Here is a 57671-nt window from a genome sequence, read left to right on the forward strand (position 1 = left end):
CAATTTAGTCATTAAAATCTGACAAATTAGTTGGGAGGAAGCAACTCCAATGACTAACAATTCGTGATTCGGCCTTCGAGGAGGGTTAGATAAATTTGGCCAAAATCACGACTATTCGTCCAAAATTATCCCCATCTCCCCATCTCCCCATCTCCCCATCTATTTTTGGCGAGAATGAAACAGCCCTGCCCTTAATAAGGGGGGAACTTAATAAGGGGGGAACGAAAGTGGGAAAAAATCCTGTTTACCTCATTACTACGAAAACTGCTATAACTATAATTTATAATTACAATTAATTATACTAATAAAACTGTAGGCGAAACCGCTAGGACAACTAACTATAGAGCGTCACATTGAGGCATATGGGGTGGCTGTTGGCTTGAGACTCCCAACTTGTGTCGTTCTAGCTATCCCAAGGGCGTTCCTTCTGGTGATCAAACTTCTGACAATCGCCTTTCGAGTCCTTTTTTCTATACCAGTAGGAAATTTAGATTAAATCACATAGAATTAAACCCTTGTTTATTTGATAGCGCTTATCCTAGTAATAAGGTAAACATATTTTTTTTCGGTTACCTTTTACCTATTACCTAAACTCAAAAAGTAACCTCAACCTTACCTAGTTGATAACTACTATATAAATACCCGTTGATGGAGCCGTAACTATGAGTAGTCTATCTGAACTTAAAAGCCGAAAACTTGGATTAATTGAATTAATCTCAATGGGATGTGGTGTTTATCTGAAAAATTTGAAGCCTATCCTACTGTTGTTTTGTACAATCTATTTCCCTTTGCTGATAATTTTGTCAGCTTTGAACCCGGAAAATACAAATAAGACTTAAGGATTGTTTCTGGCTTTTTTTGTAGTTGTTTCTATTGTTATAGGTTTAGCAAGTTTGACTATTACATAGCCCTATCGCTGATTACAGAAAATTCTCTTCATGGAAGACATACCACTTATCAGACTATAGTCCAAAAAATAGTTTCGAGTTTCATTCCTCTAGTTGGGCTATCTTTGATATTTAGTATTAACTATTTGATCAGATTTATACTACTTATAATCCCAGGGATAGTTTATGCGGTAAATAATCAATACTATGGGCTGGCTTTTATTCTCCGAGACCAAAGGGGAAAAGATGCTTTCGATTACAGTCGCTCTATCGTTGAAGGGAATTGGTGGAAAGTATTCTTCTTCATTTTTCTAAGTGTATTGAGTGTTTTATGCTTACAATTTATCTTGAATAGTGTCTTAACTAGTCTTCCTTTTATGAAAAATATTTGGGGTGATTTACTTTCAGTAGTTTTCCCTCAATTTATCGTCATCGGGATTACCATTGGTAATATACTTCTATTTCTTAACTTAGATTATCAGAAAAGTTTGGAGAGCTGATTAAATGGGAAGCATTCATAGGCTAGGTCAAACCAGTGACTTAAAACCAAGTTCTGTATTCATCTAAATAACCGTCGTAGTACAATTCTTCTTCTTCAAGGCAATCTGGAGTATCCACAGTCGTCTCTTCTGTTAAGTCTATTCCGTGATACTCTTGCTCTAGTTTTTTCATCTCTTCAAACAGACCTTGTTTCTTCAGCTTAGCTCTTTCTGCAACAAATTTGTTCCATTTTTTACACTTTTTCCTAGCTCGTTCTCCTGGGACGTTTTTACAGTTTACCGGCCTATAGTCGCTAGGTTCATAAAACTTATGTCCCCCAGGATGTTTTTTCTTTTTTTTCTTACTCATATTAATAGATTTTAGTTTTTATGGACTTCTAGAATTTTTGGCCGAAAGTCAATTGAGTAAGGTTTTATCCCAGATTGTTATAACTCACTAGTTAATCTCTGTATTATTATACCTCATAAGTAGGATAAACCCTATAGGTAATTGCAAGGCTTGGTTTGGCAATTCTTACCATGTCATTGGCTCTCTGCCTCAAGCACTTTACTTTTCTAAGGGTAAAGTCAAGGGCGATCGCATAAGCGCGGAAGCTGAGGCCGTAGGCCACGCGGGGCGCGTTCGAGTGACTCGCGATGGGGCTCAATCCACGCGCATCGCTTGTTCTCGATTGCTCTATGATGCTCGAATCCCTAGCTACATAAGCTTCAAACTTATGTAACGGTTAAGACTTACTCCAGACTCAGCAGCTTTTATTGCCAACGAACGATGTTGCTCCGGTGGAATTCGTATTTGAAATTTACCGCTATATTTTTTCTCGGCAAGAGGTTGTGGAATAGGTTCTCCAGAGGCTTCCATTTCTTCGAGGACTTCTGCGACTAAATTACTAATGCCTTCTAAAGCAGCGATCAGAGATGTGTCAAGGTGAGATAGACTGGGAAATTCTGCACACAATCCCACAAACTCCCCGTCTTCTTTTGACCATGTAATGCTATAAGTGTAGTGTTGGTGATTAACTTTCATTACTGTCCTCCAACTTATCAATAGCCTCTAAGACTTGACGAACTTGATAAACTTTAGCCTTTCCACTCTTTCCCTTTTGAATAGTGACACGAGGATTTCCTTACCACCGGGTCTTATAAATATAGGTCAAGATGATACAAACACCTGCCAGTCCAGAAACTGAAACCCTATTGATTGAGTTGCCTAGGACAATCGGGTTGTACGTCACCCAGGAACAGTTTACAGCCCTTGCAGCAGCCAACCGCGACTTGAGACTGGAAAGAACGGCACTTGGAGAGTTAATTGTGAACCCACCAACAGGCTGGAAAACTGGAAAACTAAATTGGAGTATTTCTGGAGAGTTGTATTTGTGGTGGCGTAATGCAGGGGAACCAGGTAAAGCCTTTGACTCTTCTACTGGCTTCATTTTACCTAATGGTGCGACTTGTTCTCCCGATGCCTGTTGGGTGAGCCGAGAACGTTGGCAGGCACTTACTCCAGAACAAAAAGGCACGTTTGCTAATATCTGCCCGGATTTTGTGCTTGAGTTACGGTCTAGCTCAGATCGGGTTCAGTCTCTGGAAGCTAAAATGACAGAGTATATCGACAATGGCGCGAGACTGGCCTGGTTAATCGATCCACAGCAGCGACTGGTGGAAATTTATCGACCGGGTTTGGCGGTGGAAGTGTTGCAGAATCCAACTGAGTTGTCGGGGGAAGAGGTGTTACCGGGTTTTGTGTTGGATTTGGGTCGGGTGTGGGGTTGAAAATAGAAATGCGATCGCTCTCTGTCTTGATGCAGTCGCTCATGGGGGAAACCCCCAAGACCGCGCTGCATCGCTCGAAAACCCTGCACTTAAGTTGATTCTGATCGCGCTGCCAAGAATTCCTCCGGTAGCATTACGGGAACTGAAGATGACACAAAATCAGATATATTGCGTGTAACGATCAGGTCGAGACCTAAGGCAAGTGCAGCTTCACTGCTCACTGCATCCTCAAAATCCGTCATGGAGCTTTGCAGAGCAGCTCGAATCACCTGATCGGTTATGCTGGCAACTTCAATACGTTCTAATAAAGTTGATAGTAGTCTCAGTGCAACCTCACTGCCCACCTGACGACGCAAAATATAGAAAATATTGGTTATGGCATGGCCTGAAACATATCCTTCAACGTCTTCCTGGGTTACTGTATTTAATGCTTGTGCCGAAGCAACCACAAATGGTTGGCGTTGAGCTAGAACATCAAGTAATACGTCGCTATCAAACAACACCCGTCTCACTTGTATTTTGCCTCAAGATAATCGATGTACGACTCTTTGGAATCCTCTGGACTTAGCTCAACCACACCAAGTAGGCTTTGAGTCCAAGGATCAAGACCAGTCATTGGTGTTGAACTTGAGCTATAAGACCTAGATAACAGGGTTTCTTGTTCAATTGAGGCCAAAAGGGACTGGACTAAACGCCAGCGTACGCTTATTGGTAATTGCAATGCTTGGTTTTGCAATTCTTGCCATGTCATTGGCTTTCTTCCTCAAGAACTTCCTATTCTAATTGTAGAGTATCGGCCAGTAGCAGTGATGTGATCCCTGCCTCAGTTATCCCCAGGTAAAGGCAGCTTTTAAGGCAGTCTGAATTGGCACCGGGACTAAATAGTCTCCGCCTGCCACCGGGTGAGGGATTGGGGATGTCGAGTTGGTCATCAATTCTCGAGTGCGATCGCGTAGCGGCTCAATGCGCGCGCATCGCTTCTTCCAAACAGTCAGCTGCTTCAGCTAAGGCTTCTTCCATGGAATCTCCCTGAGTAATAGCTTCTGGCAAATCCTGAAAGTTACCACAAACCCGCCATCAGACTGGTCAGGGGTAAATGTAGCCGGGAATGAAAATCGACTAGTTGTAGATTCTACCATGGGAGTATTAATCCTAGGATAAGCCATTCCATTACTGATAATTTAAACAGGTGCGTTACACTTTGTTAACGCACCCGACAAGATCGGCGATTAGCCCAAAGGGCTACGCTTCGCGATCGCACTTTTATTGAAATTAAAAGCTTCTGAGTACCTAAATATCGTTGCGTATGAGTTTTTTATTCAAACTCATTCAACAGAAGTCAAAGGTTGTCTTAGACTTGCTTTCAAATTTTCGGACACGTCTACTACATTCAACAAATACATATATCACCTAAACTGTTAGTTCATACGTACGTACTCAACAGTTAGATAACCTGTGTTGTCGGGATAGTTTGCATCATTCATCAAAAAGGCACAGGTTTGATCTTTATACAGTGGTATTTCGGGATTCCTGGTATATTGATATTCTTCTAAGGGTATGTCACAGTTTATAATCAGAGAAAATGGATCATACTGAGGATCCATCATTTGTCCTCGATTCCAGTAATCTGGATCCCCTTCAGGTCCACATTTATCTATATCCGGTCCTCCTTTCCATATACCGTCTGCGTGAAAAAAGTAATCTCCATAGTCAGAAAATTTAGTGGCGGGGTAGAAAACTTTAACACCTTGTTCGTTATTGGCATACACCTTAAATTGTCCAGCCAGGTCGAGTTTGATAGGCGCATCCGCCAACGCAGAACCAGCCATGAAGTTGAGTGTAATAAGGAACCCAGCAAAAACAATGAGGAAGCTCTTCAAAATCTTGTTAAGTTTCATGTAGATTTAACCTCTAAATTTGGATAAACCGATGGACAAATTTTACTTTTTGTCTTCAGTCTCTACACTTTAAAGACGATTCCAGAGAGCCTTTTCTGAATTTTTTTAGTTGGCTTTTTTTATAAATAAGTCTCAAGACAGGGTTTTTCGAGGTACACAGAATTTCTTCCCTGTTCCCAATTTTGAAGTTTCCTATTTCCTGCTCTGTTCGCGTTTGGCCGTGGGCCACGCTACGCGAACGCGCAGCGGAGGACGTAGGCCAAAACGTGGGCTACGGCCTTAGCTCTCTAAAACCCAGAAATTTGTACCTCGTCCAAAAAGCGATTCTCTGAAAGAGCCGCTACGGGATTATCGGTACAAGCCGCTACGGGAAGGCACTTTATCGAACTTTATAGCAGTAGCCGTAGGTTGGGTTGAACTTTCTGAAATCTAACTCTCTCAAGGTAACAAAAGGGAGAGATAATGTTGGATTTCATTGCCTTGAGTCCAACCTACACGATGGGTGCATCTTTTTGTTGTAAATCTATAACTGTTGGGGACTATGGGGATATGGGGAGGTGGGGAGTGTGGGAAGAATGGGAAGATGGAGGAGATTTTTATTAATTGGTGCAGGCTGCCTTTCACACACCGCTGCTTCAACACACAGACAACCATGTTTAGGGTTGCATAAATGGGGGATGATTTTAAGAGTTTTGTAGAATGGCCATCTTGCTGGAACAGGCATCTGGCTGTGGAATGGCCATCTTGCTGGAACAGGCATCTGGCTGTGGAATGGCCATCTTGCTGGAACAGGCATCTGGCTGTGGAATGGCCATCTTGGTGGAACAGGCATCTTGCCTGTTTCAATTTCCGGGCAGGCAAGATGCCCACCCCACTGATGTTCATCCCGCCCCTCAGCAATGCCTCATTGTTGACTTCTAACTTCTGATCAGAAGTAGCTGCAACAGGAACCGACTCAGACTCCTGCACCAATCGCACTACCTCCTGCACTTCCTCACCAACAACACTCTCCACTTCCTCCACCGCAACAGATGATGTCACCGTCTCGCCCACAATCGGTTCAACTTCCCTATTCAGCTGGGACATTTCCCTAATTGCTGACTCAGTTGCCTGATTAGTTGGTGTAACCGATAATTCCGGATCAGTCTCATCCTCGCCGATAAAATATCCCCTCAACTCCTCTCTCAGAATCGCCCGCGCCTGGGAGATGCGCTTGCAGACATTCTGGTAGGAAATATTTTGCTGTTGGGCTATCTCTCGATAAGACAGTTCTTGATAAAAATGCAGGATAAAGGTGTGGTGGAGCCGAGCAGGTAAGTTATCAATGGCACGGCGGATCGCAATCTTTTTCTCGTCTGTTTCCAAAGCCCTTTCTGGGGTATCCTCACAGGAAACCAGTCCTTTTTCCTCTCGAATCCCTTCTATATCCTCAACGTGGTTAGCGCTGCGACCATGTTCTCGATGTATATCCACGCAGAGGTTATGAGTCAGCTTTGTCAGCCAAGCCTTAAAATTAGCGATTTTCCCGGCAAATTTTTGCACCTTTTCCCATGCCTTGATCATCGCTCGACTCAGGGCATCTTCAGCATCGGTAGGGTTTCCACCCATCCACCTGAGACAGCGATGATAGAGATAATCTTGATCTTGCTGCCATTGCTGCCAAAACTCTTTCTCAGCAAAAGTGATGGGATTGGCCGAATGCAGTAGAACTGGCTTCTAATTGAATATTTGACATCATAATTGATTGATCAACACAATGGTGTATGGTCTCCACTGGAGTCCAGGGCTGATTTGTTGTAGTAAGCATTCAGCTATCAGCTATCAGCTATCAGCCGTGAGCCTTAGGCTGACGGCTGACGGCTGACGGCACCTCAAGTAGCACCTCAAGTAGCGCATATGCTTACGATTTGTACTCCACATTTTTGACCTCGATACCCGATCACCATTTGAGAGTATAGCGGTTTTTAGTCTGTTAATCTCATAAAACTCATGTAAAAACTCATGTAAAAACTCATGTAAAAACTCATGTAAAAACTCATATATATGGTTTTTATATAGGTTGTAAACAAAATTATTGCTCAAAAAAGCAAGAGGCAAGATGCAAAACGCAAGAGGGGAAAGAGATTCAAAGTTTTATTGTCCAATCAAAAAAGACCATACACGTTTACATGTCAAATAAAAACCCTATATACAGTCGAAAGTGGGGAGTCAACAGAAGCGGTAAATGGGGATAATTATCCCTATATACCCATTTACCGCTTATAAAAATCTGACGAAATCGCGTTTATACAAACAAAATCAATGGCTGTGAGGGTAGCAAAACCCCTATATTGCCGCTTATCTGCTATTATCTGCTATTATCTGCTATTATTACACTCCCCTGTCAGGGAGTCCCAGCAATAAAAATAGTTAACAATATTTAATATTCAGCTGGAAATTATATAAGGTATGATAATTTAAGGTCAGGATAATAAATCAAAGGAGGAAAGTAAGCCTTGAATGCCTGCCATATCGGTAAGCTCCCTACTCGCAAGAAACGGGCAAGATGCCCGTTCCACCGAGAGGAGTGCTATTATCCCTTTAATCGACTGGTAGCTGAAAAAAATTGGGTTTCAAGCCCCGTCCTTGGTTAGACGGCTTTTATCTGATTAGTTATAATCAAAGAGTGGCCTAACACAGACAGGATTCGTCGGTACTGTCATAAACCCCACGAGCGTTTTGCGATGTTAGCACGTGAGGCGCGAAAAACCTCATTAAAAACGTATGGATCCGTGCCAGATACCGAAAACCAGTAAAGCTTTCCTTAAAAACTAAAAGTACCGTGGGGTTAGAAGTTACCGTAAGAAGAGTGGAGCCAAAATCGGCAAAGTTTTAACCCTTTTACCCATAGCCGACTAACCATAAAGGCGACCCTCTGATAAGGTTTCGTCTCCGGCACACGGAAACTGAGGAAGCTCAACGCTAACGGAGATAAGCCCACTGGGGTTAGTTAAGTTAGGCTAGGTATTTTGTTTTTAAACGGATACTCGGCTTAAGTATTGCCTTTGGCGGATAACTAGCTTTAAGGCATGTCGAAGAACTAAGAATCCCCGCTCATAAGCGGGCGGGGAGTGTCAATCAAGACTAGCTATCTATTCGTAAATTCTGATTTATGGGTATGATTGATACCCACCAAGACTCCCCACCAAGACTAGGTATCATAGGAAATAACTAGTAATAACTAGTTATTAATACTAGTTATTAAACCTCCTATGGTTAACTGCTGGTTAACTGGGGTGCCATTGCCCAGTCATCAGCTCTAAAATTGGTGGCTCATTCAGGGGAAACCCATCTAATTTGCTGATTCCTATATACATAATAGTGTTTTTTAAATTCAACAAACACTATAGCTTTTAGTTCTCAAAAGGGGAGGGCAAAACTTCGATCGCTCGTTTCGGTGTGTCACGTTTGCTCGAGCACTTAAAAGGTGCTTGTTTATAAATTGGGGTGACATTTTAGATGAATATTGATTGTATTCTGGAAATTGTTGACCGTCAACTAAAAGAGAGTCAACATCGACCCCTTACATCCACAGAAGTTATGATGCTGGGTGGGATTTGGCAGTATAGAACTTATAACCAAATTGCCCTCGAAGCAGGTTATAGTGCAGGCTACCTTACTAATGTCGTTGCTCCAGATTTGTATCAGCGACTCTCCCAGGTGATTGGCCAGCGGGTAAACAAGAAAAACTGTCGGGTGCTGCTGGAGTCTTATGCCACCACCCAAGCATCCCCAGAGACAAACCCTTTGAACCCAGATCTGGTGAAGCCAGAGCTGACGGGAAATGCTGCCAATGAAACCCATGAGATACTACCTTGCTATCCCAGTGGCTCAATCCCTATCAACTCTCCCTTTTACCTAGAACGCTCTTCCCTTGAGGAGCAAGTTTATCAAGAAATCAAGAAACCGGGAGCGTTAATCAGGATTAAAGCTCCCAGAGAAATGGGCAAAACCTCTCTGCTGCTGAGGATTCTTGACCATGGCAACCGCCTGGGCTACCATACTGTCAGCTTGAACCTAGAGCAAGTCGAGCAGGGAATTTTGAGCAATTTGAATCAATTTTTGCGCTGGCTGTGTGCCAACATCGCTCAACAGCTTCAGCGTAAACCGATGCTAGATGAGTATTGGGATGAAGACCTGGGCAGTAAAATTAGCTGCACCCTCTACTTCCAAGACTATCTACTAGATTTAATTGATACTCCCCTAATCTTGGCATTGGATGAGGTGAGCCAGATTTTCGAGCATCCCCAAGTCGCCAAGGATTTTTTACCTCTGTTGCGTTCTTGGTACGAAGAAGGGAAAAGACTGCCCATCTGGCAAAAGCTTCGCCTGGTAGTGGTTCACTCCACGGAAATTTACGTTCCCCTCGAGCTTAACCAGTCTCCTTTCAATGTGGGGCTGCCGGTTCAGTTAAACAACTTCAGCCAGGACGAGGTGCAGCAGTTAGCTCAACGCTACGGACTCGACTGGATAGGTCCCGAAGATGCTAAACAATTAATGGTAATGCTGGGGGGACATCCGGCACTGGTAAACTTAACGCTCTATCATCTTAGTCGCAAGGATATAACTCTTTCCCAACTGCTAGCAAGTGCTCCCACTGCTACCGGAATTTATGCTAATCACTTGCAGCGTCATTGGGCAACATTGGCAAAACAGCCGGAATTAGCACAAGCTCTTGATACGGTTCTCAAGGCCACTGAACCTGTGCCCTTAGACCCCATCCTAACTCACAAGTTAAGCAGTATGGGGTTGATTAAACTTTCAGGTGCTCAAGCGATCGCAGCTTGTGAATTGTATCGGCAGTTTTTTACGAACAAGGGAGAGCAACAGTTTATGTATACAGCATCTGTCTCGTAGCCTAATCATGATTGATCAGCGGTCAGCGGTCAGCGGTCAGCGGTCAGCGGTCAGCCATTCGCGACTTGAGGTGCTTTGTGGCACAGGCTTCTAGCCTGTGATCTAGCGCATTAGCTGATAGCTGAATGCTTACGATCAGTTTTTAATGCTCCGTTCACGATTCAATGTTTTGTTTATTAGTTTTTTCATGAGATTTTATATGAGTTATGAGATGAGTTTTATGAGTTTAGTAGGTCAAAAGTCAAACTAATATAGTAAGTATTCAGCGGTCAGCGGTCAGCGGTCAGCTTAATGCTTAAAATAAACCTCTTTTGGTAGTGCGTAGGGTGCGTTAGGGGCGGGCTGTCCCAACCCTGGCGCTCGAGACGGAAAATGAGGGCGAGCCCTTGGGTGGTGCGTTACGGTGCGGACTATCCCAACGCTGGCGCTCGAGGCGAAAAATAAGGGCAAGTCCGCCCCTAACGCACCCTACGAACTAAAACAATGCTCCATAAATCCCAGTTCAATGTCTGTGTCTTGTGTCTGTTAGTCTGATGAAAAACTCCGATTATAAGCTGAAGAGTAAATTGAATTTGGAAACTGGCTCCTTAACAATTGTTGGTACGGGGATTCAATTGGTAAGTCATCTGACCTTGGGGGCGAAAGCCTGGATAGAACAAGCGGACAAGGTTTTATATGCTTTGGCTGACCCAGTAACGGCTAAATGGCTCAAAGAATTGAATGCCACAGCAGAAGCTTTGCCATATAACCGGAACAATCAATGGCGCAGAGACACTTATCAAGAAATGACCGAAAGGATATTGACAGACGTTCGTAAGGGGCTGAATGTCTGTGCTGTGTTTTACGGTCATCCTGGGGTTTTTGCCAATCCAGCCCAGGCAGCTATTAAACAGGCACATCGTGAAGGCTTCAGAGCACAGATGCTACCTGGGATTTCTGCGGAAGATTGCTTATTTGCTGACCTTGGTGTCGATCCTGGTCGAAACGGGTGTCAAAGTTTTGAAGCAACGGACTTTTTGATTCGACGGCGTAAATTTGACCCCACTAGCCCCTTGATTTTGTGGCAGATTGCCATGGTTGGCAATCTCGGTTTTTACAAACCGGAGGAACAGTTTCGTCCTCTAACTATATTGACCGAGGTCTTAAAAACACATTATGGAGGTGACCATGAAGTGATTGTTTACGAAGCAGCTGTTTATTATCCAGTTTGCAAACCAGTTATCCAGCGTATTCCTCTGTCCAAGCTACCACAGAGCAGTGTTACTGAGGTTTCAACCCTTTATATTCCGCCTCACGCTCTAGCACCTGTGGACAAAGACATGATGGCGCGCTTAGGTATGTCTTTTGTTAAAGAAGCTACAGGGGAGAAACAGATCTGATGACAGCTTATCAACAAACTGTGTCCAACCTCAAGTTAGCGATCGCACAGAACCCTGAGAAAGCTAAGGCTCTAGCTCAGCAAGGTGAGGCTGATCGGCTGATGGGAGATTTTGAAGCTGCCCTCGCTAAGTTCACCGATGCCCTTGAGCTAAATTCTAACTACCCTTGGGCTCTCGCTCACCGTGGAGAAACCTACTATCAGATCAAACGTTATCAGGAAGCCCGAACAGATTTTAGCCGCGCTATTGATCTCAACCCTAACTACCTTTGGGCCCTTGCTCACCGGGGCGTAACCTACCGCTTTATGGGGGAAGCATATTACACAATGGCAGTGGCTGACTTGGATCGAGCCATTGAGCTGAAGCCGGATTACCTTTGGGCAATTGCCTATCGTGCCCGAGTTTATGAGCTGATGAAGTGCTACCAGAAAGCCCTGATTGATTTTGACCGAGCGATCGCCCTTGACAAAACGATATTTGTGAAAAATTGGCGGATTGAGAGAGGGTTAATCCTTTGCTATGACGGCCAATATGCTGAGGCGATCGCTTGTTGCCAGCAGAGGTTAGAGGAAGTTCCTGATGACACTACAGCTTTATACTGTATTGCAGTAGCGAAGGCTCGCTGGCAGGGATTGACCCAGGCCAAAAGCGAGATTGAGCTTACGCGGACAGTATTGCTGTCTCAATGGGACACAGGGGATCGAGGAGATATTCTGTACCGACTGAGCGCCTTAGCCATCTTGGTAGGTAACTGCGAACAAGCATGGGAATATCTAGAAGAAGCTATTCCTATTAATGATGAAGCCATTGAGTTAGTCAGTCACGACCCAGCTTGGATGGAGTGGCGAGATCACCCGAAAACTCAGGCATTACTCGCTATAGGAAAGGGAGTAGGGAGTAGGGAGTAGGGAGTAGGGAATATGGCATCAACAATGCTCACAATTCCTACAGGGATTGCTATATAGCGTTTTATAGCCTAATGAGGTACACAGGATTTTTTCCCTGTTCCCTGTTCCCCTCCTGGGAGGGGTTAGGGGTGGGTTACTCTTCCCTGCTCCCTGCTCCCTGCTCCCTAAAAACATGCACCTCACCCAATTGAAAACCCCTATAGTTAAGGGTTTGAAACAACAAAGCTCAATCAATTAAGTTTCAAATAACAGTCAAGGAGGAATTTGATCCAGATGGATAATAACACTTGGGCTCTTGCTCAAAAAGCAGAAACTCTTCGCTTGTCAGGAGCTTATGAACAGGCGATAGAGAAATTTGAAGAACTTCAAAAAAGTGACTCGGACAATGCTTGGATCAATGCCCACCTAGGAACAACTTACTACCAGTTGATGGATTATGGTAAGGCCGAAAAATACTTGACAAAAGCCGTCGAAAAGAATCATAAGTATCTCTGGGCTCATGCACATCTAGGTGAAACCTACCGTCTACGAGCAATTACAGAAAATGATAAAGAGCAGAAAAATGAATCTATTAAATCAGCTCTAAGACATTTCAAAACAGCGCTTGATCATAAAGCACCAGAAAACAGCAACTATGGGTGGGCATTAGCTCACTTGGGAGCAACCTACCGCCTGAAAATAACTCTGGATAAGAATAAATTAGCCAAGAATGAGATAGATGAAAAAAGTAAAAAACAAGCTTTGAATTATCTTGACAGAGCGATTGAACTTATGCCCACATATGCCTGGGCTTGGGGTATGCGATCGACAGTTCACAGATTAGCTCAAGAATACGAGGAGTCATTGTGGGATTTGGGAGTAGAAACACAAATATCTCCAGACATGGAGACTTTACAACACTCTCCTTCTCCTGTTCCATTCTTAGTAAGCAGGAGGGTAAGTCTTTATGAACATGCATTTCTGTTTTTTTATTTAACGAAGATACAAGATAACTCAGAAAAGAAAGAGAGATACTATAGTGGAGCGATCGCTTGTGCCCAACAAATCTTGATCCTGAAGCCAGGTGATTTGATAGGTCAACTCATTTTAAAGGTAATTGAAGGTACACAAAAGAATGAAGAAGATAAACTTAATAATAAATTTCTAAAAGAATGCAAAATACTTATTGAAAAGATAGATGCCAAGCTTGCTGAGATATGTAAAGCAGTATTGATATACATGATAAAGGCTGAGCCTAAAACCAAGCATAAGTTGGAGATGCTGGCTCAGGCAGAAGGTATGTCAGGACATAAATTAAAGAAGCTTGTTGATGATGTCCTCAAGAAGTTTCCCAACAATATTGAACCCAAAAATATTGAACCCAAAAATATTGAACCCAACAATCCTGAGATTAAAGCAGAGGCACAATTATGGCTGTGGCAAAACTTTGGATGGGTCGAAGGATCTGCCAGTGCTCTTTCCTTCCTTGCTGATTTAAGTGAAGTTCTGCGATATTTTGATCAACACTATGATGATATAACTGGTGAACCATTGCCTTATCGAGAGCTTGCCTTGATAATCTATGATCAATACGCACTGGAAAGGCTTTATCAAACTGCAACATTGTCAGAAGCAGAACGGGAAAAAGAATTTAAGAAATTGTTGCCGTCGATAAAACCACTACCATTAGCTTAGATTCTTGATTCGTGACTAGATTAAAAATTAGCAGGATATTTCATGAGTAAACTATTTCATTTATTAACCGATTTGGCCCTTGATCCCAAGAAACAAAGTGTTTTTATCAATAACCCCAGTTCGGTAATGGACAAGGTGGGTTTATCTGAAGCAGAGCAGACGGCGATGATCAGCAAAGAAGCTGCTAAAATTACAGCGTTATTTGCTGATGAACAAGTTCCTCTTGCCTTAAGTATTGGCGATCCCGGTCCCGATCCCTTGCCAGATCCAGACCCTTTTCCGATGCCAGATCCAGACCCTTCTCCATCAGAAGAAGAAGAAGAAGCTGCATCGCTGAATTAAGGAATGAATGCGCGGACATCTGGTTTTATTAAAGCCCCCTAAATCCCCCAATTCTGGGGGACTTGTCTTGATGCAGTCGCTCATGGGGGAAACCACGGCAATAGCGAGTGGGGGGAACCCCCAAGACCGCGCTGCCTCCCCAAGACCGCGCTGCATCGCTTGAGAGTTTTGTTCCCCCCAGAATTGGGGGGCTAGGGGGGCGAAACCATACCCATAATCAGCAACACCGAAGAAGCTGCATCGCTTTTGTAAAGGTGCCCATTCCACCCACCGGGTCAAACAGCTTTTAGGAAATGCACCTCACTTAACCGTTAGGTTAGGTGGGGTTGTTAATTTTAAATCACTGATAACTTTGTACACTTGGAAAAGTGGATTATTATTTGATCAGCTCAAACCACAACCAGTGCGGTTTTTTATCATAAAAACTCCTTTAAAGGAGGTAAGTATGCGCGATTTATCAGGTTACCAAGTTACGGAAAAACTCCATGAGAGCACCAACTCCTTAGTCTATCGCGGACATCGGCGAGCAGATCACCAACCTGTTATCCTTAAAATGCTCAAACAGGCTTATCCTTCCCCTGAAAGCATTGCTTGGTTCAAGCGAGAGTATGAAACAACCCAAACTATTAACTTACCCGGTGTCATAGATGTTTACAGCTGGGAAAACCTAGAAACTAACTGGGTAATGGTGTTAGAAGATTTTGGGGGCGAATCTCTCAATCGGATCATTCCGAAGCAGGAATTCACAATTGGTGAGTTTCTCCACCTGGCCATTGAGATTGTTGACATTCTCGGTCAGGTTCACCAGCAGCATATTATTCACAAAGATATTAACCCATCAAATATTATCTTAAATCAGAATACTGGTAAGCTTAAGCTAATTGATTTTGGTATTTCAACCACACTGTCGCGAGAAATCTCAACCTTTCGCAACCCGAATGTATTAGAAGGAACCCTAGCTTATATCTCCCCAGAACAAACGGGTCGAATGAATCGAGCCATCGATTACCGCACTGATTTTTACTCCCTGGGGGTGACCTTTTATGAATTGCTGACGGGAGAGTTACCCTTCCCCAGCAATGATGTTTTGGAATTAGTCCATTGTCATATTGCTAAACAACCGACACCACCACAGGAACTAAAACCAGAGATTCCAGCAATTCTTTCAGCGCTCCTGTTGAAATTGATGGCGAAAAATGCTGAAGAACGCTATCTATCAGCCTATCGGATCAAGGCAGATTTAGAAGAATGTTTCAGACAGTGGCAAACCAAAGGGCAAATTGATGCTTTCGTGATCGATCAGCACAATGTTTCCGATCAATTTCAAATACCACAAAAACTGTATGGGCGAGAACAGGAGATTTCTACCCTATTAGCTGCCTTTGAACGAGTCAGCCAAGGAGCTAGTGAAATCATGCTGGTTTCGGGGTATTCTGGTATTGGCAAGTCCGTATTAATACAGGAGGTATATAAGCCACTGACTCGCCAACATGGCTATTTTATTTCTGGTAAGTTTGACCAGTTTCAACGAAATATTCCTTACGCTTCCTTAATTCAGGCATTTCGGTCATTAGTACAACAGTTACTCACAGAAAGTCAAGCAGAGATTCACAATTGGCGAGAGAAGCTGCAAGGGGAATTAGGGAAAAATGGACAGGTAATCATTGAATTTATTCCTGAAGTAGAACTGATTATTGGTCCACAACCACCTGTCCCAGAGCTTCCGCCATCAGAATTGCGGAATCGCTTTAATTTTGTTTTTCAAAAATTTATTAAGATATTCACTCAACCCGAACATCCGTTAGTCATTTTCCTTGACGACTTACAGTGGGCAGATAGAGCTTCGTTGAAATTAATTCAACTACTGATGACAGCAGCAGATAATAAATATCTGTTTATAATTGGGGCATATCGGGATAATGAAGTAAACGACGTACATCCTTTGACTCAAAGCTTGGAACAGCTTGAAAAAGCAAGAGTAACAATTAAGAGAATACTACTTCTCCCCTTAGCCTTAACCGATGTTACTCAACTTATCGTTGATACCTTTTTAGTAGATTCAATAACTGCCAAGCAGCTTGCCGAATTGATACAGGAAAAAACTGGTGGAAATCCGTTTTTTATCAATGAGTTTATAAAATCTATGTATTCTGAAGGTTGGTTTTATTTTAACTATCATTCTCATAAATGGGAGTGGGATATAGAGCAAATAAAAGCGCAACCACTTACAGATAATGTGGTGGAGTTGATGATCAAAAAGGTAAAAAAAATACCGACAGCAACTCAGGCATTATTAAAATTAGCAGCTTGCATAGGGAACCAGTTTTATCTGAAAACACTGGCAGTGATATATGAAAAATCTATACAGGAAACTGCAACGGATTTACAGTCAGCACTCCAATCTGGTCTAATTGTACCCCTTAGCTATGCCTACCAGTTGGTGGAACTTGATATCGAAGGGTTGTCAAATCAGTTAGTTGTAGAATACAAATTTGCCCACGACCGTATCCAACAAGCAGTTTACTCGCTCATTCCCAAAGTAGATACCCAAGCAGTACATCTGGGTATTGGCAAGTTGTTACTGCAAAATAAATCCTCTGAAGAATCTGAACAGAAGCTGTTTGAGATTGTTAACCAGTTGAACAAAGGTCGGGAGCTAATTGAGGAACAAACAGAGCGAGATGAGTTAGCTCGATTAAATCTGCGGGCAGGCAAAAAAGCAAAATCTTCAGCTGCTCGTCAACTTGGTTTCAATTATCTCCAGACCGGCTTAAGTTTATTAGGTAACCAGAGTTGGTCGCAGCAGTATAACCTCAGCTTAGATTTGTATGTGGAGGCAGCAGAAGCAGCTTATACAATTGCCAACTACGACCAAATGGAGCCCTTGACTGAGATAGTCTTGCAAAAAGCCCAAACACTGCTAGACAAAGTCAAAGTCTATGAAGTCAAAATGCAAGCCTATTGTGCTCAAAGAAAATTTATAGAAGCAGTCAAAACTGGGCTAGACGTTCTGAAATTACTTGGGATCGAATTACCCGAACAACCCAACCAGTGTGATCTGACGGGAGAGATAGAGCAGATCAAGTCTGCCTTGGGGGGCAGGCAAGCCCAGCAGCTAATGGACTTACCCCAAATGACCGATCCCCATAAACTAGCAGCTATGGGGGTTATGAACTACTTGTTGAGCCCTGCCTACATAGCAATGAATCAACTCAGCTTGGTAAATTGGTGCCGACAGGTGAATTTATCGATTCAGTTTGGTAATTCCCCTGATTTCGCTTTTCCCTATGCCGGTTACGGGCTTATCCTCTGCTTAAGAGGAGAGCTGGAGGCTGGCTATCAGTTTGGTCAACTGGCTTTGAAGTTACTAGAACGATTCAAAGATAAAACATTCAAAGCCAGAACTTATGCAATATATAATTTCTCTCTAAAGCATTGGAAGGAACCGCTCAGGGATATATCATCTGTTTCCACGGAAGCTTATCAAAGTGGAATAGAAACTGGAGATCTTGAATATGCTGCTAGTGCTATGGTTACCTATGCCTACGCTTTATACCTAAGTGGCATTGAGCTGACGGATGCTAAGAAAGAGACGGCGAAAGCAATTGTAGCTACTATTCAAACTCAGCAGGAAGCTTACCTTCATTGGACTCAAACCTATATGCAGGCTATCCTTAACTTGATGGGAGAAACAGAAAATCCCTGCCGTTTGATTGGTGAAGCATACGATGAAGAAAAGATGATGCCAGTCCATCTAGGCAGTGGAGATCGCACGGCACTGATGCATGCTTATTCCCATAAACTCGCTCTGTGTTATCTTTTCCAGGAATTTCAGCAAGCGGTTGAAAATGCAGACCAGTTTGAAGACTATGCTGCTAATGCTGGCTCATCATTCATCCTTACCACTGCTTACTTCTATGATGCCCTGGCTCGGCTAGCATTTTATCCTGATGCTTCAGAGACTGAAAGAGCAGAAATTTTGACCAAGGTTGCTGCTAAACAAGAAAAAATGGAACTCTGGGCAAAGCAAGCTCCGATGAATTTTCTACACAAATTTTATCTAGTCGAAGCTGAACGAGCCCGAGTTTTAGGCAAAGATAGCGAAGCTAGAGACTATTACGACCGCGCTATTACCTTAGCCCATAAAAACGACTATCTCAACGAAGAAGCCCTAGCTTATGAACTAGCAGGCAAATTCTATTTAGCTAGAAACCAAAACCACGTTGCTCGCCACTACCTACAAGATGCCCACTATACTTATCAAGGCTGGGGAGCTGTGGCTAAGGTAAAGGATTTGGAAGCTCGATACCCACAATTTTTGGCTACAGTTTCAACAGATAGTATTAAAACTAGCTTAAATCCGTCAATTACCGACTCAGGTAAAACTACATCCGGTGTTTTGGATATCAATAGCATTCTCAAAGCATCGCAAACTATTTCTGGGGAAATTATCCCAGACAAGTTGCTGGAAAAGTTAATGAAAATCCTGATTGAGAATGCTGGGGCTCAAAAAGGTTTTATGATACTGGATAAGGACGGTGATTGGGTAATTGAAGCTGAAGGAAAAGTGGATTCTGATCAGGTGACTACACTGCAATCCCTGCCAGTAGACTCTGTGGATGCTGCCAGTAAAACCCCGGTCTTGTCAGTCTCTATCGTCAATTATGTGGCTCGCACCCAGGAAAATTTAGTTTTAAGTGATGCGGCTAATCAAGGACAATTTACTCGTGACCCCTACATTGTTGCCACTCAACCCAAATCGATTATCTGTAGTCCTTTGTTAAATCAAGGTAAACTAAGCGGTATTTTATATTTAGAAAATAATTTAACTACAGACGCATTTACGAGCGATCGCATTGAAGTGTTAAGAATGCTTTCTGCTCAAGCTGCTATCTCTATTGAAAATGCTCGTCTCTATGGACAGTTAGAAGACTATAACCGCAATCTAGAGCTTAAAGTAGAAGAGCGCACTCAAGAACTATCTCAAACTTTGGACGTTCTCAAAGCTACTCAAGCGGAACTAATATTTGAAAACGAGTTACTCAAGAGTGACGAACAAGCCGCGAATTTTGATTATCAAGTGGGGGGAAGTTTACCGATGGATGCTCTCACTTATGTGGTGCGTTCTGCTGACAGAACTCTCTATAAAGCTTTAAAGCAAGGGGAGTTTTGTTATATTCTCAATCCCCGCCAGATGGGCAAGTCAAGCCTGATGGTACGTATGATTAACCACCTGAACAATGAGGGGATTAGCTGCGCGGCGATTGACCTGACTCGGATTGGCAGCGAAAATGTTACCCCTGACCAATGGTATAAGGGATTGGCAGTAGAGCTATGGCGAAGTTTTGGTTTACTAAGAAAGGTGAATTTAAAAAAGTGGTGGAATGAACGAGGAGATATTTCTACGGTTCAGCGGTTGAGTCAATTTATTGAAGAAGTCTTACTGGGTGAGGTTGATCAACCAGATAACAGTTTACCGAATAAACGGGTAGTTTTTATCGATGAAGTTGATAGCGTCTTGGGCTTGAATTTTCCAGTTAATGACTTTTTTGCTCTGATTCGCTCTTGCTATAATCAGCGTACTATCAATCCAGACTATGGCAATTTAACCTTTGCTCTGTTTGGGGTTGCTACCCCCTCTGGCTTAATTACAGACCACCAAAGAACTCCTTTTAATATTGGTCAGGCGATTCAACTGGAGGGCTTTAAAGAGCATGAAGCCCAACCTTTGCTTCAAGGATTAGCAGAGAAAGTGAGCAATCCTCAAACACTGCTCAAAGAACTGTTAGCATGGACGAGTGGTCAGCCTTTTTTGACCCAAAAGATCTGTCAATTCATCCGCAGTACTTCATCTGCTATCCCTACCAACGACGAAGCTGAATGGATTGAAAATTTGGTGCGAACCAAGGTGATAGAAAATTGGGAATCCCAGGATGAACCAGAGCATTTGAGAACTATACGCGATCGCATCCTGGAGAGTAAACAATCTGTAGGGCTACTGGAAATCTATCGACAAATTGTCGAGCAGGGAGAAGTGGTGGCTGTTGACAGTCCAGAGGAAAAGGAATTGCTGTTGTCTGGGTTAGTGGTGAAGCAACAGGGATGTCTGAGAGTCAATAACCGGATTTATGAATCCATCTTTGACCGCAGTTGGGTTGAGCAGCATGTTTAAGTGGGATATTGGACTTTCAATTAAAATAGTAAAGGGAATAGGGAATAGGGAGTAGGGAGTAGGGAGTAGGGAGTAGGGAGTAGGAAACAGAGAGTAGGGAGTAGGGAGTAGGGAGTAGGAAACAGGGGACAAAAATTATCACTCACAATTCATTTAGGTACACTATATAGAGATTATTAATTATTAGTGCTAAGATATTAATTACCAATAAGTTTATCTATTAATTAAGCTGATGAAAGCTGCCATTGTACGTATTGGAGATTCCCAAGGAATTAGAATTCCTAAAGCAATTATTGAAGAATGTGGTTTAGCCAATGTAGTTGAAATAACAGTAGAAGATGGGAAGGTAATCATTTCGCCAGTATCCCAGTCTCGTCAAGGATGGGAAGAAGCGTTTAAAGAAATGGCAGAAAATGGTGATGATGAATTATTAATTGATGATCGGATTAAAAATTATTGGGATGAAGAGGATTGGAAATGGTAGCGATTTCTAAGCCAAAAGATAGTGTTGGGTTTCCTTGCTTCAAACCAAGCTACAAGAGAATGCGATCGCGTAGCGGCTCCAACTTCGATCTTCGATTCGGCGCAAGCGTGTAAGTATTCAACCCGATAGAATTGAATCTAGCGACCAAACCTCTCTGTTAAGCCAATGACAACTTCCCTTGAAGAAGCCCTCAACACGGTTAGTCAACTGCCTCCTGAACAGCAGGCTATGCTGGTTGAAATCATCCAAAACCGTCTGATCGAATCCCGTCGTAAAGAAATTGCTGAGGATGCCAAAGAATCGATTGCTAGATTTAAACAGGGCAAGTTACGACCTCAGTCAGCAGAGACTGTAATTTCTCAATTGCAAAAGGCTCTTGACGAAAACCCATGAGGCAACTGGTACTTACCCCAAAATTTAAGCGGGCTTATCGTAAGTTTGTCTCTCGCAACGCCAAACTCCAGAAACGCATTGAAAACACCCTGAGGCAAATGGAAGAAGATGTTTTTGACCCAAAACTAGGTACCCATTCTCTGAAAGGAGAGTTATTGGGCCTCAAAGCCTGCTCCTGTGGATACGATTGCCGGATTGTGTTTTCCATTGAGACAGACCAACAGATTCAAGATGAAGTAATTATTTTACTCGATATTGGCACCCACGATGAGGTGTATTGAGGGTGCATTGTGGGTATTCCCGTCTTGATGATATTGACCACATTCCCCTAAAAAAGGCGAAGTTCAATCCGCTTACCTAAAGCAGCTAGTGCCCGTTCCAGTGTAGGAAGTTTCGTCCCGTGATCGGGGTTGAGAATGCGCCTGACTTCCTGTTCATCGGTATTGAGAGTATGGGCTAATTGGAGTGATGTGATCCCTGCCTCGGACATGGCCAGGTAAAGGGCAGCTTTTAAGGCAGTCTGAATTGGCACTGGGACTAAATAGTCTCCGCCTGCCGGGGGTGAGGGGTTGGGGATGTCGAGTTGGTCATCAATCCTCGCAGCGATCGCTTCTTCCAAACAGTCCGCTGCTTCAGCCAAGCCTTGTTCCATGGAATCTCCCTGAGTAATAGCTTCTGGCAGATCCTGAAAAGTTACCACAAACCCGCCATCCGACTCGTCAGGGGTAAATGTAGCTGGGAATGAAAATCGACTCATAGTAATGGCATGGTTAAATCTCATCTTCCTGTAGACCAAGCTGACGTAGCATTGCCTTCAATGTCCCAGTCTTGAGTTCATCTTTGGGATTGCGGACAATAGTAAATCGGTCACCAAAATAAAGTGTGACGTGGCTTCCTTTCCCGCGCTTTTTGTCAACACGAGATTCGAGACCACGCTCTCTGGCTAACTTTTTTACCCTCCTAATGAACTCACTTCCTTTCATGATAAAACTATGGGACATTATTGTCCGCTAGTCAAGGGTGAAATGACTCGTGTTGGGTTTATCAAAGATTTGCGATCGCTCTTAGCGGAAGCTTCGCTTCATCCCATAGCGACTCCATTCGCGTAGCGTGGCCCAAAGGCCAAGGAGCATCGCACTTCCTCTCCCTATTCCCTATTCCCTGTTCCCTATTCCCTATTCCCTGCTCCCTGCTCCCTGCTCCCTAAAACCCAAGACTTTGTACCTCACCCAATTGAAAACTTCTATAGTTCAATCAACTCTCCATCAAAATCAACCGCAAAGCATCTAACTGCACATACCATGGCTGAGGCCAAGCTTTAATCTGATGCCATTTTTCCTTGAAAACTTCAGCTTGGAGGTGGTATTGCTGAGGATTGTAGGACTTACCAAGTTTAGTTGGTTTTGCCCCCCTAACCCCCCAACTTTGGGGGGGAATCATGTCAAAGTCCCCCAGAATTGGGGGATTTAGGGGGCAATCTATAACTCCTGTATTCCTAGAAGCAGTATATAAATTCAGATACAGTGTAACTCTGTGCTGGGTTTCACTCATCGTCACCAGCCAACAGGGAAACGTATTGTCGTGATTTGGCTCTTTGAGAAATATCAGATGATGGGCACGGATGCCAACATAAGCCAACGATTTCCTGATCGGTTCTACAACTGAAAGACTACAGTTCCAGTCCAGGGCTTGAATTTTTTGGTGGTCAATAATTTCAACCCGAGAAAAGTTTTTACACTCCGTTAATTGTGCTACCCTAAAGCTAGGAGGATGCTCAAAAATAGCTTCTTTAGAACCAGAAGCAATAACCTTTCCTTCGGAAAGGACTAACAGATTACCACAAACTCGGTAAGCTTCCTCTAATTTATGGGTCACGAAAAGAGTGGCTCCTTGATAAGTAGAGAAAACTTCCGTTAGTAGCATTTCGATCTGATTCCGGAGATAGGTATCAAGGGCAGAAAGGGGCTCATCTAATAGTAACGCTTCTGGTGCGATCGCCATTGCTCTTGCCAAGGCTACCCGCTGCTGCTGTCCCCCAGAAAGTTCGTGAGGATAGCGCTTTTCTAGTCCCTGTAAATGCATCAGTTCAATGTATTTCCATACCCGTTCATTCCTTTGGGCTTTCGGCAATTCCTGCAAGCCAAAGCCGATATTTTGAGCAACATTCATGTGGGGAAAGAGGGCGTAGTTTTGAAACACAAAACCAATGCGACGTTGGTGAGGAGGAAGATTAATACCCTGTTTAGAATCAAACAAAACTCTTCCGTTCAAGACAATGCGGCCTTGAGTGGGTGTAGCCAAACCAGCAATACACCGTAGCGTCATACTTTTACCAGAACCAGAAGCCCCTAAGATACCTAAGGGCTTACCATTAGCAGTAAATTTAGCATCTAGGGTAAAGCTAGAGCTTACCTCTTTTCGTAACTCTACTAAAAGTCCTTGACTTGGTTCTATGTTAGATTTTTTCCCTGTTCCCTGTTCTTTTCCCCCCTGATTAAGGAAAGCTCTAGTCCCCCCCTTATTAAGGGGGGTTAGGGGGGATCCCTTCCTTACTTCTATGTTAGATTTTTTCCCTATTCCCTGTTCTTTTCCCCCCTTAATAAGGGAAGCTCTAGTCCCCCCCTTAATAAGGGGGGTTAGGGGGGATCCCTTACTTACTTCTATGTTAGATTTTGTCCCTGCTCCCTGCTCCCTGCTCCCTGCTCCCTGCTCCCTGTTCCCTGCTCCCTGCTCATAGTTAATGATGGTGATTGCCACGAGAGCGATCGCAACCATAATCAACACCCATAGTAGTGCTTCCCCCATCCTCCCGGCTTGGGCTGCAAAAAAGATAGCGATCGCAATGGTTTGGGTTCTGCCAGGAATACTCCCGGCTAGCATTAACGTAGCGCCAAACTCTCCCAAAGCTCTAGCAAAAGCCAGAACTGTCCCCGCCATCACCCCTGGCCAAGCCAACGGTAGCAACACTTGCCAAAATACCCTACATTCAGAAGCCCCCAACGTACGGGCACAGTTAATCAAATCCTGATTAACTTGTTTGAAAGCTCCCAATACAGTTTTATACATCAAAGGAAAGGCAACGACAGTAGCAGCAATCACAGTAGCAGGCCAAGACAAGATTACAGATAATCCCAATTGCCTTAATAGCTGTCCCACTGGGCTATTTCTACCTAGTAACAACAGTAATAAGAAGCCAACTACTGTAGGCGGTAGCACTATCGGAAGGGTTAAGATACTATCAATAATTCCTTTAGCTTTCCCTTGATAGCTAAACATCCAACCCGCTACTGTAATTCCCAGAAAGAAAGCAAAGATAGTAGCCAAGCCAGCAGTCTTTAGGGAAATCCATAAAGGAGATAAATCTTCCATAGTGTTGAACAAAGAGTATGGGTAGTGTGGAAAGTGTGGGTAGTGTGGGCAGAAAAAACGGCATATATAGGGTCTCTAATAGTTATAAGGCAAATTCAATTTTATTACCCCGACTCCCGACTCCCGACTCCCGACTCCCGACTCCCTATTCCCTATTCCCTGTTCCCTATTCCCTATTCCCTACTCCCTACTCCCTACTCCCTTATCCGCCATAATAAACCCATACCTCAAAAATATAGTTTTAGCTGAATCACTGATTATAAACTGTACAAACTGGTTAGCATGATCATGGTTTTTAGACTCCTTTAATACTGCTACTGGGTAGATAATCCGGGAGTAAGACTCTGGCGGAGCAGTAGCAACTCGTTTAACTTGGTTTGATACCTTAGCATCTGTTGCATACACCAATCCAGCATCCACATTACCTGTTTCCACATAGGATAGAACTTGACGAACATCTTTGCCAAAAACCAACTTCGGTTTCAGCTGCTCAAACAAATTAAGAGTAGTGAAAACTTCCTTAGCATACTGTCCAGCTGGTACACTTTCCGGGTCTCCCATTGCTATTTTACTAATTTTATCAGAGGTTAAGTCCTGAAAATTAGAGATACCCGTCTGGTCTTTAGGAGTAACTAAAACTACCTGATTATTAAGAAGACTTTGCCTTGTCCCTTCTAGTAAAAGCCCCTTAGATTCCAGAGCATTCATCTGTTTCGGAGCTGCTGAAATAAAAACATCCACTGGCGCTCCCTGTTCGATTTGTTGCTGCAACGAACCAGAGGATGCAAAATTATAAATAATGGTAACATCTGGTGTTTCCTTAGTGTAGAGTACTTTGATAGCTTTCATCGCATCTTGTAAGCTAGCAGCCACTGATACCGTTAGGCTCACCACTTCTGGCTGTTGATTGTTAAAGGTAAGAGCATTGCAAGCTATTAACACTAAGGATAGACTTAAGCACAGAAACCATGATCTAGTTAGGGATTTAATCATAAAAGTTATTAGTAGAGTTATAGCATTTTATAGTAACCGTGATATACATTTAAATTTTCTTCCCTACTCCCTACTCCCTACTCCCTACTCCCTACTCCCTACCCAATTAGATACTTAACAACAAAAAAAAATAGCCGTAGAAATAATGTCCACGGCTATTTCAAGTCCACAGTAAGTGGATTCAAATCGCTATGTCACTCAGTTCCCGAACCTATCGAGAAATGCTCCTATTTAATCATACCGGAACTTTTGTTTTTGCCAAGGGGGGGCAACCCCCCCAGAAACTAACGTTTTAACGGAGCATCCAATACTTAGTGATGATCGTAATCACCTCCCCTGGCATGCCCGTAGGTTGCAGAGGACTCCACTCGGAAGCCTGTGCGTAGTTCATGGCAGACAGGGTATGAATAGTATTAGTTACTCCTTGACGAGGCCCCTTTAAAATGTGCTGAACAGGTTGTTGCTTTGGGAAAAAATCTTCAAGATTAATTCCGGGAATTTGATCTTCAGGATTATTGTCGGGGTTAGGGATAAATTCTTGCGACATAGCTCAATAGTTTAATTTAGTTTATTTGATTATTGTAATGATTATATATTTTATTGTCAAGGGTTTTTAGAATTTTTTTGGGGGGGGTATTTTAATGGTAAAAAAAAGCGATCGCGTAGCGGCTCTTTCAGAGCATCGCAAAGATTATGCGATCGCTTTTTTTGTATAGCGGTCTGTAGGCTAATTAGGTAAACAATTTTTTTTCCCTGTTCCCTATTCCCTGTTCCCTGTTCCCTATTCCCTATTCCCTACCTTTACAGATCAAGTTTAAGCTTGGTGCAATAATATATTATTTATGCTTGCCCCTTTCGCGTCATACCGATACCAGAAAGATAAAGATCAGGAACTTTATAACGTTTAACATCATCTTTAGTCCCTTCATAAATAGATAACAAACCCACTTCTCTAGCAAAACTCAATTCATCATATAATTCACTTACATCAGTTGCATAGAAGGGCGAACGTCCTATTCCTTTAAGACAATCAATCAACTCTTGAAGTTCACTAAACTCTTCATTTATCAAAGCATCTAATGCTTTTTCTGATACCTTTTCAAGAGATGAACTCAAAGCCCGTGGTCGGATGATAGTTTTCTGATAAGGATTTCGCTCTTGTTCGTTTATTTCCCAATCTTTCGCCTCAGCAAAAAGTTGTAACAGAGCACGGGGACTATGGTTGTTACTGCCATCAGCAATTCGCTTCCAGACCCAGTTCCGAGTAAAGGCAGATTTACCCCCTTTCATCCGCTCACCAACCAAAAGATTCCAAATTTCAAAGACCTGTGATTCACTCAAATAGTCACTAAAGGCGTCACTACTTGATGACAAATTTGATAACAAACTACCTTGCTGAATTGAGTCTACTACAAGTCCTTTAAATCTATCCGATTTCAGAGCTTGCTTAATTATAACTTTAAAAAAATCTGATCGCTCACGCCATTCAAGGACTACAGATCGCCCGAAAAAGTGACTTTTATTATCGAAACGAAGGCTACGCCAGATATCTTCTCGCAATAGAACTTTGAATTTTAAGTTTTTCATATTGTCCCCTAAGTCAGTAATCAACGAAAGCAGTCCTTCAATGGCTTTAGTGCGTCTTTCTCGATCTGCCTGTGTATTTCCAAATCCTGTATCCAGTCCATCGAAAAGAAGAAGAATAGTAGATTGTGCAGCACCATCGAAACGAGTCAGCCAATCTCTTGCCAATAAACCAATTTGAGATTGTGGTAGTAAATTCTGAAACCATCGGACAAGTTCTAATTCGTTAGTAGGATCAGTTCCTAGAACTTGTGAGACAGCGTCATCTGGTTGAGGCTTCTCTCCACGCCAGGATAGGTGACAGGCAAGACAAGTCTGGAGTAACCAAAAGTCACGCCAGCTTTTTCCCGTAGTTTCTAAAGCCTCATCAATGGCCTTGAAACCTTCAGAGTTAATAACCCACGGGCGATCGCCTTTAAGAGGACTGGGAGATAACACTACAATGGAATCTTGCTTAGAATCTTCCAGGAGGCGGCGGAAAATAGCCGTTTTACCAGTACCTTTACGACCACGGATTAGAACTATGTTAGGCTTAAGGGCGCGATTGACTAACTGTGTTTCTACAAAGGTTTCCAGAAAATTATCTTGGTATTCTGCTGTTCCTGCAGAAAATTCTAATTCCTGTAAAATTTGCCCCTTACTATCGGGTAAACTATCCGGTAGCTCTTCTTCACTAGCTGTAGGGATAAAACGTTCTAACCATTCAGCAACCGGCTCAAAGTCACGCCACGTTTCTTGATTAGATAAGATTTTATCTGATGTAGCAATCTCTTCTCGATAGGGAATAAAATGTGTAATATCTGATTCTTTAATCGGCTCTGATCTCGATTGTTTATCCCTCAGAATAGAGAGCCACTCTCCAATCCATTCAATAGCTCTATGTTGATATCGTTCCACAACTTCTGGTGCTTTACTAGCAGGAATTGGAGACACAATAAATCGTGGCTCTGGAGTAAGCCGCTGTTCAGTTTCAGTTCGTCTAGTCTCAGCAGCAAGCAATGCACGAACCAGTTCACCCGTACCCCTTTGAGCTTGAGGATGAGGAAAGAACACAATAATTGCCAGATCAGCCAAGTCAAACAGGAGCGGTCCATTGAGAGGAGTCATTCCTGTGCGAGCATCTAGTAAAATGACATCAGGTTTGAAAGGAAGACGATCACTACTTAAAATCTGAATCAGTTCACGTAATGGATTTCTATCTTCCCGATACCAAGCTCCAGGTTCCATAAAGCTCAGTAAACGCGCATAATTGGCATTGGGCAAACCTGCCGGAATACAGTAAATCTCATCAGTTTCAGAAACCCTCAGAATATGATTACGGATGTCAGGCTCTTCCCCTTGCTCCAAACTTAGTAACACAAATACCAACCCCTGTTGATCCTTAACCTCGTCTTCCTTTCCAAACAAAGCCGCTAATCCTGGAGCTTCTAAATCCATGTCAACACAGAGCACAGTGCGTCCACGACTAGCAAGAATTCGGGCAGTATAAGCCAGGGCAGTTGAGCGACCAACTCCTCCTCTGAGGGAATAAAATGTTGCAACGATCGGTCGGTCAAGGTCTTCGTCTAGATCCGATGGAAATAGGATTGCTTCAGGATTACTAGAGCCAGAGCGAGAGCGAGCCAGAGCTTCAGGCCAAAAAGGTACGTTTTCCAGGGTAGAATCAATGGGAAGAGGGCCAGCCCATTGCTGCTCTTCAGGAGTTAGTAAATCTAACCACTGAATGGTCAATTCTTTTAGTCCCTCTAGAGCAATGTTCTTACGTTCTTGTTTGGATTTGTCATCAAATCCTCGGGAAATGACAGCAATACGCCAGCCTAGAAACGGATCCGGTTGAACCCGCAGCTCCGTAATCTCTAAAGCTGCACGTGACATATTTTGATGAATACGCTCTTTGATTTCTGAATGGTTCATCTGCGCCTCCCGGATTTAGGACTAATTTTAAACTTTATAAAGTTTGTTAACTGCTTTGCTCCATCTACCAACTCCGCCATTGTCAGGCTACTATTACAGGTTATTTGATAACGTAGGGATGTATCCCAGTTTTCTATAAAAAATGTCTTTGCACCTGTAGAGTCACGGATATCGGAGAGACGAAATCCCGCTGCTTCCCATAAACCCCGTAGATTATGCCCCTGATTGCCATGTTTCGGAAATGATTTATTTCTAGATCGTAATAAAGCCTTGAGACTAGATTCAATGGCATAGCCTGCCATATAAACTGATCCAATTGATTGACTTCTATTTTTGAGTATAGCGTCTGCATCTGCCGCCCGTTCATTTGCAATATCTAGCCAGTCTTTGTAATTATTAGGATACATTACAAGTATAATTACAATGAATTTGATAGATTATAACACAAAAAAAAGTCCATAATAATGGACTTAACTCGCTCTATACTTAGAGTCTATAACTCTGAAATACGACTGAACAATAATCCCTGATTATTTATCCTTTTTTCTAAACAAAGAACCAGCCCCTAAAGCACTAAGTCCCAGTAGCGCCAATCCAGACACAGGTTCAGGTACACTAGTTGCATCTGGCTTTGAAGGATCCTCGGTGATAGTTTCCTTAAAATTAGGATTGGGATCAACATAGACAGTTGGAGGTAATAGGGAACCTCCAAGAGTAAAGGTAATTCCTGACTCTCTGTTCCAGGTAAGGATATAAGCCCCGGCATCAAAAGCCCTACCAAAATCGATATCTATAATCCAACTATCAGGGGTAGCGTTAAAGGTAGTAACAAAGGTTCTAGGAGGAAGAGGAAACGGAGAAGGAAACGGTTCAAGAGTAATATCAGAACCGACTTGCTCTAACCCTTCTACATCAAGAAACCAAGAAAGTAATTCTCCTTCAGGATTGTACTCAACAAACCCCTCGTAATCTCTAGTTTTGGGAGGAGGCTCTGGCAGAAAACTAGGAAAATCCGACAATTCAAGTTCGCCACTGAATTCTTGGTTAATTATTTGCTCAGCAGCAGCCGGTAAAACGGCAACAGTAGCAGAGGTTAAAGCGACAGCAGTAGTCACAAGAGCTAATTGGTGATAAATATTAGTCACAGAAAGTATCCTCCTTCAGTATGTATAAAATAATAGGGAACAGGGAGCAGGTAACAGCAAGAAATAGTTAACAGGATTTTTGGGTTATGATAAATTATTATGATTTATCATAATCGCTTTTAAACTAATAAATTTAGCTTGAATTATAGTCACATAAAAAATAAATGTCAATACTTGATAAAAAGCCCTAAAATTGACGATGCCAAATTGCCTGATTAGTATAGGATTGATAATAGTAATGAATTAATTAATTTTGAAATTAGGCAAAAATTATAATAAAATCCCCATCTCCCCATCTCCCCATCTCTTCATCTCCCCATCTCCCCATCTCCCCATCTCCCCATCTCCCCATCTCCCCATCTCCCCATCTCCCCATCTCCCCATCTCCCCATTTCCCTACTCCCTAAGACGAAAGTCCCTCACCCAATTTAGAACAGTCTATAATATGTAAAGCGCAATAAAAACTAGGAGGTGATCGTGATGCTGCTCAACTACCAATACCAGGCTTATCCAAGTACTCAACAAAAACTAGAACTAAATGATTGGCTACGGATTTGTCGGTACTGGTACAACTGGCAGTTGGGCGATCGCTTTCGGTGGTGGAATGAAAACCGCACTGCTGTTAATTCTTGTCCGTTGATTACTTATCTACCAGAACTCAGAGATAACCCCGGTTATTTCAGTCAAAAAAAGCTGTTACCAATCTGGAAAAAAGACTTGGTGACAGTTGTCCACTCAGGTGAATTGCTGGACTTTACCCGAGTTCCGGCGAATACTTTACAGGACGTATGTAAAAGAGCAGACCTAGCTTTCAGTCGATTCATCAAAGGCGATTGTAATGGTAGTCGTAGCGGAAAACCTAGATTTAAAAATCAAGCTAGATATAGGACTTTAAAGATAGATGGGAAAGACTGTTTTTCTGTAGCCAGAATCGAGAAGAAATGGATATGGCTAAAGATAAGTAAACTCAAGGGCTGGCTCAAAGTACGCCTACATCGTCCGCTGCCCGACGGGTTTAAGATCAAGAATATTCTAATCACCAAGAAAACCGATGGTTGGTACACAACCTTATGCTTAGAAGATTCTACAGTACCAGCGTTTACACCAGAAAGTGTTATTCCCACTTGGGATAATGGCATAGGGTTGGATGCCGTACTTTACGGAGACGATTATCTAGCAACATCTGAAAATACCAAACTACCTTCACTTAAGTCTTACCGTAAGAATCATTCTTATTTAGTAGGACTTACGCAAATCCCTCAATTTAACGCTACCTGTAGGGTGGGCAAAACCTTGCCCACCCTACCCATGGATTCTGTGCGTAAGTCCTATTTAGAAAAGGTACAGACAAAAAAGAATGCCAAGACAAAAGGTAGTAAAGCTAGAAGGAAATTGCAATCCCGTGAAGCGAGAATACATCAACGGATTGCTAGGAGCCGAAAGGATCATGCCTATAAAACAGCTCATGTTCTGGTTAGAAGCGGAAAAAAAGTTTTCTATTATGAAAATTTGAACCTTACTGGTTTAAATAAACGAAATAAACCCAAGCCAGATGGGAAGGGTGGATATTTGCCTAATGGACAGTCCGCTAAATCTGGATTAAATAAGTCTTGGTTGGACGCAGGGTTTGGGCAGTTCTTTGAGGTACTGGGCTACATAGCTGGAAAAGCTGGAGCAGTAACGAAAAAGTGTAACCCTGCCTATACCTCTCAGCTGTTAAGCTATCGAGACGAGTTTGTATTCACGGATTGCGACCTCCGCGAGTATTGGGATGAGCAAGAAATGTTATTGGTTGACCGCGATATTAATGCCGCAATTAACCTAAAACGAGTGGGGCTGGGCGTGTTCCCCACTATAAAACGCGCTCATAGGGAATCCGGTTATAAATAGCTCTATAACTAATAGTACCTCAAAGGAAGTTTTAGTAGCTCTAAGGAGTGCTAGAAGCTTACACTTAACGGATAGTGAAGTGTAGGAACGTCACCTAGGCAGACCTCAGCTGTGGCAAACATAGGATTGATTCTAAAACGAAGCAATGCCAAAATAACTACATCTTTCCGAAAAACTATCAATATCTAACTTTTGTAAAAACGATAGAACAGATATGGATGCGGAGTACATTATACAAGCATTGCAACTCGTACCACATCCTGAGGGGGGGTTTTATCGAGAGATGTATCGATCAGATCAGGTCGTAAAGACACCTTTTGGAGTACGGTCTGTTGCTACCTCAATCTATTATCTCCTCCGTAGTGGTGAATATTCATCGTGGCATCGTATCAGGTCTGATGAACTGTGGTTTTATCATGCTGGTGTACCATTGTGTCTCAACTACCTTGACGAGACCGGTTCACAACGGGGCATACTACTGGGAGCCAGTTTGACAGACGGTGCTCATCCTTACTATTGTTTGCCAGGCGGTACATGGTTTGGGGCGATTCCTTCACAAGATGATAGTTTTTCTCTGGTGAGCTGCGTTGTTGCACCAGGCTTTGACTTTGCCGACTTTGAGTTGGCAGAAAGCGGAGTTTTCCCTCAGATCAGCCGGGAGTTATTGTGATTGAGGAGCTGTTATGGGATGGTTCTAGCGAGCCGCTATGGGATTGACCTTGGCCAAAAGGCCACGCTACGCGAATGGTCACGCGGGGCGCGTTCGCAAATTACTCGATTGACCTTTGGTCACGCTGCGCGAACACAAATTAAGCGATCGCATAAAAGAGATGGGTCTACGGAGCTGCGTTTGCGATCGCATCAAACGGATGAGTCTACGCAGCTGCTATGTATCTTTGCTAGAACTATTAAAAGATTGATTGTAAGGAAACAGAGTATCCAGTAATCGGTTCAAGCTCCCCTGCCCATGAACAGTAGGCTGAGTCTTCGGGGCTGGTGATTCTGTCTGTGACTCAGGGGTCGTCTCAGCTTCAATAGTTTCTGTAGTATTAGTCTCTGTAGTATTGGTATCTGTAGTATTGGTATCTATAGTATTAGTCTCTATAGAATTGGTATCTGTAGAATTAGTCTCTATAAAATTGGTCTGCGTTGTATCTGTTGTATCTGTAGCCACCGTATTACTAGTGGATGGAAATTTACCATTTACAGATTCCGTGGTAAAGCTGTTTTCAGGTACAGTTGATGATAACTCCTGAGGGTTCTGCTCCAACGTATCAGGAGTTGGTTGAGACTCTTCCGGTAATGGACGCCCCTTATCCCCCAACACCGACGCTGATGGCACCACTTGTAAGGATTCTACAGAATGATTCCAAATTGTCGTCAGGGAGCCAATACTAGCATTAGCGCCAATTTTTCCCTTCCCCACGACCAGAACCCCAGCGCCTAAACTCGCTCCTGATTCCACCTCCACAGTACCTTTGTGAGCATGAATAATTGCTCCCATACCGATACAAACACCGGCTGCAATCGTTATTTTACTATCTCGATCCGCTCGCAAAATTACCCCTGCTGAAATAACAGCACTAGGATCAATGCTCACATTTCCTTCCACGTATATATGAGAATTATTACTCAATTGAAGTTTAGGCAAGTGCATAATTTTTGGCACAGTAGACTTCGCCGCAGTTTTGGGGGTAAAGGGTTTTGGGTAAAGGGTTTTGGGATTAAATTTGACTCTAGCACTATCATTTTTGAGGGCTTCTTTACCGTTGCAAGAAGTCTAATACCTATAAATAAGCTGGTCTTGATTTAAATTAAATGGTTCTCGCAGCAAGGGAGTAGGGGGATAGGGTTTGACGGTTTGTTTTCTAAGGGATGCAGTGCGGTATTGGGGCTTCCCCCCATCTACCCACACTTCCCACACTTCCCACACTTCCCACACTTCCCTATCTGTTCCCTGTTCCCTGTGCTATGCTTATAAATTAAGGCTTTTGAATCAGCGTCTCTAGAACACGCCGTTTAGCTTTCGGATCAATACCAATCAACCGTACATACTCACCCGAATGTTGAACCAAGCAGGTTTCTAGACCTTCAACCACCTCTGAAACCCGAGTAGAGTCAATGGGGGAGCAACTCTGCCAAGAACTGGTGCGGAATCGACGTTTATCCGCATGTTCAGTACCAATCCGATAACCTTGGGACAACAGGTTACGGATCTTCTCAACGATATCTTGACTCAAGGATGAACCAGAAACCTTGCTGCCATTGAATCCTGAGGATTGGGTTGAACGGGGAGTATAGCTATAACTACTACTAGGTTTAGCAGCAGGCTTTGCAGTGTCCCCTGGTTTTTGAATAATCTTTTCCATCACCCGGCGCTTGGCTTTCGGGTCAATCCCAATCAGTCGGACATACTCACCAGCGTGGTCTGCCAAACAAGCCCCTAGGTCTGCCAAAGCCTGTGATAGGTTATCGGAGCTTATGCCAGGAGCACTCTTCCAGGAACTAGTCCGGAAGCGACGCTCATCAGCATACTCAATACCAATCCGATACCCTTGGGACAACAGTTGACGAACTAGATCATCGACTGATGAGTCTAAGCCATTGCTAGAGAAACCCGCAGTAGGTTGAGGAGCAGAGCTGTAGGGGCTGTAGCTTCTTGAACCAGATCCAGTGGAACTTCCAGAAACAGGGCCACCCGGTTTTTGGATAATCTCTTCACACACCCGGCGTTTAGCTTTCGGGTCAATCCCAATTAGTCGGACATACTCACCAGCGTGGTCTGCCAGACAATCATCCAAGGCTTGCAGCACTTCTGATTCACGATCGGAGTGTATTCCGGAAGCACTCTTCCAGGAACTAGTACGGAAGCGACGCTCATCAGCATATTCAGCACCAATTCGGTATCCTTGGCCTAACAGTTGACGAACTCGTTGTTGAAGCTCTGAACTTAATCCTGTATTTGAAGACATTGATCTGAAAGATTTATGGGAACTATCAGGGCTACTATGACCATTAGAGTCAGCATTTTCAGCAATTTCTTTGCGGATGGGCATCATGCAGGAATCATCCTCTGCACACTGATAACCCGCCCGCAATGCCTCATTGATTGCCACCACATGGTTAGCAAACGTTCTATCTTGCTCTTCTACATCCGGTAGTCGGTCAGCTTGCTGCTGATTAGTAATCACCGCTCCGGAAGGAACATATTTACCGGGAGGAATTTCGACATCCTGAACAAGGGCATGCATCATCACAATACAGCCCTCGCCAACTCTAGCATTAAACACCGTAGAGCGAAAGCCAATAAAGCAATCATCCCCAACATAAGCAGGACCATGAATCAGGCTCATGTGGGTAATCGATGCATTCTTGCCAATCCACACCGAGTAATCTTTCTGGTCATCCCCAACAACCCGACCTTCTTCAAGACCATGAATCACAACACCATCTTGAATATTGGTACCTTCACCGATGTAAAATGGTCCCCCTTCATCAGCTCGAATCGAGGTTCCCGAGGCAATCAATACATTTGGACCAATCTCTACATCTCCAATAATGTTGGAAAAAGAATGGACATAAGCTGTGTCATCAATTTTTGGTTCAGCCAGATCCCGTGACCACGGTGTTGGGGGAGCTGCCTGGGTGCTAAATGCCATAGATGTTTTCCTCCTAATTTTTATTTGAGATACACTGTCATGAAATAGATTTTTGTCAAGCCCCACACTTGAGGATTGGGGTTAGTTATTTCTGCTGCTCCCACTCGGGAAATGTAATCATGCAGAAATTGCTGGATTGTTAATAGTTAACCTCTACCGTTATGGCTTATCGTTACAAATAACTGCTTTGGAAAGCTATAGGGGTCGGGTCAGAATCGAGCAATGGATTACCAGGCATAAGCTACTACCCAAAGCTACTACCCAAAGCTACTACCCAAAGCTACTACCCAAAGCTACTATTGTCCGAACCTACTCACTAATACTGGTCTTTTTTGCTGTAGAGCATGCTATTGTCCACACTGACCGTGTCAATAATCCCCACCACCATAGCGTCGATGGGACGCTTGTCACTCTCACCGACTTGCCGAGCCGCGCTGCCACGGCTGACTAGCACCCACTCATTTATACCAGCACCGACTATGTCAGCAGCTACCTCATACTTGGGGAGTGGTTCTCCTGCATCATCTAGGTATTGCAGGAAAAGGAATTTAGTTCCTCTAAGACTAGGATCTTTATAAGTACTAACGACCGTGCCTCGGACCTTGGCAATTTGCATTGACCTAAATTATTAACAGGACTTGGGGTGACAGGACTTGGGGGGAGATGGATTAGGGAGCAGTTATATGGCCAAGCCAAAACTAGTGGATCAAGCAATCTCTCCCCTCATGGTAAGCACATCCCCTACTTGACACCGGCATGTCTTGAATCTCAAATTGGCGGACGATTATGGACGGTTCATCGGACGGATGGCGTTAGTACTCTCCCGGAACTGTTCCACATCTTCGGTATAACGAATTGGTAGAACATACTCCAGGTTTTCGTGAGGTCGAGCAATAATATGGGTAGATAATACCTGACCTCCATTGACACGCTTAACGTTATCAATTCCAGCAGCTACCGAGGCTTGCACTTCGGAAACATCTCCCCGCACAATCACGGTTACACGAGCGCTACCAATTTTTTCATAACCCACAAGGGTGACACGAGCCGCTTTCACCATAGCATCTGCGGCTTCTACAACCGCTGGAAAACCAAGGGTTTCCACCATTCCCACAGCAATTGACATGAATTTTACTCCTAGACGTTTATCAAGATTTTGATCAACCCACGCGCTGACCACACGTGGGATGGTTGTGACGGCATATAAGCGCTCTTTGCTAAACCTATAGTCACTGCATACCAACGAGTTCAGCACCCAAGCTTGTGCCAATTGCCTCTAGACTCTCTATGGTTTTTAGGAGCATCTTGGCTAGTAGCTACGGAACTGTTCCACAGCTTCGCTGTAACGAATTGGTAGGACATACTCTAAGTTTTCATGGGGACGAGCGATGATGTGGGTTGATACCACCTTACCTCCATTCACCCGGTTTGCTGATTCTATCCCAGCGGATACGGAAGCTTGCACCTCGGAGACATCTCCCCGCACAATCACGGTTACACGAGCGCTACCGATTTTTTCATAACCCACAAGGGTGACGCGAGCGGCTTTAACCATCGCATCAGCTGCTTCTACAACAGCTGGAAAGCCCTCAGTTTCAATCATTCCAACAGCAATTGGCATTTCGCTTTTCTCCTAGTGGATTAGTCAAATAAGAGTGATGAACGCTCCCTAACTAACCTTGCAGTGTAGTTAGGGCAGTGTAGTTAGGGTTTCTGTGGTATTGCAGATAACTGCAATGTTGCCGGGTAAATCGGCCTTTTCGATACACCGTCAGAACGTGAGCCGACCAAGCCCATAGCAGGTAGCTAACTGACCTAGCTAACTGACCTAGCTAATTCACCTAGCTAACTCAGGTAGCTAAGTGTATTGGTCGTGCTTCTGTACTTCCCTTGCTCCTCGCTTAATCCGCCTCATGGTTAGTTTGGGGGGGATTAAAGGGTGGAGGGGGGTGTGGGTTTGCCTAACCAAAAGTGATTGTTTCCCTGGCCTTTCGGCCACGCTACGCTAACACCCCGGCTGAAACAAAGATAGTAGACGGGGAATGCCCTCAACATCTTTGTTTAAAGGACAACCAAAACTAAGCATAGAGAACCTTGGCGTATTTGACAATATAAAATATGATAATACTTCTTAATGAGAGACCTTAACAAAACTTAACATTCCGAGGGGGTCAGCTAGATTAGTTAACGAAAATTCACCGTTTTGGAGAATGGTTGCTTTTGTTTTATAATTTTTTTATAACTTTTAGATAAGTAATCCTCACTAAGCGCCAGAATTTGAGTGCGGTCACCGAGTTCCTGGGTTACGGCACTGGGAACTGGGTCGCTCTAACCTGACTAAGGATAGATGGGTGGATAGATGGGTTGTCAAGCCTGATTTGAGCTTTAATCCCTTAGCTTGATCGGTTGTCAAGCCAGACTTGACCTTGAATAAGTTAGCTTGATGGGTTCTATAAAGGTTACTTGTCATGATTCCAAAAGCAGTGTTTTATGGTAATAATCAAAAAAATATTCGGAAAAAATAAGCCTGGATTATGTCCAAGATAACCCTTAACTGATAAAGTTGTAAAAATAGTAATGATTTAAGACAAATCACCACATTATTAGCTGTAAACCGAGGAAAATCGTCACTTTAAAAAGACGTTTGGGCTAATTAGTACCGATTTTTATTTAATTGATTGCAGAAATGATGAGGTCAAGGCGTGATGACTGAGTTGCTTACTCAGACGATTTGGGTAGTTCCCATTTACAGTTGGATTGGGGCATTTTTAACTATCCCCTGGGCAACAGGAATAGTGCGTCGTACGGGACCGAGACCAGCGGCTTACTTTAACCTGTTGATGACACTTTTCGCCTGCATTCATGGCTGGCTGATCTTCCAAGCTTCATTACAGGAAGCGGTGCAAGAGATAGAGTTTCACTGGCTAATGGTTGCTGATATTGACATATCCTTTGTTCTGGAAGTCTCACCAGTGAGTACTGCAGCAATGGAGTTTATCACCAGCCTAAGTCTATTGGCGCAACTCTATGCTCTCGGATATATGGAGAAAGATTGGGGATTAGCTCGCTTCTTTGCCCTGATGGGATTTTTTGAAGGGGCATTGATCGGAATTGTCTTGAGTAATTCCTTATTCCTGACCTATGCTCTGTTGGAGATGCTCACGGTGTGTACTTTGCTCATTGTGGGTTTTTGGTACGCTCAGCCTTTAGCACTCAAAGCTGCCCGAGATGCTTTTCTAACCAAGCGTGTAGGAGATATATTGCTGCTAGTTGGGGTGGTGAGCTTAGCAACCTTTGCGGGAAGCTTAACCTTTTCAGACTTGTATACCTGGGCTTATTCAGCTAATCTACCGCCACTAGTGGGTAACTTACTGGGATTGGCTTTGATTGCTGGTCCAATTGGTAAATGTGCCCAATTCCCCTTGAATTTATGGTTGGATGAGGCGATGGAGGGACCCAATCCCGCTTCAGTACTGCGGAATTCCTTGGTGGTGACTTGTGGTACTTATGTGCTGATTAAACTGGTGCCGATCGTGACCATGGTCTCACCGTTGACCTTATCGGTGTTAGTAGTTATTGGTACTATCACAGCACTAGGCACCTCAATGGTAGCGATCGCACAAATCGATATTAAGCGATCGCTTTCCCATTCCACCAGCGCTTACATTGGTTTAGTATTTATCGCGGTTGGAATGCAGCGCGCTGATATTGGTGTGATTTTACTGGTTGCCCATGCCTTTGCTAAAGCCTTGATGTTTATGAGCATCGGGGGGGTAATCTTCAACACTAATAACCAAAATTTAGCTGAATTGGGGGGCTTAGGGTCAAAAATGCCCGCTACTAGCACTGCCTTTGCCGTGGGTATCGTTGGTCTGATTGGACTTTTCCCCCTGGGTGGCTTTTGGGCAATGAGTGAAGGGATTAACGCCTTTTGGTTTGATGCCCCTCTTCTGGTCATACCCTTTCTCTTCGTTAACGCAGTTACTGCCTTAGGTTTAGTCCGGGTGTTTCGGCTAGTTTTCCTAGGGAAACCCCAAGCGAAGACCCGTCGAGCACCAGAAGTACCGTGGGCTATGGCCTTACCAATGGTAGCGTTAACCATACTGACATTGCTGGTACCAGTGCTAATACGTCCGATGGAATTGCTATCGGAATGGGAGGATCTCAATCTCCTAGCCGAGGTAAGCTTGATAATCTCTAGTGTCGTAGGTTGCACTACAGGGGCTTTAATTTACCTACCCAGAACCTGGTCGCGGTCAATTCGGATGCCGTTGAAATTGTTCCAAGACCTATTCGCCTATGACTTTTACCTGGACGAACTGTATCGTTACACCATCGTGTTTGCTGTTCTCCTATTTTCCAAGATTACAGCTTGGGTTGATAGATATATCGTTGATGGGTTAGTCAATCTGGTTGGTTTAGGAACAGTATTTAGTGGTCAAAGCCTAAAATACAGCGTTTCCGGTAAATCACAGTTTTATGTACTGACTATCCTATTAGGAATCAGCTTATTAGCAATCTTCATCACCTGGCCCTTGAATCAGTGGTCTTTGAGTCAGTGGTCTTTGGAGCAGTGGTCTTTGTTGATAGGTGATTAGTTGTTCGCGTAGCGTGGCCAATAGGCCAAGGTTAGCAGGTTGAATGTTAGCAGGTTGTTCGCGTAGCGTGGCCAATAGGCCAAGGTTAGCCCGTTGAAGGTTAGCAGGTTGTTCGCGTAGCGTGGCCAATAGGCCAAGGTTAGCCCGTTGAAAGTTAGCAGGTTGAAAGTTAGCAGGTTGAAGGTGAGCAGGTTGAAGGTGAGCAGGTTGAAGGTGAGCAGGTTGAAGGTGAGCAGGTTGAAAGTTAGCAGGTTGAAGGTGAGCAGGTTGAAGGTGAGCAGGTTGTTCGCGTAGCGTGGCCAATAGGCCAAGGTTAGCCCGTTGAAAGTTAGCCCTTTGACTGTTGAACCTTGGCCTATTGGCCACGCGATCGCTGAAAGCGGGCCTATCGGCAGAGCCGACGCTACGCGAACGTCCATCGCGTTCAACCAATCAACCTTGGCCTATTGGCCACGCGATCGCTGAAAGCGGGCCTATCGGCAGAGCCGACGCTACGCGAACGTCCATCGCGTTCAACTAAACAACCTGCAACCAAACAACCTTCAACCTTCAACTAAACAACCTGCAACCAAACAACCTTCAACCTTCAACCAAACAACCTTCAACCAAACAACCTTCAACCAAACAACCTTCAACCAAACAACCTTCAACAAACCAACCTTCAACCTTCAACAAACCAACCTTCAACCTTCAACAAACCAACCTTCAACCTTCAACAAACCAACCCCATGACAAGAGTTAGTAAACCAATGATTAGGAGACTGGTCGATTTATGTTGAGTGCCTTGATTTTGGTACCAATACTGAGTGCCGCTATAGTGGGGTTTTGGCCCGGGAATGTCACCGCTAAAGCAGCTCGTCAAGTTGCCTTGGTGGTTACTGGTGGTATTTTCCTCTGGTCAGTAATATTGATGACCATGTTTAACCCCGGTGACGTGAATCTACAATTTCAGGAAAATCTTCCTTGGATTCAGGTGATTGGTTTGACCTATAGTTTAGGGGTAGATGGTCTATCGTTGCCCTTACTAATCCTAAATGGTCTGCTAACCGCAATTGCCCTGTACTGCACAGATTCCAACGTCATTCGCCCTAGGTTGTATTACGCTCTGATGCTGTTGCTAAATGGCGCTGTTGCCGGTGCCTTCCTAGCTCAGGATTTACTGCTGTTTTTTATCTTCTATGAGCTGGAACTGATTCCCCTATATTTGTTGATTGCAATTTGGGGGGGTAAGCGCAGAGGCTATGCTGCAACCAAGTTTCTCCTCTACACAGCCCTTTCCGGAGCCTTGGTTCTAGCGTCATTCCTGGGCTTAGTGTTTTTGAGTGGTTCCTCTAGCTTTAGCTACGCCGAGACCAGGGAGCTGGCATCATTACTACCCGTTGCTCAGCAATTAATTCTCTTAGGAGCGGTTCTAATTGGCTTCGGGATTAAAATTCCCTTTGTGCCATTCCATACCTGGTTGCCAGATGCCCACGTGGAAGCATCAACCCCAGTTTCAATTCTATTAGCTGGTGTGCTCCTGAAATTAGGTACCTATGGTTTGTTGCGGTTTGGCTTAGGTTTGTTTCCGGAACCTTGGACAATTCTGGCACCTTGGTTGGGAATTTGGGCAGCAGTGAGTTCCCTTTACGGAGCATTCAATGCCATTGTCCAGAAAGATATGAAAAAAATGGTGGCATATAGTTCTGTCGCTCACATGGCATACATTCTGTTAGCTGCTGCTGCTGCCACTAAGCTAGCGTTGGTAGCCTCAGTTTTGCATATGATCAGTCACGGTTTAATATCAGCGCTACTGTTTTTATTAGTCGGTATCATTTATAAGAAAACTGGCTCACGGGATATCACTATCCTCAATGGTCTATTAAATCCGGAACGGGGTATGCCAGTAGTTGGTAGTTTGATAGTGCTTGGTGTAATGGCTAGTGCTGGTATCCCTGGCATGGTGGGATTTATCTCTGAGTTTCTGGTCTACTGGGGTAGTCTCCAGGTATTACCAATCCCAACTATCCTATGCATGCTCAGCACCGGTTTAACGGTTGTTTACTTTTTACAACTAGTTGGTGGAGCCTTCTTTGGTCGTCTGGCTAACCATTTAACTGATTTACCAACCGTTAAGTTCACAGAACAATTACCAGGGCTGGTTTTAGCCCTATTGATTGTGGTTCTGGGACTACAGCCAGGATGGTTACTTAATTTAAGTGAACCGATCACAGCAACTTTGGTAACGACACCACCGAATGTAGCTGTGAATGTATCAAGCAATAGTTGAAGGTTAACAGGTTGTTTGCCCTTGGCGTTCGGTGTAGGGTAGGTTAACAGGTTGAAAGTTAACAGGTTGAAAGTTAGCTGGTTGAAAGTTAGCTGGTTGAATGCGATGGACGTTCGCGTAGCGGAGGCCGTAGGCCACGCCAAAGGCGAACGGCTCTGCCGATAGGCCCGCTTTCAGCGAACGCATTCAACCTTAGCCAAAAGGCCACGCGTGCGCGTTCAACACCTAAAAAACCTTAAACTTTAAACCTTAAACTTTAAACCTTAAACTTTAAACCTTAAACAACCTTCAACCTTAAACTTTCAACCTTAAACAACCTTCAACCTTCAACAACTTTCAACCTTCACCCTTCACCCTAATTATTATGTTAGTTAGCCAGAAAACGAAACGAACTCATCCCCTAGAGGAGTATATAAAGCGACTACAAACTGGTAGTGCCCTGCTATCGGATTCCCCAGAAAACCTGATGGAAGTAGTCGGTATACTTCACAGCTACGGCATTGTTTTAGATGCTTACTCCCGCAATCTTATCTACACTGCAGATCATCAATTTTTAGTATTTTTTCCCTTCTTTAAATACTTCAATGGCGACATTTCATTCTCAAAGCTTTTACGTCATTGGTGGCACGACCGAATTAACTTTGAGTACGCTGAATACTGTATGCGCTCGATGTTATGGCACGGTGGTGGGGGCTTAGATAGTCATCTCGATACCGATGAATTTGAGCAGCGATGTGCCGAAGCAATTCAGGCAAAGTTTAAGAGCAATCCCTTGATGCTGGGAATGAACAAGCTATTTCCTGAATTCCTGCCCGAACAAGTGCGAATGCTTGCCTATACCAGTGGATTAGGGCAATTCTGGCGGGTGATGAGTGATATATTCATGTCCCTATCTCAGGGCTATGACGAAGGGGAAATTAAGTCGATTCCCCAAGTAGTAGACCATATTAAAGCAGGGTTAGTCGCAGCAGCAAACAAACCCATTACCTATGCCCCTCAGATTGGCGCTCAAAGGTATGAGATTATTCCCGAATCGGTTGGTTTGACTTTCTTGTCTGATACAGGAGTACCCTATGTAGAGGCAATTTTCTTCCGGGGAACACCCTTTCTGGGGACAGTATCTCTGAATGCCCAAGCCTACCAGATTTCCCCAGATCAAACCCGATTTACCTATGGCGCATTGTATGCTGACCCATTGCCTATTGGTGGTGCTGGAATTCCACCGACATTGCTGATGCAGGATATGAGGCATTATCTACCCAAGTATCTCAGCGATTTTTTTATGCGATCGCATCGGGGTGAAATTGACTTGCGGGTCAAAATTTGCCAAACTTTCCAGAAATCTATGTTTTGTGTCACTACAGCTGCGATTTTGGGGCTAGCACCTCATCCGATGGATACCACGGATCCTGCTGAACTTGAGGAAAATCGAGCCTATTTGGAATACTGGATGGATCGATTGATCCCCTCCCGCTTAAGAGCAGCCAATGGTCAAATGACCAACGCCTAAAACTGCCCATTACCCTGAACTACGTGTTTAAGGGTAGTGAGAGTCTCCAGGCTAATCATGCCGCGAGAATGTCCTTTTTGATTAGACATACCTAGAAACACGGAGTCTCCTGGTTGCGGATTCCGTGAAAATCTTGGTGAAGAATTAATGTAAACCGATGCACTATCTACACCTAAGGCAAACTGACGGCTTTCCTGATAAGAATCTGTCACCAGGCAGTCAGCATGACCACTACTATATTGATTAATCCAAGCAATGCCTGATTCTATAGAATCTACCACTTTCAACGCAATAGTTTTGGTCAAGTAGGCTTGACCCCACTCGGATTCTGCTGCCAAGGTCAATTGTTCAGGAAACTTAGCCACTAGATTGGCATCACCTCTGAGTTCAAAACCGTTTTCCTTGAGGTTGTTCAACAGGGTAACTAAGGCAGAGGTTTTTTGATTCTGATTAATCAGAATTTTTTCAATAGCATTGACGGGATCCGGCTGACTGGCGTGGCTATCTAAAACCATATGCCTAAGCAGATCGACGTTACCATTAGCAGACCAGTAAAGGTAGCAGTTACCAATGGCCGATTGCAAAACTGGTGCAGTTGATTGCTGGATCACCTGCTTGAGCAGGGTTGGTCGTCCGTGGGGAATTACCAAATTCAGATATGGATTTTGAGTGACCAAATCCCGAATCGAAGCTCCCTGTCCAGAGGGGAATAGTTCCAGACATCCCGTTGGCAAACCGACCTCATCCAAAGCATTTTGCAACGCTTGAGCAATCACCTGGTTAGATTGACTGGCTTCGCTACTGCCTTTGAGAATCAGGGAGTTACCAGTTTTGAGACAAAAGCCTGCGGCAATTGCACCTAGTTCAGGGAATGCCTCATAAATTAGAGCAATCACTCCCAACGGCATTAGCTGACAGTAGGTCTGAGATTGGTCAGTTTGATAGGAAGCGTTCATTACCCGCCGGATTGGATCAGATAACTTTCCAATCCTTTCCAGGATCCCGATAGCCATCTGTAGCCTTTCTGGTGTTAGCTTCAGCCAGTCCAAAATTAGGTCTGGCACTGCCATGTCCCTACTGGTTTCCAGATCTAGGGTGTTAGCTTCCAAAATATCATCAAAGGAATTTCGCATTCCTTGAGCCATGGCCTCGATGCCACGAGAGCGCTCTTCTCCCTTGGTGTTTGCCAATGCCCGAGAAGCATGGTGGACACTGGCCATTAAATCATGTAACTTCGAGGCCTTGCTCCCAGAGTCTGTGTTCATTGTTTATTAACGCCGGTAAGCTAGCCAAACCATCATAGCCGGAAGTACTGCTAGCAGTACTGCCAGTAATGCCCAGACTATGATACCTGGCCCTTTTTGGGAGTGAAGTGCCAAAGGCAACCAGACAATCAGCAGAACTAATACAATACCCAACGCTACAGGTAAGTAGCTTTCCCCAAGACTACCATGGATTGTATTCCAACGATGTCCTGTCCAACGCCAAGCTTTTTTATAGGGGTAGTGGGTGGATAGTTGCTCAATCACATAACCACTTTCGTCTACCACAAAAATTTGCTGACAGCGATGGCAGCCAAGGGCTTCTGTCAGTGTAATTGGCACTAAATGACCCCGACGCCGACAAGGGCAGGGATACTCAGAGTTTAAGTCAATCTTTTGACCTTTTTGAGATTGCACAAGCGTTATTAAAAACCAAAAGACATCTGGATGGGATAGGACGATTATTCCCAGGTAATTCCTGGTATTTATTTGCAAAAGTTGTAAACGTATCCATCTTTTTTATGGACTTTAGTCAAATTTTTAACGTGTAAGCTCACGGCCTTTTTCCCTGGAACTGTGTAATTGAAAGAATTGCTTTTACTCCTAGGGTTGACTCTTCCAAACTCACCGGTTAACACATTCTTGGCTATATCTCCACTGCACCAGCCCTTAATCGGCTTTAATGGGTTGTGCCTAATGGGATAGCCATACTTATTGAGCGCTGCCTTCTGTCTACCTCCCTGCCCTTTGCAGGTAACTAATAGTGGTTGATTTGTCCTTAACCATAAAGGCTCAATATCCCCAACACAGGCAGCGTCAATCCAATGCTCTTTAGGAAAACCTAACTTAGTCCGGTTGTACTTGGTTTGTGCTCCGGTTCCAGTAACCACAGACTTGATTGCTCGAAGCACTTTTACTAATTTTTGGCGAGTTGCATTGACTGCCGCTGCATCTTTCAATGGTTGTTTGGCTTTGGTCTTGATTTTCTGAAGTAAGCTTGGTTTCTTGTTCAAAAACTCTTCTATTGGTTTATTACCTTTCCGTTGATTACATTTCTCGCAGGCTAGACAAAGATTGCTCACCCGATTACTTCCTCCCTTAGACTTTGGGTGAATGTGTTCGATTTGCAATGGTACGGATTGTTTACCGCAGTAAGTGCATTCCCTTCCCCATTTTTCTAGTAAGTACTCTCTCACCTCATATCCGCGTCGCTCACCTTGCTGGTACTCAACGCCGCTGATTTCAGGATTCTGCATCTTTTGAGCATCAAATTTAACTCTTTCGATCCAAATCTCGTTAACCGGACAAAATTTGATTAATCGTTTTACCCAAGTCTCAATAGTCAAAATCCTATGCTCTAAACTAGGTGGAAGCCAGCCCTCTGAACGTTTGCGGTTAAGGAATCTTGGCTTTCTGTAACGGGTATTGCGATTACGTCTTCGGTGTCTTACAGCTCTTCTAGATTCTAGTTTTTTCTTGATTAGTCCTCCCCTGTGCTCTAATTCCATTCCCCAAATAACCTGATTGTTTTGGACTAGAGCAAACCCAGTGACCTGGCTACCAGGATCAATTTTTAGTTGACAGTTGGTAACAACAGGATTCTCGTTCGCGCAGCGTCGGCTTTGCAGAATCGCAGTTTTCAAAATAATAGTAAAAGGGTACATCCTAAAAACCGCCGCTTTGCCTTTGTCTAATAACCTTCGTGCCTTCTTTGGTGGAATGGGGTTTAATGGTTGTTTGTTTGTGTCAATGACAAATACATAATTCTGCATTTTTAGTGCATCTCAATTCGGTAATGTTTTCCAAGTGCTTCGCACACGCTTGCGCGAACGACAAGGTTGTAATAGCTTGTTAGGTTAACCACACATTTGCCTTCACCTTAATGGTTAACGATAGAGCCAGGGACTGGAGTTCATCCTTGGGTATCTTGACCAAAACAACGTAGGAAACAAATCCTTAGTCTGCAACCTAGTCGGCAATCCCAGAAATTACCGGGAATTGCCTAGGCTTAAACTAGGTGGTTAGGTTTATCAAAAAACCTTTAATTGGTTGGTAGTGCTGCTTGATTTAATTAAATATAGGGACACTACAAAGCCAAGCATGTCCCCATCTATTATATAAGCTTATTCATTGCCACGGTTGGCATCAAGTGGGATGCTTAAGCTTAACACAGCCTCCCTCAGGTTCCCTTACTCTAGGTCTGACAGGTTTATTTACTATTCGCAAGCGGGTAACGCGATTCGAACGCGCGACATTCACCTTGGCAAGGTGACGCTCTACCACTGAGCTATACCCGCACCTCAACTTATCTCCTTCTAGTATGTCAGATCCGCCAAAATTTGTCAACCCCTTCTACTGAGTTTTCAGATTCAAGAAAATTAGGAAAATGTTCCAAGATTAACTCATATGTTAGGAATCAGGGTCAGATTCTGAAGCAATTGTCCAATTTGTCGAGAATGGTAGAGTTTGTTGGCCCAAAGTTCCCTGTTCAGACTCTTCATAGCCTAATATTGACTCTTGACCCCGAAAACTCCGGATCAGGTTAGCCATTTCTATGGCATTCATGGCATAATCCCAACCTTTATTGCTCTTGATTCCCGCCCTTTCTAGAGCTTGCTGCATGGTATCTACGGTTAGAATACCAAAAATAACAGGTACCCCGGTTTTAAAACCGGCAGCAGCAATGCCCTTAGCTACTTCAGCAGCGACGTAATCAAAATGGGGAGTTTGACCCCGAATCACTGATCCCAAGCAAATCACTGCATCATAACGACCGCTAAGAGCAGCTTGGCGAGCCATCAATGAAATTTCAAAGCTACCCGGTACCCAAATATAGTCAACTTGAGTACCTTGGGGATTGGGATCAATGCCATGGCGTTTTAAGCAATCTTTACACCCCTCTAAGAGTTTACCTGTCACTAGGTCATTAAAGCGACCAATGATAATCGCAAACCTCAGGGAGGTAGATGACGTAAAATTTCCCTCGAAAACTGCCATGACTATCGTTCTAAAGGCTGATTACAGTAATAATTTAGGTCTAGCTGAGGGCAATTATAACCTAAACCACCAAAAAGTTGAGGGCACCGACTAGAAGCACTAGAAGCACCCAGACCCCTGAACCAAGCCAAAGCAAGCGTTTTGATTGCTCCCAGTTCTGAGGTGTGGCATAAGCTACTGGTACACCGACTACCAAGACAAATGACAATAGGACTAGAGCAGTGAGTAATAGTTGGAATATAATAGTCATTTTCTGTGCTGATACCTTGACGCTAAACTTTCCTAAAACTTGTTTAAAACAGGCTAATGCCTAGCTAAGCACTATAGATTCTACCAGATGGTTTTACCTTTTCTGCCAAAATTTGTTGCAATCAATGCGGTTTGAACTTTCCGATCCAGGTGATGAGTGCGAGGAGTGTGGGGAATGCGAGGAGTGTGGGGATAGGGAATAAAGGGTTAAAAAAGTGTAAACTATTGATAGATTAATAGCATCAATAAAGTCAAAAGGGAGAGATGGGGAGATGGCCAGATGAAATTGATGTTTAGCCTTAATTTCCAGAATTGGTAGACTAATCACTATGGATCTGATTTTGTGTCATACCACTGCTGACTTTGATGCCCTAGGAGCAGCTGTAGGACTGACTCGCCTCAAGCCAGGAGCCAAAGCTGTACTAACTGGGGGGACTCATCCGGCTGTAAGAGATTTTTTGGCACTGCATCGGGATGAGTATGCCCTGATCGAGCACCGCTCTGTACAATTGGCTCAGATTAATTCCGTAATTATTGTAGATACTCAAAAACGCGATCGCTTAGGGAAAGCAGCTGAGTGGTTAGACTTACCACAGTTAAAGGCTATTGAAATTTACGACCATCATCCCGTACCCCAAACTGATATCCAGGCTACCTATACACAGATTGAACCTGTCGGAGCAACCACCACCTTAATTGTGGAGCAATTACAGCAATCCCAAATCCAGTTAACTACTGCTGAAGCCACGGTGATGGCATTGGGAATCCATGTGGATACAGGTTCCTTGACCTTTGACCAGACAACACCAAGAGATGGGGCTGCTTTGACCTGGTTAATGGAGCAGGGAGCTAATCTGCGGCAGATAGCTCAGTATGTTGAGCCAGGGCTATCTCCTCAATTGGAAAAATTATTTAGGCAATCTCTAGACCTTTTGCAGCGACAAACCCACTTGGGTTACACCATTTCTTGGGTATTCCTAAAGACTCCTGGGCATGTGCCTGGCTTATCCAGTTTGGCATCACGCTTACTAGAAGTAACTGAAAGCGATGCCCTGCTTTTGGGGGCTGAGTATAAACGAAAGTCCAAAGGGGAAACCTTACAACCGGCAGATTTACCAGTTGTAAGGTTTCAGGTTGAAGGTTATTCACCGTTGCCGGTTGGCGGTTTAACGGTTGAAGGTTCTGGAAATTATTATAACAAGCAAAATTTCAAAATACAACCTCCAAGCCAAAATAACCTTGAAACTCAATCCCAGACTAACTTTCAACCAAATAACCTTCAACCAAATAACCTTCAACCAAATAACCTTCAAGCAAATAACCTTCAACCAAATAACCTTCAACCAAATAACCTTCAACCTTCAACCGACACTAACCTACCCTACTCGAAGGCCAAGGGTGAACAACTGTCAACCTCAGTTACAAAGCTGACTATAATTGGGCGGACGCGAATTGAGGGGACGGATTTGAACCAGTTGTTGCAACCCCTAGGAGGGGGTGGACATTCCCAAGCCGCTGCGGTTACCTTACGAGACTGTGATGCCCAGACAATCCTAGAGCAGCTGGTCAACCAACTAAAAGACCAAATTCCCCAACCTCTGACCGCTCGGGATTTAATGTCCTCCCCCGTGCGCACCATTCGCCCCAATACCAAGATTAAGGAAGCCCAGAGAATTTTGTTGCGCTATGGTCATTCGGGGCTTTCAGTAGTAGATAAACTAGACCAGCTGGTGGGAATTATCTCTCGAAGAGACCTGGATTTAGCCTTGCACCACGGTTTTGGCCATGCCCCAGTCAAGGGCTACATGACGAAGGATGTTAAGACCATTACTCCGGAAACCTCGATGGCAGACATTCAGTCCTTGATGGTGACTTACGATATTGGGCGTTTACCCGTTCTAGAGGATGGGCAACTAATGGGGATTGTGACCCGCACTGATGTATTGCGGCAACTGTTTCAGGAAGAGTTGAAGGTTAAGCAGTTGAAGGTTGATGGGTCAAACCTGAAACCGGCTAACCTGAAACCGGCTAACTTAAAACCTCTGTTGGCTTCGCCCCTATGGGAACTTCTGACCATAGCTGCCGAGAAAGCTCAGGAGCGGGGTTGGCATCTGTACCTAGTTGGGGGAGCTGTCAGAGACTTGTTACTAGCGGATGGGAAAAAGCAACTACTCCTAAATGATATAGACTTGGTTGTCGATGGCTTTAACCGCTCAGCGGATGCGATCGCAGGAGTCACCCTTGCCAAGGAACTCCGTAAAATTTACCGTAAGGTGCGCTTGGAAGTACACGGGTCTTTTCAAACCGCTGCCTTGCTATGGCATAATGACCCGACATTTGGCTCCCTTTGTGTAGATATTGCCACTGCTCGTACCGAGTTTTATCCTTATCCCGCCGCCAATCCTCAAGTCGAAGCTAGTTCCATTCGTCAAGACCTTTACCGCCGAGACTTTACCATCAACGCCATGGCGGCAAGGCTGACAAAGGTTAATCCCCAATCTCAATTGCCCCTGTTGGACTTTTTTGGGGGTATGTTAGATTTGCGATCGCAAAAAATTCGAGTCCTACACGCCAATAGCTTTATTGAAGACCCAACCCGAATCTATCGAGCCGTAAGGTTTGCGGTGCGATTGGGATTTGACATTGAACCCCAAACCAAGGAATATATCCACTATGCCATTGAGAGTGGGGTATATCAGCGCACCCTAGCCGAAAACACCAAAGTACCAGCACTCCAAACCCGACTCAAAGCAGAACTTAACTATATGTTGCAAGCCCCCTACTGGCAACCAGCATTGCAGTTATTGTCCTCATTGGGAGCGTTGCAGTGTCTTCATCCTACCCTGACCCTAGATAAACCATTATGGTGGCGAGTGCGTTTGGTTGGGCGCTGGCTACAGAGATTTGACCCAAAGCAAACCTTAAGGCACTGGCAGATGCGTTTGGAAGTATTAATTGCTGATCTAGCACCAGACGAACGGGTTAAGGTAGCCAAGAATTTACAGTTGCCCGTAGACAGTGTTGAGCGTCTTGAAAAACTTGAGGGATGGCAAGCTGATATCCTAGAATCTCTAACAACATGCCAGCTCAACAGTCAAATCGTCCACATGTTGCGCGAGTATAAATTACCTACCTTAGTATTGATTGGGGTGTATAGTCCTAGAGCGATCCGACGTAAAATTTGGCAGTATCTCACCACTTGGAGGCATGTTAAACCACCACTGGATGGCAATGATCTCAGAACGTTAGGCTATAAGCCAGGAGCACAGTATCGGGAAATTCTGGATGCACTCTTAGACGCCACCCTAGACAGGGTGATTCAGGATCAGGCTGAGGCTAAAGCATTTCTGGCAATACACTATCCACCTCTTGAGAAAGAATAAGGTAAAAGGTAACAAAGCAAACCGACAACATAGAACAGATAATGCTAGAATTCATCCGGTCAGATCTAGCCGAATTAACGGCCTACACACCTCATCCTGGGGGCGAGGAAGGGAAAACACCAGAATCAACTGTTCCCCTAGATCGCCTGGATACTAATGAATGTCCCTTTGACTTACCAGGAGAGTTAAAGGAAAAATTAGCTTGGAGCTATCAACAGCTGATTCAAGCTAATCGATATCCCGATGGCGGACATGAGGAACTCAAAAATGCGATCGCAGAATACGTTAACGAATCGGCTGCCCTAGAAAAGGTAGTAACAGCAAACCAGATTTCCGTAGGCAACGGTTCCGATGAACTAATTCGTTCTATCTTAATTGCCACCTGCTTAGGAGGAGAAGGCTCGATCCTAATCGCTAATCCCACCTTCTCGATGTATTCTATACTCGCACAGACCTTAGGAATACCAGCAGTGAGTGTAGGGCGTCGGGAAGAAAACTTTGAAATCAAGATCGACGATGCCCAAGCAGCCATTGAACAGACCGTAACAGAAACCTCGACCCAACGACCACCAATACGAGTAGTATTTGTGGTTCATCCTAACTCTCCCACCGCCAACCCCTTGACTCCCCAGGAATTAGAGTGGTTGCGTGGTCTACCAGAGAACATTTTAGTGGTTATTGATGAAGCCTACTTTGAATTCAGCCAAGCCTCAGTAGTCTCAGAATTAGCCGACCATCCCAACTGGATAGTATTGAGGACATTTTCCAAAGCATTTCGTTTAGCCACTCACCGTGTTGGTTATAGCATCGCTCACCCAGAACTAATTGCTGCTCTGGAAAAAATTCGCTTACCCTACAACTTACCCAGCTTTTCCCAAGCTGCTGCTATACTCGCTCTCAATCACAGACAAACTCTGCTAGCATCAATTCCCGAGATTATCGCCGAGCGAGATAAGTTACTAAAAGCCCTATCAGAACATCCAGCCTTACAGGTTTGGCCAAGTGCTGCCAACTTCATCTACCTGCGTCTAGCACAATCCGGTAACGAGTCTACTAGCAAAGACCTGACTCAGGTAACTCAGGCTATGAAAGATCAAGGCACCCTATTACGTCATACTGGAGGAGGATTGCGGATCACCGTGGGCTCTCCTGAGGAGAATACTCGTACATTGCAACGACTACAAGCGGTCTTCTCCTAATTTACTTATACCCTAATTTACTCATACCAAGTTGCGGTCAAACGTACAACTTTCTCTTCCGCCTATCTCCCTATCTCCCTATCTCCCTATCTCCCTATCTCCCTATCTCCCTATCTCCCTATCTCCCTATCTCCCTATCTCCCTATCTCCCTATCTCCCTATCTCCCTATCTCCCTATCTCCCTATCTTTGGGCATGTTTGTCAGCATCCATTCGCAGAACTCACCTGATTATAGGTCAACTTCTCAAAGCTTAGCTCTGATTGCTCAAAACCGAACTTGAGTATTTATGCTCACTGCAAAATCGGGATGCACCCTATTCGTCCTCTGCGAAATGGGGAAGTTATCCAATTGATTACTAGGGAAATAAAGACGAGAGTGGCATTTAGAGGTAAGGCAATTAACAGTAAGGTTAAGGTGCCGATATTTTTTAGTAAAGCAATCATTATTTACTAGGGGAAGAACAAGGCAATGGAGCTGTTCATTGCCTTTTGTTTATTGTCTGATCGTAATTTATCTAGGTGCGTCGGATGATAGTTAAACCATCTCGCAACGGTAGTAACACTTGTTCTACTCGGGGGTCATCCGCTACAAACCGGTTAAATTTAGCGATCGCACTTCCATTGGCAGTCTGTTGCTCTGGGGGTAAATAAGGTTGTCCCTGAAGCAGGGTATTATCCACACAGATAAAGCCACCAGGAGTCAATACATCCCTGTCTAGCAAGACCTTGAAATAATCGACATACTCCTTCTTATCAGCATCAATAAATACCAAATCGAAGGATTCCTGGGCATCTGCCAACTTTTCTAGGGTTTCCAAAGCTGGAGCGACTTCCACTTTAATTTTGCTGCCGTGAGGAGATGCTTCAAAGCAAGCACGGGCAAAGTCGGCGACATATTGATCGACTTCACAGGCAACCAAGTCCCCATCTTCAGGCAAGGCTTCTGCCATGGCTAGAGCGGAATATCCAGTAAACATCCCGACTTCTAGGATGCGCTTTGCCTTAGTCATGTAGACAAACAACTTGAGGGTTTGTCCTTCAATATGCCCAGAGAGCATCTCTTGCTCCAACTGGCGCACGGTTTCTTCATCTGAGAAAAGCTTGCTCCAATCTTCTCTTGCCGTTTTCTGGGCTAAGGCCGCTAGGGCAGGAGACTCTGGAGTCGCACATTCTTCAAGGTAAGGATCGATGCCAGCGGCTAGGGCTAGTGCTTGTTGGAGAGACGCCATCAGAGAAGCGGGCACTTTCTCCTGTTCGGCCATCTCCACGATTCCTTCCAGCTGTTGCACTAAAATTCCTAAGGGAGTTACGGGCCTTGGAGTTGGGGGACTTTGTAATAGGTTAGTCATTTTTACTCCTTTTATTCAAGGCCGAGGTCGCTGAGGTACATTTCTGTGCCTTTTCCATCATCAGGAAAAGAAGAACATAATTCCTTATGCTTGTCAATGGCTAGTTGTAGCAATCCTGACGATACTTCTTGAGCGTAATCACAGGAACCAATCCCTGTTGGCAATGGAGCCCACAAACCCCCTTCTCCCCGCTTGCGCCGCATATTTTTCTGACCTTCAAGCATCAGGTCAATATCTTCTAGGATGGGGTGGTAAACAGACAGACCCAGAGAGCGACACAAAGCGATAATGCGATCGCGTTCTTCTGGTTTGACCCAGCCCATTTCTGCAGCTAAAGTCGCGCCGAACGCCATGCCAATAGTGACAGAATGACCATGCATCAATTTGGCAGCAGGTTCAAAGCGAGGACTCCAGGTGTGACCATAAGCGTGGGGACGGTCTTGGTAAGTCTCGAACATATTTGTTCCTTCATGCTTCATGTAGGAAAACAATGCCCGATAGATGATGGTATCAGCGATCGCTGCGAGTTTCTCATCGCCATTTATGGTCGCAAAGTGAGTTTCTACTAAGCGCGGACCGTATTGTTCCATTAACTCAAACAGAACCGGATCATCGGTGACTGCCATTTTAATAATTTCTGCCATACCGTTGCGGACGTGACCTGTCGCCAAAGTACGGAAGAAACTGCGGTCTACCAAAGTCATTACTGGAGGATGATAGGAGCCAATGCTGTTCTTGAATTGGGCACCATTGGTGCAAGTGCGGGGCGACGGACCAGCATCAATAGCAGCCACAACCGTGGTTCCGACCATAATATAAGGAGTGCGTCGGTGCTGCAGGGCGCAGGCAAGTCCAGCTACGTCACTCAGCACACCGCCCCCTACTACTAGTACGGGTTCGTTGCGGGACACGTCGCAGCCATCTTTACCTAAAAATTTCAGCAAGCGGTGGACGGTTTCGGGAGTTTTGTCAGATTCCCAAGCGCGGCAGGGCTGCAAGTTTAGAGGAATTTCATACTCCTCGAAGTAGCGGCGAATTGAGGCTCCGTAAAGCTCATCTACGGTCTGATCCACAATTGCCACACAACGACCGCGACGACTGTAAACCTCCGCCAAAGTGGGATTAGCAGGGTTGAAAACTCCGTCTACTAATTTAACTGTTGCCTTTAGCGCATAGGTAGCAGAGATTTCAAAAGAGCGACCGTCTCCACTAGCAGCGATTTCTCCATGACCGGTGTACCACTCTGAGGTACGGTACTTTTCTGGGTGGTGGAATTGAATAATTTGCTCTGACTCTGAAGGAGAGAGCTTTGGTGATGTTGCATTAGGTTTAGCTTGAACCATAATTGTGTTGTTTGGAGATTGCTTGTTTGGATGTACCGACTGCTATGGAAGAATTTACATGGCAAGGCAGATTTCTAGGTATATTTCCGTCCCCCTAGCCCCCCAATTTGCCGGTGCGACTCGCGGCGAATTTAATTCGACCACTGCAAGGGCACCGGGGCAGGGCACAAAAGCCTCAACTTCACCGAAAATTAGGGAAGCAACGGGGGATTTACCAAAACCAGACCATCTAAATTCATTCTTGAATGTCTTTATGCAAAGCGCGAGGGGGGAAAAACCCCTTTGGCTGTACCGGTAGTCACTCATGGTGGGGGAACCCCCGCATGAAGGCGCTACCTCGCTGCACTGCTTGAGCAACGCTAATTTTATATTTTCTTTAGATTTGCTTTGTAAGGAGTGACAACCTTAACCTTAGCATCGCTACTTAAGTATTGTAACAAAAATTTACAAATTTTCCTAGGGGTAGCAACAAATTTTTTTGGCTGTCCGGCAAAATTCATCCCACACCTATGCATAGCATAGGTGTGGGATGAATTTTGCACAGGGTATTAATAAAATTGCTATAATATATTCTGATAAACAAAGCCGTTCGCGCAGCGTGGCCAAAGGCCTTAAATGCTGGTTTGTCAGCCACTAAAAAACAGAACTTATTGTATTGTTCCGGCGCGGAGGGGCATCCCGTGTCGTTAATAAAGCTTACCGAGTATCCGAACCGTTGGGTGGAGTTGGTAAGAAGCCCACACTGTAATCTTTGATGAGCGTGTGGGAGTATGTCACAAAACTGTATTTCTAAGAACAGACTTAATGGACGGTCAAGGTTTAATAAAACCGGAGCACTGCACTGCGAATGATGGCAACACAGGCAGTCAGGACGAGTCTCTTCTAGGGTGAAGGGTGTCATTCCTTGTGGTTGACATTAGACGGCTATCCTATTAAGATAAGTATTTATTACTACTAACCTGCTGCTCGGGCTAACCCCACTCACAGTAGCCATACCCGTGATCATCACCCTCCTCAATTCCTGATTGCGACCGGTACAGCTGTTGTGCTAGTAGGGCAGTTTCAACCTTGGAAAAAATAGGTAGGGAGATGGTCGGGTGGTCAGATGGGGATAATTTTCGACAAGCGATGCAGGGAGGTAGCGCGGTGTTGGGGATCCCCCCCATGAGCGACTACCGGCTTGGTATTACGGGTTTTCTTGATGAGCAACTGCATCAAGAAAAGGTCATAGTCGGGGTTTTTGGCAAATTTGTTGAACACTAATTTTTGCTACTTAACATTTCTTTACCCACGTCAGTAGATTAAAGCAGACTAATTAGTATGGTGTCAAAGGTGCTTATTCGATTATTTTTAATCAAATTTAGTTTTATTTAGCCATTTACCTATCCTTATATCCTCTTATCTCCGAAAATCATTAACTTATTGCCTGTTCAAGCTGTATTGACTGTGGTAACAGGGGCTGGGGTGGTTCACGCTTTCCAAATTTTGTTCAGGGTAAACACATTTTAGTTACAAATACCTACTGGATATGAGAGTCATAAAATAAGTATTTTTACTTATTACTTCTGATTAAGGTTTCGAGAATTTAGATGGGTTTGCCCTGGGGAGACTTTCAGATAGCATCCCCTGCAGCTGAAGGAAATTGGCTCTAATCT

The 57671-nt window shown here is 44.1% G+C and carries 56 protein-coding genes and 1 tRNA gene; 23 read left to right on the top strand and 34 right to left on the bottom strand.

Features of this window, described 5'->3' with window-relative positions; translation table 11 throughout:
* Window positions 1-1427 precede the first annotated feature (1427 nt).
* The 3 genes from F6K51_RS05970 to F6K51_RS05980 form a co-directional block, all read right to left on the bottom strand.
* Window positions 1428-1736 (bottom strand): hypothetical protein, encoded by a 309-nt coding sequence (locus F6K51_RS05970; protein WP_293018865.1) that lies wholly within the window; start codon window positions 1734-1736, stop codon window positions 1428-1430.
* A gap of 106 nt (window positions 1737-1842) precedes the next feature.
* Window positions 1843-1998: a hypothetical protein gene (locus F6K51_RS05975; protein WP_293018867.1), complete on the bottom strand. Its 156-nt coding sequence runs from the start codon at window positions 1996-1998 to the stop codon at window positions 1843-1845.
* 86 nt (window positions 1999-2084) lie between these two features.
* Window positions 2085-2411: a type II toxin-antitoxin system HicB family antitoxin gene (locus F6K51_RS05980; protein ID WP_293018869.1), complete on the bottom strand. Its 327-nt coding sequence runs from the start codon at window positions 2409-2411 to the stop codon at window positions 2085-2087.
* A gap of 131 nt (window positions 2412-2542) precedes the next feature.
* Here F6K51_RS05980 and F6K51_RS05985 point away from each other — a divergent pair, with 131 nt between their 5' ends.
* Complete coding sequence (locus tag F6K51_RS05985) at window positions 2543-3157, top strand: Uma2 family endonuclease (protein ID WP_293018871.1); 615 nt, start codon at window positions 2543-2545, stop codon at window positions 3155-3157.
* Between the two features lie 89 nt (window positions 3158-3246).
* Here F6K51_RS05985 and F6K51_RS05990 read toward each other — a convergent pair whose 3' ends face one another.
* From F6K51_RS05990 to F6K51_RS06005, 4 genes are all read right to left on the bottom strand, one after another.
* Window positions 3247-3669, bottom strand: coding sequence for a PIN domain-containing protein (locus F6K51_RS05990; RefSeq protein ID WP_293018873.1), 423 nt, complete (start codon window positions 3667-3669; stop codon window positions 3247-3249).
* Window positions 3666-3908 carry a hypothetical protein gene (locus F6K51_RS05995; RefSeq protein WP_293018875.1) on the bottom strand — a complete coding sequence of 81 codons (243 nt, stop codon included), beginning with the start codon at window positions 3906-3908 and terminating at the stop codon, window positions 3666-3668. Before F6K51_RS05995 ends, F6K51_RS05990 begins: the two co-directional genes overlap by 4 nt.
* 667 nt (window positions 3909-4575) lie before the next feature.
* On the bottom strand, window positions 4576-5055 hold the full coding sequence (locus tag F6K51_RS06000) for a hypothetical protein (RefSeq protein WP_293018877.1): 480 nt from the start codon (window positions 5053-5055) through the stop codon (window positions 4576-4578).
* A 438-nt stretch (window positions 5056-5493) separates the two neighbouring features.
* A complete protein-coding gene (locus F6K51_RS06005; protein ID WP_365939915.1) occupies window positions 5494-6759 on the bottom strand; it encodes a sigma-70 family RNA polymerase sigma factor in 1266 nt (421 codons plus the stop codon).
* Between the two features lie 791 nt (window positions 6760-7550).
* Here F6K51_RS06005 and F6K51_RS06010 point away from each other — a divergent pair.
* The 7 genes from F6K51_RS06010 to F6K51_RS06040 all read left to right on the top strand — a co-directional run bounded on the left by F6K51_RS06010 (window position 7551) and on the right by F6K51_RS06040 (window position 20426).
* Window positions 7551-7688 (top strand): hypothetical protein, encoded by a 138-nt coding sequence (locus F6K51_RS06010; protein WP_293018879.1) that lies wholly within the window; start codon window positions 7551-7553, stop codon window positions 7686-7688.
* An 865-nt stretch (window positions 7689-8553) separates the two neighbouring features.
* Window positions 8554-9951, top strand: a complete 1398-nt coding sequence (locus F6K51_RS06015) for an AAA-like domain-containing protein (RefSeq protein WP_293018881.1) — start codon at window positions 8554-8556, stop codon at window positions 9949-9951.
* A 533-nt stretch (window positions 9952-10484) separates the two neighbouring features.
* A complete protein-coding gene (locus tag F6K51_RS06020) occupies window positions 10485-11330 on the top strand; it encodes an SAM-dependent methyltransferase (protein WP_293018883.1) in 846 nt (281 codons plus the stop codon).
* Window positions 11330-12238 carry a tetratricopeptide repeat protein gene (locus F6K51_RS06025; protein WP_293018885.1) on the top strand — a complete coding sequence of 303 codons (909 nt, stop codon included), beginning with the start codon at window positions 11330-11332 and terminating at the stop codon, window positions 12236-12238. Before F6K51_RS06020 ends, F6K51_RS06025 begins: the two co-directional genes overlap by 1 nt.
* 273 nt (window positions 12239-12511) lie before the next feature.
* On the top strand, window positions 12512-13912 hold the full coding sequence (locus F6K51_RS06030; RefSeq protein WP_293018887.1) for a tetratricopeptide repeat protein: 1401 nt from the start codon (window positions 12512-12514) through the stop codon (window positions 13910-13912).
* Between the two features lie 42 nt (window positions 13913-13954).
* Window positions 13955-14254, top strand: coding sequence for a hypothetical protein (locus F6K51_RS06035; RefSeq protein WP_293018889.1), 300 nt, complete (start codon window positions 13955-13957; stop codon window positions 14252-14254).
* A 445-nt stretch (window positions 14255-14699) separates the two neighbouring features.
* The gene (locus F6K51_RS06040; protein WP_293018891.1) at window positions 14700-20426 is read left to right on the top strand and encodes an AAA family ATPase; all 5727 of its coding nucleotides are present in this window, start codon (window positions 14700-14702) and stop codon (window positions 20424-20426) included.
* Between the two features lie 20 nt (window positions 20427-20446).
* On the opposite strand, the gene F6K51_RS06045 is transcribed toward F6K51_RS06040, so the two are convergent.
* On the bottom strand, window positions 20447-20572 hold the full coding sequence (locus F6K51_RS06045; protein ID WP_293018893.1) for a hypothetical protein: 126 nt from the start codon (window positions 20570-20572) through the stop codon (window positions 20447-20449).
* 86 nt (window positions 20573-20658) lie between these two features.
* On the opposite strand from F6K51_RS06045, the gene F6K51_RS06050 reads away from it, so the two are divergent.
* The 3 genes from F6K51_RS06050 (at window position 20659) to F6K51_RS06060 (ending at window position 21584) form a co-directional block, all read left to right on the top strand.
* Window positions 20659-20910: an AbrB/MazE/SpoVT family DNA-binding domain-containing protein gene (locus tag F6K51_RS06050; RefSeq protein WP_293018895.1), complete on the top strand. Its 252-nt coding sequence runs from the start codon at window positions 20659-20661 to the stop codon at window positions 20908-20910.
* A 165-nt stretch (window positions 20911-21075) separates the two neighbouring features.
* A complete protein-coding gene (locus tag F6K51_RS06055) occupies window positions 21076-21303 on the top strand; it encodes a hypothetical protein (RefSeq protein WP_293018897.1) in 228 nt (75 codons plus the stop codon).
* The gene (locus F6K51_RS06060; RefSeq protein ID WP_293018899.1) at window positions 21300-21584 is read left to right on the top strand and encodes a type II toxin-antitoxin system mRNA interferase toxin, RelE/StbE family; all 285 of its coding nucleotides are present in this window, start codon (window positions 21300-21302) and stop codon (window positions 21582-21584) included. Before F6K51_RS06055 ends, F6K51_RS06060 begins: the two co-directional genes overlap by 4 nt.
* 47 nt (window positions 21585-21631) lie before the next feature.
* Here the strand turns inward: F6K51_RS06060 and F6K51_RS06065 are convergent, their stop codons facing one another.
* Together F6K51_RS06065 and F6K51_RS06070 are read right to left on the bottom strand one after the other, a co-directional pair.
* Window positions 21632-22060, bottom strand: a complete 429-nt coding sequence (locus F6K51_RS06065; RefSeq protein WP_293018900.1) for a hypothetical protein — start codon at window positions 22058-22060, stop codon at window positions 21632-21634.
* A gap of 13 nt (window positions 22061-22073) precedes the next feature.
* On the bottom strand, window positions 22074-22286 hold the full coding sequence (locus F6K51_RS06070) for a type II toxin-antitoxin system HicA family toxin (protein WP_293018901.1): 213 nt from the start codon (window positions 22284-22286) through the stop codon (window positions 22074-22076).
* Between the two features lie 127 nt (window positions 22287-22413).
* Between F6K51_RS06070 and F6K51_RS06075 the strand changes: the two genes are divergently transcribed.
* Window positions 22414-22593 (top strand): hypothetical protein, encoded by a 180-nt coding sequence (locus F6K51_RS06075; RefSeq protein ID WP_293018902.1) that lies wholly within the window; start codon window positions 22414-22416, stop codon window positions 22591-22593.
* Here the strand turns inward: F6K51_RS06075 and modB are convergent.
* Window positions 22558-24672, bottom strand: a complete 2115-nt coding sequence (modB, locus tag F6K51_RS06080; protein ID WP_293019004.1) for a molybdate ABC transporter permease subunit — start codon at window positions 24670-24672, stop codon at window positions 22558-22560. The two genes, F6K51_RS06075 and modB, sit on opposite strands and share 36 nt — an antisense overlap.
* Window positions 24673-24689: 17 nt before the next feature.
* Between modB and F6K51_RS06085 the strand changes: the two genes are divergently transcribed.
* Complete coding sequence (locus F6K51_RS06085) at window positions 24690-24887, top strand: hypothetical protein (RefSeq protein WP_293018903.1); 198 nt, start codon at window positions 24690-24692, stop codon at window positions 24885-24887.
* Here F6K51_RS06085 and modA read toward each other — a convergent pair.
* Window positions 24853-25614 carry a molybdate ABC transporter substrate-binding protein gene (gene modA / locus F6K51_RS06090; RefSeq protein ID WP_293018904.1) on the bottom strand — a complete coding sequence of 254 codons (762 nt, stop codon included), beginning with the start codon at window positions 25612-25614 and terminating at the stop codon, window positions 24853-24855. The two genes, F6K51_RS06085 and modA, sit on opposite strands and share 35 nt — an antisense overlap.
* Between modA and F6K51_RS06095 the strand changes: the two genes are divergently transcribed.
* Complete coding sequence (locus F6K51_RS06095) at window positions 25598-25783, top strand: hypothetical protein (RefSeq protein ID WP_293018905.1); 186 nt, start codon at window positions 25598-25600, stop codon at window positions 25781-25783. The two genes, modA and F6K51_RS06095, sit on opposite strands and share 17 nt — an antisense overlap.
* 174 nt (window positions 25784-25957) lie before the next feature.
* Here the strand turns inward: F6K51_RS06095 and F6K51_RS06100 are convergent, their stop codons facing one another.
* The 4 genes from F6K51_RS06100 to F6K51_RS06115 form a co-directional block, all read right to left on the bottom strand.
* Window positions 25958-26212, bottom strand: coding sequence for a hypothetical protein (locus F6K51_RS06100; protein WP_293018906.1), 255 nt, complete (start codon window positions 26210-26212; stop codon window positions 25958-25960).
* 293 nt (window positions 26213-26505) lie between these two features.
* Entirely contained in the window at window positions 26506-29163 is a 2658-nt protein-coding gene (locus tag F6K51_RS06105; protein ID WP_293018907.1) for a ParA family protein, read from the bottom strand.
* Window positions 29160-29570, bottom strand: a complete 411-nt coding sequence (locus F6K51_RS06110) for a HEPN domain-containing protein (RefSeq protein ID WP_293018908.1) — start codon at window positions 29568-29570, stop codon at window positions 29160-29162. Before F6K51_RS06110 ends, F6K51_RS06105 begins: the two co-directional genes overlap by 4 nt.
* A 123-nt stretch (window positions 29571-29693) precedes the next feature.
* Window positions 29694-30308 (bottom strand): hypothetical protein, encoded by a 615-nt coding sequence (locus F6K51_RS06115; RefSeq protein WP_293018909.1) that lies wholly within the window; start codon window positions 30306-30308, stop codon window positions 29694-29696.
* Window positions 30309-30788: 480 nt separating this feature from the next.
* On the opposite strand from F6K51_RS06115, the gene F6K51_RS06120 reads away from it, so the two are divergent.
* The 3 genes from F6K51_RS06120 (at window position 30789) to F6K51_RS06130 (ending at window position 33144) form a co-directional block, all read left to right on the top strand.
* Window positions 30789-32198 (top strand): transposase, encoded by a 1410-nt coding sequence (locus F6K51_RS06120; RefSeq protein WP_293018910.1) that lies wholly within the window; start codon window positions 30789-30791, stop codon window positions 32196-32198.
* A gap of 214 nt (window positions 32199-32412) precedes the next feature.
* A complete protein-coding gene (locus F6K51_RS06125; RefSeq protein WP_293018911.1) occupies window positions 32413-32868 on the top strand; it encodes a cupin domain-containing protein in 456 nt (151 codons plus the stop codon).
* An 18-nt stretch (window positions 32869-32886) separates the two neighbouring features.
* A complete protein-coding gene (locus F6K51_RS06130; protein WP_293018912.1) occupies window positions 32887-33144 on the top strand; it encodes a hypothetical protein in 258 nt (85 codons plus the stop codon).
* Here the strand turns inward: F6K51_RS06130 and F6K51_RS06135 are convergent.
* The 7 genes from F6K51_RS06135 to F6K51_RS06165 all read right to left on the bottom strand — a co-directional run bounded on the left by F6K51_RS06135 (window position 33085) and on the right by F6K51_RS06165 (window position 38327).
* Window positions 33085-33834: a hypothetical protein gene (locus F6K51_RS06135; RefSeq protein WP_293018913.1), complete on the bottom strand. Its 750-nt coding sequence runs from the start codon at window positions 33832-33834 to the stop codon at window positions 33085-33087. The two genes, F6K51_RS06130 and F6K51_RS06135, sit on opposite strands and share 60 nt — an antisense overlap.
* Window positions 33835-33978: 144 nt before the next feature.
* A complete protein-coding gene (locus F6K51_RS06140) occupies window positions 33979-34140 on the bottom strand; it encodes a hypothetical protein (RefSeq protein WP_293018914.1) in 162 nt (53 codons plus the stop codon).
* A gap of 40 nt (window positions 34141-34180) precedes the next feature.
* Window positions 34181-35857 (bottom strand): ribulose bisphosphate carboxylase small subunit, encoded by a 1677-nt coding sequence (locus F6K51_RS06145; RefSeq protein ID WP_293018915.1) that lies wholly within the window; start codon window positions 35855-35857, stop codon window positions 34181-34183.
* Window positions 35858-36173: 316 nt separating this feature from the next.
* Window positions 36174-36473: a EutN/CcmL family microcompartment protein gene (locus F6K51_RS06150; RefSeq protein ID WP_008185074.1), complete on the bottom strand. Its 300-nt coding sequence runs from the start codon at window positions 36471-36473 to the stop codon at window positions 36174-36176.
* A 168-nt stretch (window positions 36474-36641) separates the two neighbouring features.
* The gene (locus F6K51_RS06155) at window positions 36642-36983 is read right to left on the bottom strand and encodes a carbon dioxide-concentrating mechanism protein CcmK (RefSeq protein WP_293018921.1); all 342 of its coding nucleotides are present in this window, start codon (window positions 36981-36983) and stop codon (window positions 36642-36644) included.
* Between the two features lie 183 nt (window positions 36984-37166).
* On the bottom strand, window positions 37167-37478 hold the full coding sequence (locus F6K51_RS06160; RefSeq protein ID WP_008185070.1) for a carbon dioxide-concentrating mechanism protein CcmK: 312 nt from the start codon (window positions 37476-37478) through the stop codon (window positions 37167-37169).
* A 666-nt stretch (window positions 37479-38144) separates the two neighbouring features.
* A complete protein-coding gene (locus F6K51_RS06165) occupies window positions 38145-38327 on the bottom strand; it encodes a hypothetical protein (protein ID WP_075902542.1) in 183 nt (60 codons plus the stop codon).
* A 235-nt stretch (window positions 38328-38562) separates the two neighbouring features.
* Between F6K51_RS06165 and F6K51_RS06170 the strand changes: the two genes are divergently transcribed.
* Window positions 38563-40455 carry an NAD(P)H-quinone oxidoreductase subunit F gene (locus F6K51_RS06170; RefSeq protein ID WP_293018924.1) on the top strand — a complete coding sequence of 631 codons (1893 nt, stop codon included), beginning with the start codon at window positions 38563-38565 and terminating at the stop codon, window positions 40453-40455.
* Here F6K51_RS06170 and F6K51_RS06175 read toward each other — a convergent pair.
* On the bottom strand, window positions 40369-40887 hold the full coding sequence (locus F6K51_RS06175) for a hypothetical protein (protein WP_293018926.1): 519 nt from the start codon (window positions 40885-40887) through the stop codon (window positions 40369-40371). The genes F6K51_RS06170 and F6K51_RS06175 overlap by 87 nt on opposite strands.
* A gap of 340 nt (window positions 40888-41227) precedes the next feature.
* Here F6K51_RS06175 and F6K51_RS06180 point away from each other — a divergent pair, with 340 nt between their 5' ends.
* Window positions 41228-42724 (top strand): NADH-quinone oxidoreductase subunit M, encoded by a 1497-nt coding sequence (locus tag F6K51_RS06180; RefSeq protein ID WP_293018928.1) that lies wholly within the window; start codon window positions 41228-41230, stop codon window positions 42722-42724.
* Between the two features lie 3 nt (window positions 42725-42727).
* Here the strand turns inward: F6K51_RS06180 and F6K51_RS06185 are convergent, their stop codons facing one another.
* On the bottom strand, window positions 42728-42862 hold the full coding sequence (locus F6K51_RS06185; RefSeq protein WP_293018929.1) for a hypothetical protein: 135 nt from the start codon (window positions 42860-42862) through the stop codon (window positions 42728-42730).
* A 226-nt stretch (window positions 42863-43088) separates the two neighbouring features.
* On the opposite strand from F6K51_RS06185, the gene F6K51_RS06190 reads away from it, so the two are divergent.
* On the top strand, window positions 43089-44234 hold the full coding sequence (locus F6K51_RS06190) for a CO2 hydration protein (protein ID WP_293018930.1): 1146 nt from the start codon (window positions 43089-43091) through the stop codon (window positions 44232-44234).
* Here F6K51_RS06190 and F6K51_RS06195 read toward each other — a convergent pair.
* The 6 genes from F6K51_RS06195 to psbZ form a co-directional block, all read right to left on the bottom strand.
* Window positions 44231-45499, bottom strand: a complete 1269-nt coding sequence (locus tag F6K51_RS06195) for a glutamate-5-semialdehyde dehydrogenase (protein ID WP_293018932.1) — start codon at window positions 45497-45499, stop codon at window positions 44231-44233. The genes F6K51_RS06190 and F6K51_RS06195 overlap by 4 nt on opposite strands.
* Before the next feature lie 6 nt (window positions 45500-45505).
* Window positions 45506-45913, bottom strand: a complete 408-nt coding sequence (locus F6K51_RS06200; protein WP_293018933.1) for a hypothetical protein — start codon at window positions 45911-45913, stop codon at window positions 45506-45508.
* 68 nt (window positions 45914-45981) lie between these two features.
* Window positions 45982-47268: an RNA-guided endonuclease IscB gene (iscB, locus tag F6K51_RS06205; RefSeq protein WP_293018935.1), complete on the bottom strand. Its 1287-nt coding sequence runs from the start codon at window positions 47266-47268 to the stop codon at window positions 45982-45984.
* A gap of 453 nt (window positions 47269-47721) precedes the next feature.
* Window positions 47722-47793, bottom strand: a tRNA-Gly gene (locus F6K51_RS06210).
* Between the two features lie 112 nt (window positions 47794-47905).
* Complete coding sequence (ribH, locus tag F6K51_RS06215) at window positions 47906-48493, bottom strand: 6,7-dimethyl-8-ribityllumazine synthase (protein WP_293018937.1); 588 nt, start codon at window positions 48491-48493, stop codon at window positions 47906-47908.
* A 61-nt stretch (window positions 48494-48554) separates the two neighbouring features.
* Window positions 48555-48743 carry a photosystem II reaction center protein PsbZ gene (gene psbZ, locus F6K51_RS06220; protein ID WP_070394766.1) on the bottom strand — a complete coding sequence of 63 codons (189 nt, stop codon included), beginning with the start codon at window positions 48741-48743 and terminating at the stop codon, window positions 48555-48557.
* A 328-nt stretch (window positions 48744-49071) separates the two neighbouring features.
* Between psbZ and F6K51_RS06225 the strand changes: the two genes are divergently transcribed.
* The 3 genes from F6K51_RS06225 to F6K51_RS06235 are packed head-to-tail and all read left to right on the top strand — an operon-like array spanning window position 49072 to window position 53553.
* Complete coding sequence (locus tag F6K51_RS06225; protein WP_293018938.1) at window positions 49072-52125, top strand: CBS domain-containing protein; 3054 nt, start codon at window positions 49072-49074, stop codon at window positions 52123-52125.
* Between the two features lie 41 nt (window positions 52126-52166).
* Window positions 52167-53324: a histidinol-phosphate transaminase gene (locus tag F6K51_RS06230; protein WP_293018939.1), complete on the top strand. Its 1158-nt coding sequence runs from the start codon at window positions 52167-52169 to the stop codon at window positions 53322-53324.
* 31 nt (window positions 53325-53355) lie between these two features.
* Window positions 53356-53553 (top strand): hypothetical protein, encoded by a 198-nt coding sequence (locus F6K51_RS06235; RefSeq protein ID WP_293018940.1) that lies wholly within the window; start codon window positions 53356-53358, stop codon window positions 53551-53553.
* 286 nt (window positions 53554-53839) lie between these two features.
* Here F6K51_RS06235 and F6K51_RS06240 read toward each other — a convergent pair whose 3' ends face one another.
* From F6K51_RS06240 to F6K51_RS06250, 3 genes are all read right to left on the bottom strand, one after another.
* Complete coding sequence (locus tag F6K51_RS06240; RefSeq protein WP_293018941.1) at window positions 53840-54673, bottom strand: class I SAM-dependent methyltransferase; 834 nt, start codon at window positions 54671-54673, stop codon at window positions 53840-53842.
* Between the two features lie 11 nt (window positions 54674-54684).
* Window positions 54685-56016, bottom strand: coding sequence for a sedoheptulose 7-phosphate cyclase (locus F6K51_RS06245; RefSeq protein WP_293018942.1), 1332 nt, complete (start codon window positions 56014-56016; stop codon window positions 54685-54687).
* A 1101-nt stretch (window positions 56017-57117) separates the two neighbouring features.
* On the bottom strand, window positions 57118-57276 hold the full coding sequence (locus tag F6K51_RS06250) for a hypothetical protein (RefSeq protein WP_293018944.1): 159 nt from the start codon (window positions 57274-57276) through the stop codon (window positions 57118-57120).
* Between the last annotated feature and the right edge of the window lie 395 nt (window positions 57277-57671).

The organism is Moorena sp. SIO3I8 (assembly GCF_010692325.1).
Classification (GTDB): domain Bacteria; phylum Cyanobacteriota; class Cyanobacteriia; order Cyanobacteriales; family Coleofasciculaceae; genus Moorena.

What these genes read in the sequence shown, in the direction of transcription:
- F6K51_RS05970 (WP_293018865.1), bottom strand. Translation starts at nt 1,736, where the DNA reads ATGAGTAAGAAAAAAAAGAAAAAACATCCTGGGGGACATAAGTTTTAT.
- F6K51_RS05980 (WP_293018869.1), bottom strand. Translation starts at nt 2,411, where the DNA reads ATGAAAGTTAATCACCAACACTACACTTATAGCATTACATGGTCAAAA.
- F6K51_RS05985 (WP_293018871.1), top strand. Translation starts at nt 2,543, where the DNA reads ATGATACAAACACCTGCCAGTCCAGAAACTGAAACCCTATTGATTGAG.
- F6K51_RS05995 (WP_293018875.1), bottom strand. Translation starts at nt 3,908, where the DNA reads ATGACATGGCAAGAATTGCAAAACCAAGCATTGCAATTACCAATAAGC.
- F6K51_RS06000 (WP_293018877.1), bottom strand. Translation starts at nt 5,055, where the DNA reads ATGAAACTTAACAAGATTTTGAAGAGCTTCCTCATTGTTTTTGCTGGG.
- F6K51_RS06015 (WP_293018881.1), top strand. Translation starts at nt 8,554, where the DNA reads ATGAATATTGATTGTATTCTGGAAATTGTTGACCGTCAACTAAAAGAG.
- F6K51_RS06020 (WP_293018883.1), top strand. Translation starts at nt 10,485, where the DNA reads ATGAAAAACTCCGATTATAAGCTGAAGAGTAAATTGAATTTGGAAACT.
- F6K51_RS06025 (WP_293018885.1), top strand. Translation starts at nt 11,330, where the DNA reads ATGACAGCTTATCAACAAACTGTGTCCAACCTCAAGTTAGCGATCGCA.
- F6K51_RS06030 (WP_293018887.1), top strand. Translation starts at nt 12,512, where the DNA reads ATGGATAATAACACTTGGGCTCTTGCTCAAAAAGCAGAAACTCTTCGC.
- F6K51_RS06035 (WP_293018889.1), top strand. Translation starts at nt 13,955, where the DNA reads ATGAGTAAACTATTTCATTTATTAACCGATTTGGCCCTTGATCCCAAG.
- F6K51_RS06040 (WP_293018891.1), top strand. Translation starts at nt 14,700, where the DNA reads ATGCGCGATTTATCAGGTTACCAAGTTACGGAAAAACTCCATGAGAGC.
- F6K51_RS06050 (WP_293018895.1), top strand. Translation starts at nt 20,659, where the DNA reads ATGAAAGCTGCCATTGTACGTATTGGAGATTCCCAAGGAATTAGAATT.
- F6K51_RS06055 (WP_293018897.1), top strand. Translation starts at nt 21,076, where the DNA reads ATGACAACTTCCCTTGAAGAAGCCCTCAACACGGTTAGTCAACTGCCT.
- F6K51_RS06060 (WP_293018899.1), top strand. Translation starts at nt 21,300, where the DNA reads ATGAGGCAACTGGTACTTACCCCAAAATTTAAGCGGGCTTATCGTAAG.
- F6K51_RS06065 (WP_293018900.1), bottom strand. Translation starts at nt 22,060, where the DNA reads ATGAGTCGATTTTCATTCCCAGCTACATTTACCCCTGACGAGTCGGAT.
- F6K51_RS06070 (WP_293018901.1), bottom strand. Translation starts at nt 22,286, where the DNA reads ATGAAAGGAAGTGAGTTCATTAGGAGGGTAAAAAAGTTAGCCAGAGAG.
- modB (WP_293019004.1), bottom strand. Translation starts at nt 24,672, where the DNA reads ATGGAAGATTTATCTCCTTTATGGATTTCCCTAAAGACTGCTGGCTTG.
- F6K51_RS06085 (WP_293018903.1), top strand. Translation starts at nt 24,690, where the DNA reads ATGGGTAGTGTGGAAAGTGTGGGTAGTGTGGGCAGAAAAAACGGCATA.
- F6K51_RS06100 (WP_293018906.1), bottom strand. Translation starts at nt 26,212, where the DNA reads ATGTCGCAAGAATTTATCCCTAACCCCGACAATAATCCTGAAGATCAA.
- F6K51_RS06105 (WP_293018907.1), bottom strand. Translation starts at nt 29,163, where the DNA reads ATGAACCATTCAGAAATCAAAGAGCGTATTCATCAAAATATGTCACGT.
- F6K51_RS06110 (WP_293018908.1), bottom strand. Translation starts at nt 29,570, where the DNA reads ATGTATCCTAATAATTACAAAGACTGGCTAGATATTGCAAATGAACGG.
- F6K51_RS06120 (WP_293018910.1), top strand. Translation starts at nt 30,789, where the DNA reads ATGCTGCTCAACTACCAATACCAGGCTTATCCAAGTACTCAACAAAAA.
- F6K51_RS06125 (WP_293018911.1), top strand. Translation starts at nt 32,413, where the DNA reads ATGGATGCGGAGTACATTATACAAGCATTGCAACTCGTACCACATCCT.
- F6K51_RS06130 (WP_293018912.1), top strand. Translation starts at nt 32,887, where the DNA reads ATGGTTCTAGCGAGCCGCTATGGGATTGACCTTGGCCAAAAGGCCACG.
- F6K51_RS06145 (WP_293018915.1), bottom strand. Translation starts at nt 35,857, where the DNA reads ATGGCATTTAGCACCCAGGCAGCTCCCCCAACACCGTGGTCACGGGAT.
- F6K51_RS06150 (WP_008185074.1), bottom strand. Translation starts at nt 36,473, where the DNA reads ATGCAAATTGCCAAGGTCCGAGGCACGGTCGTTAGTACTTATAAAGAT.
- F6K51_RS06155 (WP_293018921.1), bottom strand. Translation starts at nt 36,983, where the DNA reads ATGTCAATTGCTGTGGGAATGGTGGAAACCCTTGGTTTTCCAGCGGTT.
- F6K51_RS06160 (WP_008185070.1), bottom strand. Translation starts at nt 37,478, where the DNA reads ATGCCAATTGCTGTTGGAATGATTGAAACTGAGGGCTTTCCAGCTGTT.
- F6K51_RS06165 (WP_075902542.1), bottom strand. Translation starts at nt 38,327, where the DNA reads ATGACAAGTAACCTTTATAGAACCCATCAAGCTAACTTATTCAAGGTC.
- F6K51_RS06170 (WP_293018924.1), top strand. Translation starts at nt 38,563, where the DNA reads ATGACTGAGTTGCTTACTCAGACGATTTGGGTAGTTCCCATTTACAGT.
- F6K51_RS06180 (WP_293018928.1), top strand. Translation starts at nt 41,228, where the DNA reads ATGTTGAGTGCCTTGATTTTGGTACCAATACTGAGTGCCGCTATAGTG.
- F6K51_RS06190 (WP_293018930.1), top strand. Translation starts at nt 43,089, where the DNA reads ATGTTAGTTAGCCAGAAAACGAAACGAACTCATCCCCTAGAGGAGTAT.
- F6K51_RS06195 (WP_293018932.1), bottom strand. Translation starts at nt 45,499, where the DNA reads ATGAACACAGACTCTGGGAGCAAGGCCTCGAAGTTACATGATTTAATG.
- iscB (WP_293018935.1), bottom strand. Translation starts at nt 47,268, where the DNA reads ATGCAGAATTATGTATTTGTCATTGACACAAACAAACAACCATTAAAC.
- ribH (WP_293018937.1), bottom strand. Translation starts at nt 48,493, where the DNA reads ATGGCAGTTTTCGAGGGAAATTTTACGTCATCTACCTCCCTGAGGTTT.
- psbZ (WP_070394766.1), bottom strand. Translation starts at nt 48,743, where the DNA reads ATGACTATTATATTCCAACTATTACTCACTGCTCTAGTCCTATTGTCA.
- F6K51_RS06225 (WP_293018938.1), top strand. Translation starts at nt 49,072, where the DNA reads ATGGATCTGATTTTGTGTCATACCACTGCTGACTTTGATGCCCTAGGA.
- F6K51_RS06230 (WP_293018939.1), top strand. Translation starts at nt 52,167, where the DNA reads ATGCTAGAATTCATCCGGTCAGATCTAGCCGAATTAACGGCCTACACA.
- F6K51_RS06240 (WP_293018941.1), bottom strand. Translation starts at nt 54,673, where the DNA reads ATGACTAACCTATTACAAAGTCCCCCAACTCCAAGGCCCGTAACTCCC.
- F6K51_RS06245 (WP_293018942.1), bottom strand. Translation starts at nt 56,016, where the DNA reads ATGGTTCAAGCTAAACCTAATGCAACATCACCAAAGCTCTCTCCTTCA.